The 43,424-nt window shown below is 70.6% G+C and carries 33 protein-coding genes, 1 tRNA gene and 5 pseudogenes; 22 read left to right on the plus strand and 17 right to left on the minus strand.

Going from position 1 to position 43,424, the window contains the following annotated elements; translation table 11 throughout:
* Both ABZ861_RS20970 and ABZ861_RS20975 read left to right on the plus strand, forming a co-directional pair.
* Window positions 1-82, plus strand: a pseudogene (locus tag ABZ861_RS20970) (IS5/IS1182 family transposase); the annotation flags it as partial.
* Between the two features lie 278 nt (window positions 83-360).
* Complete coding sequence (locus ABZ861_RS20975; protein ID WP_361632496.1) at window positions 361-1,542, plus strand: IS701 family transposase; 1,182 nt, start codon at window positions 361-363, stop codon at window positions 1,540-1,542.
* Between the two features lie 233 nt (window positions 1,543-1,775).
* On the opposite strand, the gene ABZ861_RS20980 is transcribed toward ABZ861_RS20975, so the two are convergent.
* Window positions 1,776-4,370, minus strand: coding sequence for a DUF5127 domain-containing protein (locus ABZ861_RS20980; RefSeq protein WP_361632222.1), 2,595 nt, complete (start codon window positions 4,368-4,370; stop codon window positions 1,776-1,778).
* Between the two features lie 525 nt (window positions 4,371-4,895).
* On the opposite strand from ABZ861_RS20980, the pseudogene ABZ861_RS20985 reads away from it, so the two are divergent.
* A pseudogene (locus ABZ861_RS20985) lies at window positions 4,896-5,183 on the plus strand (hypothetical protein); the annotation flags it as partial.
* Window positions 5,184-5,488: 305 nt separating this feature from the next.
* On the opposite strand, the gene ABZ861_RS20990 reads toward ABZ861_RS20985, so the two are convergent.
* On the minus strand, window positions 5,489-6,652 hold the full coding sequence (locus ABZ861_RS20990) for an agmatine deiminase family protein (RefSeq protein WP_361632224.1): 1,164 nt from the start codon (window positions 6,650-6,652) through the stop codon (window positions 5,489-5,491).
* A gap of 155 nt (window positions 6,653-6,807) precedes the next feature.
* Between ABZ861_RS20990 and ABZ861_RS20995 the strand changes: the two genes are divergently transcribed.
* Entirely contained in the window at window positions 6,808-7,443 is a 636-nt protein-coding gene (locus ABZ861_RS20995) for a TetR/AcrR family transcriptional regulator (protein WP_361632226.1), read from the plus strand.
* Here the strand turns inward: ABZ861_RS20995 and ABZ861_RS21000 are convergent.
* From ABZ861_RS21000 to ABZ861_RS21010, 3 genes and pseudogenes are all read right to left on the minus strand, one after another.
* Window positions 7,372-7,890 (minus strand): annotated as a pseudogene (locus tag ABZ861_RS21000) (ABC transporter ATP-binding protein); the annotation flags it as partial. The gene ABZ861_RS20995 and the pseudogene ABZ861_RS21000 sit on opposite strands and share 72 nt — an antisense overlap.
* 102 nt (window positions 7,891-7,992) lie before the next feature.
* Window positions 7,993-8,970 (minus strand): ABC transporter ATP-binding protein, encoded by a 978-nt coding sequence (locus ABZ861_RS21005; protein ID WP_361632228.1) that lies wholly within the window; start codon window positions 8,968-8,970, stop codon window positions 7,993-7,995.
* The gene (locus ABZ861_RS21010; RefSeq protein WP_361632230.1) at window positions 8,967-9,287 is read right to left on the minus strand and encodes a hypothetical protein; all 321 of its coding nucleotides are present in this window, start codon (window positions 9,285-9,287) and stop codon (window positions 8,967-8,969) included. Before ABZ861_RS21010 ends, ABZ861_RS21005 begins: the two co-directional genes overlap by 4 nt.
* Window positions 9,288-9,758: 471 nt before the next feature.
* Between ABZ861_RS21010 and ABZ861_RS21015 the strand changes: the two genes are divergently transcribed.
* The 5 genes from ABZ861_RS21015 (at window position 9,759) to ABZ861_RS21035 (ending at window position 19,629) form a co-directional block, all read left to right on the plus strand.
* On the plus strand, window positions 9,759-12,596 hold the full coding sequence (locus ABZ861_RS21015) for a ricin-type beta-trefoil lectin domain protein (RefSeq protein WP_361632232.1): 2,838 nt from the start codon (window positions 9,759-9,761) through the stop codon (window positions 12,594-12,596).
* 269 nt (window positions 12,597-12,865) lie between these two features.
* A complete protein-coding gene (locus ABZ861_RS21020; protein WP_361632234.1) occupies window positions 12,866-16,177 on the plus strand; it encodes a ricin-type beta-trefoil lectin domain protein in 3,312 nt (1,103 codons plus the stop codon).
* A gap of 466 nt (window positions 16,178-16,643) precedes the next feature.
* Window positions 16,644-17,303 (plus strand): response regulator transcription factor, encoded by a 660-nt coding sequence (locus tag ABZ861_RS21025; RefSeq protein WP_361632236.1) that lies wholly within the window; start codon window positions 16,644-16,646, stop codon window positions 17,301-17,303.
* Complete coding sequence (locus ABZ861_RS21030) at window positions 17,300-18,421, plus strand: histidine kinase (protein ID WP_361632238.1); 1,122 nt, start codon at window positions 17,300-17,302, stop codon at window positions 18,419-18,421. Before ABZ861_RS21025 ends, ABZ861_RS21030 begins: the two co-directional genes overlap by 4 nt.
* Before the next feature lie 89 nt (window positions 18,422-18,510).
* A complete protein-coding gene (locus ABZ861_RS21035; protein WP_361632240.1) occupies window positions 18,511-19,629 on the plus strand; it encodes a serine hydrolase domain-containing protein in 1,119 nt (372 codons plus the stop codon).
* A 186-nt stretch (window positions 19,630-19,815) separates the two neighbouring features.
* On the opposite strand, the gene ABZ861_RS21040 is transcribed toward ABZ861_RS21035, so the two are convergent.
* Window positions 19,816-20,442 (minus strand): IS630 family transposase, encoded by a 627-nt coding sequence (locus tag ABZ861_RS21040; protein ID WP_361632498.1) that lies wholly within the window; start codon window positions 20,440-20,442, stop codon window positions 19,816-19,818.
* Between the two features lie 43 nt (window positions 20,443-20,485).
* Between ABZ861_RS21040 and ABZ861_RS21045 the strand changes: the two are divergent.
* Window positions 20,486-21,283 (plus strand): annotated as a pseudogene (locus ABZ861_RS21045) (IS256 family transposase); the annotation flags it as partial.
* Window positions 21,284-22,117: 834 nt separating this feature from the next.
* A complete protein-coding gene (locus ABZ861_RS21050; protein WP_361632242.1) occupies window positions 22,118-23,380 on the plus strand; it encodes a hypothetical protein in 1,263 nt (420 codons plus the stop codon).
* A gap of 292 nt (window positions 23,381-23,672) precedes the next feature.
* Here the strand turns inward: ABZ861_RS21050 and ABZ861_RS21055 are convergent, their stop codons facing one another.
* On the minus strand, window positions 23,673-23,843 hold the full coding sequence (locus tag ABZ861_RS21055; RefSeq protein WP_361632244.1) for a hydrophobic protein: 171 nt from the start codon (window positions 23,841-23,843) through the stop codon (window positions 23,673-23,675).
* Window positions 23,844-24,080: 237 nt separating this feature from the next.
* On the opposite strand from ABZ861_RS21055, the gene ABZ861_RS21060 reads away from it, so the two are divergent.
* The gene (locus tag ABZ861_RS21060) at window positions 24,081-24,254 is read left to right on the plus strand and encodes a CsbD family protein (RefSeq protein ID WP_361632246.1); all 174 of its coding nucleotides are present in this window, start codon (window positions 24,081-24,083) and stop codon (window positions 24,252-24,254) included.
* A 292-nt stretch (window positions 24,255-24,546) separates the two neighbouring features.
* Here ABZ861_RS21060 and iolD read toward each other — a convergent pair whose 3' ends face one another.
* Window positions 24,547-26,451, minus strand: coding sequence for a 3D-(3,5/4)-trihydroxycyclohexane-1,2-dione acylhydrolase (decyclizing) (gene iolD, locus ABZ861_RS21065; RefSeq protein WP_361632248.1), 1,905 nt, complete (start codon window positions 26,449-26,451; stop codon window positions 24,547-24,549).
* Window positions 26,448-27,368: a 5-deoxy-glucuronate isomerase gene (iolB, locus tag ABZ861_RS21070; protein ID WP_361632250.1), complete on the minus strand. Its 921-nt coding sequence runs from the start codon at window positions 27,366-27,368 to the stop codon at window positions 26,448-26,450. The genes iolD and iolB overlap by 4 nt, the downstream gene beginning before the upstream one ends.
* A 331-nt stretch (window positions 27,369-27,699) precedes the next feature.
* On the opposite strand from iolB, the gene ABZ861_RS21075 reads away from it, so the two are divergent.
* From ABZ861_RS21075 to ABZ861_RS21095, 5 genes are all read left to right on the plus strand, one after another.
* A complete protein-coding gene (locus ABZ861_RS21075; RefSeq protein WP_361632252.1) occupies window positions 27,700-28,707 on the plus strand; it encodes a substrate-binding domain-containing protein in 1,008 nt (335 codons plus the stop codon).
* Window positions 28,704-29,792 carry an ABC transporter permease gene (locus tag ABZ861_RS21080; protein WP_361632254.1) on the plus strand — a complete coding sequence of 363 codons (1,089 nt, stop codon included), beginning with the start codon at window positions 28,704-28,706 and terminating at the stop codon, window positions 29,790-29,792. The genes ABZ861_RS21075 and ABZ861_RS21080 overlap by 4 nt, the downstream gene beginning before the upstream one ends.
* Window positions 29,793-30,064: 272 nt before the next feature.
* Window positions 30,065-31,000, plus strand: a complete 936-nt coding sequence (locus ABZ861_RS21085; protein ID WP_361632500.1) for an ATP-binding cassette domain-containing protein — start codon at window positions 30,065-30,067, stop codon at window positions 30,998-31,000.
* A gap of 1 nt (window position 31,001) precedes the next feature.
* A complete protein-coding gene (locus ABZ861_RS21090; RefSeq protein ID WP_361632256.1) occupies window positions 31,002-31,904 on the plus strand; it encodes a sugar phosphate isomerase/epimerase in 903 nt (300 codons plus the stop codon).
* Between the two features lie 135 nt (window positions 31,905-32,039).
* Window positions 32,040-32,654 carry a GPP34 family phosphoprotein gene (locus ABZ861_RS21095; protein ID WP_361632258.1) on the plus strand — a complete coding sequence of 205 codons (615 nt, stop codon included), beginning with the start codon at window positions 32,040-32,042 and terminating at the stop codon, window positions 32,652-32,654.
* Here the strand turns inward: ABZ861_RS21095 and ABZ861_RS21100 are convergent.
* Window positions 32,567-32,880, minus strand: a pseudogene (locus tag ABZ861_RS21100) (hypothetical protein); the annotation flags it as partial. The gene ABZ861_RS21095 and the pseudogene ABZ861_RS21100 sit on opposite strands and share 88 nt — an antisense overlap.
* A gap of 282 nt (window positions 32,881-33,162) precedes the next feature.
* On the opposite strand from ABZ861_RS21100, the gene ABZ861_RS21105 reads away from it, so the two are divergent.
* Window positions 33,163-33,675, plus strand: a complete 513-nt coding sequence (locus ABZ861_RS21105; protein WP_361632260.1) for a hypothetical protein — start codon at window positions 33,163-33,165, stop codon at window positions 33,673-33,675.
* 280 nt (window positions 33,676-33,955) lie between these two features.
* Here ABZ861_RS21105 and ABZ861_RS21110 read toward each other — a convergent pair whose 3' ends face one another.
* Window positions 33,956-34,807 (minus strand): DUF2690 domain-containing protein, encoded by an 852-nt coding sequence (locus ABZ861_RS21110; protein ID WP_361632262.1) that lies wholly within the window; start codon window positions 34,805-34,807, stop codon window positions 33,956-33,958.
* 214 nt (window positions 34,808-35,021) lie between these two features.
* Window positions 35,022-35,429 carry an SH3 domain-containing protein gene (locus ABZ861_RS21115; protein WP_361632264.1) on the minus strand — a complete coding sequence of 136 codons (408 nt, stop codon included), beginning with the start codon at window positions 35,427-35,429 and terminating at the stop codon, window positions 35,022-35,024.
* A gap of 310 nt (window positions 35,430-35,739) precedes the next feature.
* Here ABZ861_RS21115 and ABZ861_RS21120 point away from each other — a divergent pair.
* The 3 genes from ABZ861_RS21120 (at window position 35,740) to ABZ861_RS21130 (ending at window position 38,152) form a co-directional block, all read left to right on the plus strand.
* A tRNA-Pro gene (locus ABZ861_RS21120) sits at window positions 35,740-35,813 on the plus strand.
* Between the two features lie 235 nt (window positions 35,814-36,048).
* Entirely contained in the window at window positions 36,049-37,296 is a 1,248-nt protein-coding gene (locus ABZ861_RS21125; protein WP_361632266.1) for an MFS transporter, read from the plus strand.
* A gap of 355 nt (window positions 37,297-37,651) precedes the next feature.
* Complete coding sequence (locus tag ABZ861_RS21130) at window positions 37,652-38,152, plus strand: SRPBCC domain-containing protein (RefSeq protein WP_361632268.1); 501 nt, start codon at window positions 37,652-37,654, stop codon at window positions 38,150-38,152.
* A gap of 71 nt (window positions 38,153-38,223) precedes the next feature.
* Here ABZ861_RS21130 and ABZ861_RS21135 read toward each other — a convergent pair whose 3' ends face one another.
* From ABZ861_RS21135 to ABZ861_RS21145, 3 genes are all read right to left on the minus strand, one after another.
* Entirely contained in the window at window positions 38,224-38,727 is a 504-nt protein-coding gene (locus ABZ861_RS21135) for an SRPBCC domain-containing protein (protein ID WP_361632270.1), read from the minus strand.
* A gap of 110 nt (window positions 38,728-38,837) precedes the next feature.
* Window positions 38,838-39,380: a dinucleotide-binding protein gene (locus ABZ861_RS21140; RefSeq protein ID WP_361632272.1), complete on the minus strand. Its 543-nt coding sequence runs from the start codon at window positions 39,378-39,380 to the stop codon at window positions 38,838-38,840.
* A gap of 54 nt (window positions 39,381-39,434) precedes the next feature.
* A complete protein-coding gene (locus ABZ861_RS21145) occupies window positions 39,435-40,364 on the minus strand; it encodes an NAD-dependent epimerase/dehydratase family protein (protein ID WP_361632274.1) in 930 nt (309 codons plus the stop codon).
* 128 nt (window positions 40,365-40,492) lie between these two features.
* On the opposite strand from ABZ861_RS21145, the gene ABZ861_RS21150 reads away from it, so the two are divergent.
* Entirely contained in the window at window positions 40,493-41,434 is a 942-nt protein-coding gene (locus ABZ861_RS21150; RefSeq protein WP_361632276.1) for a LysR family transcriptional regulator, read from the plus strand.
* An 82-nt stretch (window positions 41,435-41,516) separates the two neighbouring features.
* On the opposite strand, the gene ABZ861_RS21155 is transcribed toward ABZ861_RS21150, so the two are convergent.
* Complete coding sequence (locus ABZ861_RS21155; protein WP_361632278.1) at window positions 41,517-41,837, minus strand: hypothetical protein; 321 nt, start codon at window positions 41,835-41,837, stop codon at window positions 41,517-41,519.
* Window positions 41,838-42,133: 296 nt separating this feature from the next.
* Window positions 42,134-43,006 (minus strand): tetratricopeptide repeat protein, encoded by an 873-nt coding sequence (locus tag ABZ861_RS21160; protein WP_361632280.1) that lies wholly within the window; start codon window positions 43,004-43,006, stop codon window positions 42,134-42,136.
* Between the last annotated feature and the right edge of the window lie 418 nt (window positions 43,007-43,424).

Raw genomic sequence — 43,424 nt, forward strand, 5'->3', positions numbered from 1 at the left:
CAAGCTGCGGTGCTCGACCACTCGCGTCACAAGCCTCGTCCGAGCCGTCGTGACCCTGCATCTGGCCAGCTCAGACCGATGATGGAAAAGGCTCAGTGATGTTCGCGATCGCCGAGGCGGGGTGAACCGGCCGGATGGAGGCATGCAGTGACCTAGTACTCCAGCAGCGTTTCGCTGTCTGGCTTGGCCTGAGGCATCGTCGGGAGTGTAGAGGGCTGCTGGCATATCAGGGGCGGTCTTGCCGGACCGGCCCTCCAACCAGTGGCATCGAGAACTGTCTGCGCGGGACGAGGGCAGCCTCCCCGCGTGATCGACGGCCTTGCCGACGCGACCTGGGACCGTGAACTCGACGAGCTCTTCTTGCGGATCGGCCACCGTTTCGGCCGCGCCGACCTGCGACGCCGCATGCGTGACCACGTCCGCGCCCTGCTCGGCCCGGTCGGCCGTAAAAACGGCTGGCAACTGGCTGAACACGCAGGCCACCGCACCCCCGACGGCCTGCAACGGCTGCTGAACGAAGCCACCTGGAACGCCGACGACGTCCGCGACGATCTGCAGACACACGTCGCCGACAAGCTCGGCGAGGCCGACGGGGTCCTCCTCCTCGATGACACCGGCTTCGTCAAGAAGGGCACCGCCTCCGCGGGGGTGCAGCGCCGGTATTCCGGCACCGCCGGCCGCACCGAGAACTGTCAGACCGGCGTCTTCGCCGCCTACGCCACCACCCGCGCACGCGCCCTGGTGGACCGCGAGCTGTATCTGCCCAAGTCCTGGACGGACGACCGCGAACGCCGCCGGGCCGCCAAGATTCCCGACGAGAGGGGCTTCGCCACCAAACCGGAGCCGGCCAGGGCCATGGTGCTGCGCGCACTGGCCTCCCCGCTGCCGATCGCCTGGATGACCGCGGATGCCGCCTACGGCCAGGAGCGGCGCTTTCGCCGGATGCGGGAAGAGGCCGCAGTCGGCTACGTGCTCGCCGTCCCGAAGTCCCAGCCGGCGCCCCGCTTCGGCCGGATCGACCCTCTCTTCGGCCAGGCGCCGGATGAGGCGTGGGAGCACCGTTCGTGCGGCGACGGCGCCAAGGGCCCGCGCGTGTATGACGGGGCGGCCGTTCAGCTCCCGGTGATCGAGGACTTCGACGGTGAGCGGCCCAGCCATCACCGCTGGGCGCTGGCCCGGCGCCGTGTCAGCAGACCCGATCAGATCGCCTCCTACCTCGCATACGCCCCGGTGGGCGCCGGCGTCGACCGGCTCGTGCGTGTTGCCGGGCTCCGGTGGGCGATCGAGGAACGCTTCCAGGCCGCGAAGAACGAGTGCGGCCTGGACCAGTACGAAGTCCGCCGCTATGTCGGCTGGATGAGGCACATCACCCTGGCCGTGCTCGCGCATGCCTTTCTCCCGGCCACGGCCGCACAGGCGGCGGCAAAGGGGGATGCAGAAACGGTTCCACCCTGGTTCCGCTCACCGTGGCAGAAGTCCGCCAGCTCCTGGCAGTTGGCCCCGCGCACCGGCCCCGCCCGCTACTTCGCATCCATGCGCTGAGATGGTCGCGACGGCGGCGAAGGCGTCAGGCCATAGCCCGGCACTGTCACCACCCACGCCGATGCCACTCGTTGGAGGAGCGGTCCGGCGAGACCGCCCCTGACATGCCAGCAGCCCTCTACACTCCCGACGATGCCTCTGACCAAGCCAGACAGCGAAACGCTGCTGCAGTACTAGCAGGATTCCGGACAGGGGATGGACGGACATGGCTGGCCCTCCTGACGGGACAGGGTTTACAGGAACCGCCAAAGGTGGTCGGCGCTGCCGTTGTCCTCCCACTGGGTGACCTGGGCTGCGTCCGCACCGGACATCCCGTCGACGGCGAGCAGCTTCCCTGAGCGGACGTTCACGATCTTCGACCAGCCGTCGCCGTCGTCGACGATCCGCCAGACATGGTCTGGGGTGCCGTTGTCCTGGTACTGCTGCACATGCGCGCCGTTGTCCAGGCTCTGGTCGTGCACCGCCAGCACTTTGCCGCTGTTGCGGTTGGCGATCCGCACGGTGCCGTCGGCGTTGTCGATGAGCGTCCACAGATGGTCCGCGGTGCCGTTGTCGGCGTACTGGGTGACTTCGGCGGTGTCGGCCAGGGACATCCCGGAGACGGCCAGTACCTTCTCCGAGTTGCGGTTCTGGATCCGGCGCCAGAGGGTGCCGGAGGCGGCCGGCGGCAGCAGCAGCGCGAACACCCCGCCGACCACGGCCCGGGCCGCGAACCCCCGTTGGGCGGCGGTGGCGACCACGTACCAGTCGGTGAAGGGGGTCCGCTGGGCGGTGCTGTCGGCGAAGTCGTAGACGCCGTTGACCAGCGTGTCGCGGGTGGCGGGGTGATCGGCGAGCCAGGCCGCGGTCCATAGCTCCCAGTCGGCCTTCGTGTAGTCGTTGCGCGGGTCGAGGACCACTCCGTACGTCCCGGCGTGCGCCGAGTACCAGGACGCCTCGCGGGCCTCGGTGCCCGCCGGCACCAGGTTCAGGCCGAGCAGCCGGTCGGGGAAGCCGTTGTACTTCAGGCTCCAGGTGCCGTCCTGGTCGTAGGCGAGCTTGAGGTGCTGGCCCGAGGAATCCTCGGAGAGGGTCGTCCAACGGCTGATGTAGCTGCGGGCCAACGCGGAGTAGCGGGCCGCGTCAGCGGTGTTGCCTGCGGCGGTGGCGATGACGCCCATGGCGCCGATGCCGATGATGTCCTTGAGCGCCAGGTTGGAGCTATGCGCGATGAAACCGGTGAAGTCGTCGGTCTGGTTCTGGTAGCCCGGGTCCAGGGCGTTAGCGGACAGGTACTCGGCCCACCTGCGCAGGATGGGGTAGTGCGCGCGGGCGAAGGCGCTGGCGTCTGCCCCGGGCAGCCTCTGGACGACGGCGGCGGCCATGATGAGCATGTTGGCCGACTCCTCAACCGGCATGGACTCCTCGTTGCCGTCGTCGTGGCCGTCCGCATTGGGGTAGGACCGGCCCAGGTCGTGCTCGGCGAAGGAGTTGGGCCAGCCGCCGTGCTCCGGGTAGTCCAGCAGCGGCTCCAGCAGCATCCGCAGATAGTCGGGGGAGAGGTAGAGGTACACCGGGAACGTCGGGTACACCACGTCCACGGTCGACATGTTGCCGCTGGAGGAGATCTCCTTCTGGAACGCCCACGGGCTGCCGCCCCGGTCCACCAGCTCCGCGCTGGCCACGGCTTGCCGCAGCGCCAGAGCGCAGACAGCGGCATAGTGCTCACCCGTGGTGCCCCCGCCCGCGGCGGCGACCGCGTCGTCATGGATGCGCTGGTCGAGAGCGGTGGCGACGGTTAGCGCAGCGCCGTGATCGGCGCTGAACCACGCAACCATGTCTGTCCACTGGCCCCAGTAGTGGGTCCACCAGGGCTGGAGCGGGGTGCCGAGGTAGCTCACGGCGGGCGTGCGGACATGACCCAGGACGAGGGTGAAGGCAGCGGAAGAGGTACCGGGACTGACGGTGCCGAAGTCCCGGTGGAAACCCAGCACGGGCCAGCGGTCCTTGATCGCCCTGGGCTGGGCACTGTCCACGGTGCCGGAGAGACGTCCGCCGCTCACCGAGGCGGTGCGCACCACGGTGTCCTGGCCGATCTGCCAGCTGGTGCCGCTGCCGGTGGGTGCCGCGAGCACCAGTTGTCCCCAGGCGGCCTGGTCGCCGTCTTCGCGAAGCACTGCCGGGGAGGCGGGCTGGGCGCTAAGGACGGTCATTTGGCCGGACTGCTGCTGCGCCCAGGTGATCGGAGTGTTGATGTTGCCGTGTGCCCACTCGCCGGAGACATCGACATGGACGTCGACGTTGTGAGGCCGCCCGTCGTTGCTTGCAGCTTGCACGGTGATGTAGCTGAGCGGCACCGACTGGCGCTGGAGATTCCCCAGATCCACCGGGGAGAAGAAGGTGACGGTGAGGGTCACTCCGCCGCCGCTGAGGGTGTAGATCGAGCGGGTAGCGGTGAGCTGGAGCGAGAGCTGCTGCATCGTGGTCAGGGCGGGACCGCCGGGCAGTGCGGGTGACCCGGCGAAGACGTAGGCCGCGCCGTCGATCCTGGCCAGGCCGCACAGAGCGGTGACGTGCCCGGTCCAAAAGGTGGCCCAGGTCCCGGCCAGGTTGTCGGCGGGCACCCACGTGGAGTGATAAGGCGAGCGCACGGCCAGCGGAACGGCCGGCGGGCGCAGAGGACTGAAGGTGGAAGCAGCGAGGGGCTGGACGGCAGGAGGCTGGGCGGCACGCGCGGTGCCCGCCGTGGACAGCCCGCCGGTGACCGCGGCGGCGGTCAGTACACCACTCCAGCGCAGAAGCTGGCGACGGCCGGGACGGGGGGTGCTGGAGGCTGCGGGATCCACCATGCGATCCGCTCTCCGTTTCGGTGGGGGGGGGTGACGGACAGTTGGTTGAACTCTCGGGGCGCTGGTTCGAGGCTCAGGGCCGTGGCGCCAACCCGTGTGAGGCGCGGTGGCTGCGAGCGGAGAGCTGTGCACTGCCGAGCAAGGTGAAGACGCAGACAGTTGCCGAGACAACCGTTTCAACGTTGCAAAAGGTCGCTTCAAGCAGCAGAAGACCACCCAGTGCTGCTCATGTCTATACCTTTGAGGAAAGTTGGCCGAGCGACCGCTCCCGAGGTCAGGTTCCACGACGTTCTTTGCCGTGGCGGGAGTCCGAAAACCGACGGCAGATCTGACGATCGCGAGAAAGACCGCCAGGTGATCAGCCTCGCCGTGGATTCGAAGGCCAGGATGCCCGTCGAGGGTGCCTGCAGATGTGCCTTTCTTCGCCGTAGTCGGCTCCGCAACCTTGACGGCATTGGTCCGGTCCAATAGCGTCCCCTCCGCACAGACCCCCATGAACCAACACCCCCCGTCCCGCCGAAGTCCGGCGAGGTCGACATCATGGAGGACATCAACGGCCGCACCTCCGTCTTCAGCACCCTGCACTGCGGCGTGAACCCGGGCGGGCCGTGCAACGAGTCGACCGGCATCGGCTCGGGCGAACGCGCCTGCGCCGACTGCCAGACCGGCTTCCACAGCCGCTCGGCGGAGATCGACCGCTCGGTGTCGCCGGAGCAGATCAGGTTCTACCTCGACGGGAACAACTTCTTCACCGTCAACGCCAACCAGGGGGACGCGACGACCTGGGCCGACGCGGTCGACCACCCCTTCTTCACTCGGGGGCATCGAGCTGGCAGGTCAGGCGGCGCGCGTTGGTCCAGCGGATGAACGCGGTGATGCCGAACCGACGGGTCGTGCGCATGGTGGTGAGCCAGACGTCGAGCTGGGCCAAGCGCGCCGTGTCGTCCGCACATGGCGCAGGCTCCCACCCACTGTTCGTCCTGTCCGCCGGGCCGGCGGACAGGCCCGGCGGTGAGGCCCAGCCGGAGCAGGCAGTGGTCCGCCTCTCCGCCCGGGCCGCTGACGGAACGCTCCCGAGGGCCGCTGCCTGCGGTCCTCGGTCTCCGTGCGCTCATCTCTTACGGCACGGGCTGCTGCTGGGTGACGCAGTGGATTCCGCCGCCGCCGGTGCCGAGACGGTCGATGTTGAGCTGTTCTATGACCCGGCCCGGGTAGAGCCGGGAAAGCGTGGCCTTGGCCGCGGCGTCGGCCTGGGTGTCGCCGAACTGGCCGGAGATGACGGCGCCATCGCACACGTAGTAGTTGGCGTAGGAGGCGAGGAAGTTCCGGTCGGTGGAGCGGATCTTGTGGTAGTCGGGGCCCTGGAGTTGGCTCACCGACATCGGGCTGCCGCTCGCCGTGGTGGAGGCGGACAGGATCTGGTACTCCTGGCGCGCGTCCTTGGCGTAGGCGTCGGTGTCCGTCGCCAAGGGCATCTGGACGAGGGCCTGTCCGGGGGCGCGGAAGCGCGAGGTGGCGTCGACGTGGTCGTCGGTGATGTCCTGCCCGGACACGCCGTCGAACCAGATGACCTCGGAAGCGCCGTACGCGGCGCACATGGCGGTTTCGAGCTGCGTCTGTGACTTGCCGGGGTTGCGTTTGGTGCTGATGAGGCTGCTGCGGGTCGCCATCAGGGTGCCGGCGCCGTCCTGTTCGATCGCGCCGCCCTCTCCGACCAGGCCCGCGGAAGTGAACGGGACGCCGACGTAGGCGGCAATCCGCCCGGCGACGAGGGCGTCCTTGGCGTGGGTCTGCTTCTTGCCCCAGCCGTTGAAGTTCAGTCCGACCGCGTCGAGGCCGCCGGAACCGTTGGTGCGGAAGACCGGGCCGCTGTCGCGCATCCAGCAGTCGTCGACCGGGATGGAGCTGATGACGGTGACCGAGGACCCGCACATCGACCGGGCGCCTGCCGCGCTGCCGGAGTTGGCGCACATGATGACGGGCTCGTACTTGGCGATGGTCCGTGCGATCAGCGCGATGTCGGCCTGGACGCCGCTGAGCAGCTTGCGGCCCCAGATCGAGGTGCTGTCCGGCCAGGCCATCCAGGTGCGGGTGTGGCGGACGTCCTCGATCGGGACGCTGAAGGCGCCGGCTGTAGCGGCCTGGCCGCGTGGCGACGCGGCCAGGGCCCGCCCTTCGGTCGCCGCGAGGGCCGCGCCCGCGGCGGTGAGCCCCGCCGCCGCGAGGGACCCGCGCCTGCCCATACCCCCACCGGGGGGCTGGTTCTCTGCCTGCTCGTTCACGTGGATCTCCTTGGTCGTGTCCGTCCCCCGCCGTGGCGCGGTGGGAGCCTGAAACCTAGAACTGACCGAGCGCTCGGTCAACAGTGAGGACGACGGATCCCGTAAGTTCACGCAACACCGCAGGTGGAGGCCGGGGCGGTCGTTAGAGTGACGTCATGGCAGCATCGGCGAAGGGCCCCCAGAAACTCTCCCCTCCTCCTGCCCGGCCGGGGCGGTCGCGGGTGTCGGCGAAGGGCGAGCAGACCCGCGCGCGGCTGATCTCCGCCGCACGGACCCTGCTGTCGGGTGAGATGAGCGAGCGCTTCACCACCCGCAATGTGGCGGCACTGTGCGGGGTTTCGCACGGAATGTGCCATTATCACTTCCAGGACCGCACCGATCTCATCCTGGCCGTCGTCGAGGACATCCGCCCCGAGTGGATCTCCCCGCTGGAGGCGGCGGTCTCCGCACCCGGCACGTTCGCCGAGCGCGCAGATCGCGTGGTCGATCTGCTCGGCCGGCCCGAGGGCACGGACCTCGCGCACCTGCACTCGGCGCTGCACTGGCACGCCTTGAACGACGATCGGGTGCGGGAGTCCCTGGAAGCCGAGTACCGGCGCTGGCGCACCGCTTTCGTCGACCTCTTCCAGGTCCTGGCCGACGAGCGGGGCGGCCGGCTCGATCCCCGGCCGCTGGGCGAGGCCGTCGCCGCCGCCGTCGACGGCCTCGCCGCCGCGGAGTCACTGGACCCGGGACTCGATACCGGGCCGGTCCTGCGGACCCTCGTCCTCACCCTCGCGGCCGGTGCCTGAGCCGGTCACGGTTGGCTGCAGCGCCCGCCGGGCGGCCGAGATCACTTCCGGGTCCCAGCCGGGCCGGGGAGCGGACTCCAAGAGGAGCCGTGTGTACGGGTGTTGGGGTGCGGCGAGCACCTCGGCCGTGGGGCCTGCCTCGACGACGGCACCGTGGCGCATGACGATGATCTCGTCGGTGACGCACCGGACCACGCCCAGGTCGTGGGTGATGAACAGGTATCCGACCGAGGTCTCCTCCTTGATGTCGGCCAGGAGGTGAAGGATCTGCGCCTGCACCGACACGTCCAGTGGGGCGACCGCTTCGTCCAGGACGAGTACGGCGGGCTCGACGGCCAGGGCCCGGGCGATGGCCACGCGCTGGCGCTGACCGCCGGAGAGCTGGCGCGGCAGTGCGTCGGCGGCGCGGGTTCCCAGGCCCACCTGGTCGAGGAGTTCGCGTATGCGCTTCTCCGGGTCCCGCTCGGGAAAGTGGAGGCCCAGGACACGTCGTCCACGGCGCGCACAGCTCCGAAGGTCCGCCGCAGGCCCTTGACGACCAGGACGTTCTCAGGCATCGACGGCGCTCCCTTCGAGCCGGTCGCTGTGGTGACATGCGGCCTGGTGTTCCGGCCTGCCCGGGGCGGGCAGCGCCTGCGGTGCCTCCTGCTCGCAGACTTCGGTCGCGAGGGGACATCGGGCGGCGAAGGCACAGCCGTGCAGTCCCTGGCGCAGGTCCGGGGGCTGACCGTCGATGGCGGCGAGCCGGCCCAGGGGGCCTTCCATCCGTGGGGTGGAGGCGAGCAGGGCGGCCGTGTACGGGTGACGGGGGTGTGCGAAGAGGACTTCCGTGGGGCCGCTCTCGGCGATCCGTCCCGCGTACATGACGTAGACCCGGCCGCTGATGGCCGCGGCGAGGTCGAGGTCGTGGGTGACGAACAGCAGCCCGGTGCCGAAGCGTTCGCGCAGCCGGCTCAGGAGGACGATGATCTCGGTCTGGGTGGTGACGTCCAGCGCGGTGGTGGGCTCGTCGGCGAGCAGGAGGGCCGGGTCTCCCATGAGGGCGGCGGCGATCATGACGCGCTGGAGCATGCCGCCGGACACCTGGCCGGGGTACTTGTGCAGGGCGGAGGCGTCCAGACCCACCGCCTCCAGGAGTTCCCAGGCCCGGGCAGTGGCGTCCGTCTGGCTCATGGTCCTGGTCAGCCGGACGCTCTCGGTGAGGAAGTCACCGATGCGGCGCAGCGGATTGATGGCGGCACGTGGGTCCTGGAAGATCATGGCGACCGTGCCGGTGCGCAGGGTGCGCAGTTGCCCGGCGTCCATGGTGAGCACGTCGTGGCCGTCGACCCGGACGGCGCCTTCGGTGAGGGCGGCCGGCGGCAGCAGCCGCAGTGCGCTGCGTGAGGTGAGCGTCTTTCCGGAGCCGGACTCGCCGACGAGAGCAACGGTCTCGCCGGCGCCGACGGTGAGGTCGATACCGTCGAGGACCGGGCGGGCGCTGTCGGGCAGGGCGATCCGCAGGCCCTGGATGTCGAGTGTGTTCATCGGTCTCTCCCGGCGACGCGGTCGGCCCAGCGTTCCCCAACCACGTTGCACGCGACGACGGTCAGCACGATGAGCACGCAGGGCAGGACCCGGACAGCGGGTAGCCGCGATGGATGGTCTGCCCGTCGAAGACCATGCGGCCTCAGTCGGGCACTGATCGAGTCGCCCGAGATGATGACCTGGCTGTTGGTGTTGCCGGTCGCGTTCGCCTGGAACCCAGGCGTGGCCCCCGACTTCCGCCCTGCCTGTTCGATCAAGGCCTTCGAGTCCGCGGCTCCGTCGGGGTGCTTCTGGAGGAAGGCGGCCAGTTGGATCATCAGTGTCGGCTGCATATGTTCGGCGATCGCCTCACGGCTCTCCGGCGCGCCTGGACGAGTTCGTGCTGCGCGGCATCCACCAGACGCAACTCTCGGCGAGTTGGCCCCAAGGCGCAAGCCCGACGTGGCAGACCCCCTCTTCCGCCGTGGTGATCAGCGGACTCGACGCTTCGTGATCACCTGGAGTCGTGCCTGCGCGTGTGCCTGCCGGTCCGTGTTGGATCACGTATGTGGCCGAAGTGGGGTATCAGGCCCGTACCGGCTACGCGGGGCCACCAGGGTGGGATACGGAGTTCTGTCTCAGACCCGGACGTCGTAGTTGGAACTTGTTTCTTTGGTATGGACCTTGACGGCGATTCCAACACGACTGCACACTGGCGCGCAGCTCCTTTTGAGTTCAGGGACTCCTGGTGATCGCAGGCCCTGTGTTGACGACCGTCCTGCCCCCCCCCACAGGCGAAGGACCATGCCATGCAACGACTCCTGAGATCCTTCACGCCCTTATGGCTGTGCGCACTGCTGGCCGCGCTGTTGGGCGTGACTGCACCGGCCGCACGCGCGGCGACCACCACCTCCGTCACCGTGGACGGATCGCAAGGCGGCCGCACGTTCGACGGCATCGGAGCGATCAGCGGCGGAGGAGGCAACTCCCGTCTGCTGCGCGACTACCCGGCCGCCCAGCAGTCGCAGTTACTCGACTACCTGTTCAAGCCAGGTTACGGCGCGAACCTGCAGTTGCTGAAGCTGGAGATCGGCGGCGACGCCAACTCCACCGACGGCGCAGAGCCCTCAATCGAGCACACCCGCGGCCAGATCAACTGCAACGCCGGCTATGAGTTCTGGCTCGGTGAACAGGCCAAGGCCCGCAACCCGAACATCAAACTCTACGGCCTGGCCTGGGCCGCGCCCGGATGGATCAACGGCGGCTTCTGGTCCACCGACACCATCAACTACCTGATCTCCTGGCTGGGCTGCGCCAAGCAGCACGGCCTGACCATCAGCTACCTTGGCGGCTGGAACGAGAAGGGCCATGACGTCAGCTGGTACATCCAGCTGCGCTCTGCTCTGAACAACGCCGGCTACGGCAGCGTGCAGATTGTCGGCGACGACTCCGGCTGGGGCGTTGCGGACGACATGGCGAACAACACGGCCTTCAACAACGCCGTCTCCGTCATAGGGGCGCACTACCCCTGCGAGGGCGGGGACGGTGGCAACGCCTTCACCTGCTCTTCCTCCACCGCGGCCCAGAACAACGGCAAGCCGCTGTGGGCGTCGGAAAACGGCTCGCTCGACATGGACTCCGGCGCGCCCGCACTGATCCGCTCGATCGTGCGCGGCTACACCGACGCTCGAATGACGGCCTATCTCAACTGGCCCCTGGTGGCCGCGATCTACCCCAACCTTCCATATCACACGGTGGGTCTGGCCACCGCCAACTCGCCCTGGTCGGGCAACTACTCGATAGGCGAGGACACCTGGGCGACCGCGCAGATCACCCAGTTCACCCAGCCGGGCTGGAAGTTCATCGACTCTGCCTCGGGCTATCTCGGCGGCGCGGAGTCCAACGGCAGCTACGTCACGCTGAAGTCCCCCAATGGGTCCGACTACTCCACCGTGCTGGAGACCACTACCGCCACCGCCGCGCAGACGGTCAACGTGCACGTCCAGGGCGGTCTGCCCACTGGGGCGGTCCGCGTGTGGGCGACGAGGGTCAACAGCCCCAGCGTCGCGACGGACTTCGTCCACACCCAGGACATCACCCCCTCCGGGGGGTCGTACGAGCTGACGCTGCAGCCCGGCTGGATCTACACCGTCAGCACCACTACGGGTCAGGGCAAGGGCACCGCGACCGCGCCGACCGCACACGCCCTCGCGCTGCCGTACGCGGATAGTTTCGACGACGTTATCAGCGGCGCTGAGGCCACGTACCTGTCCGATATGCAGGGCGCCTTCGAGGCCCGCCCGTGCACCGACGGCCGCACGGGTCAGTGTGTGCAGCAGGTGGCGCCGGTCAGGCCGATCGAGTGGCAGGACGACTCCGACGCCTTCTCCCTGCTCGGTGACCCCACCTGGTCGGACTACACGGTCAAGGCCGATGCCGACCTGCAGCAGGCCGGGACCGTCAAGCTGCTGGGCCGCGTGGGTACGCAGAACCGCCCGCAGAGCCACCAGGCCGCCTACGAGTTCCAGATAGCCGACTCCGGCGCCTGGTCCATCGTCAAGACGTTCCCTGGGGGCGGTTCCGCCAGGCTGGCCTCCGGAACCCGCAGCGGCCTGGGCACCCGCTCCTGGCACACCCTGAGTCTCGGGTTTTCCGGCGACCTCATCACCGCGACCGTGGACGGCGCCACGGCAGGAACCGCGACCGACAGCGCCTACACCAGCGGGCAGGTCGGCATCGGTGTGGTCGGCTACCAGACCGACCTGTTCGACAACCTGTCCGTCACCGCCAACCCGCCGGGCAACCATGCTGGCTTCCTCAAGGGCGATGCATCAGGGCTGTGCGTCGACGTGCCGGCCGCGAGCCAGACCAACGGCACGCACGTCGCACTATGGGACTGCAACGCCGCCGCCAACCAGACCTTCACCCTGACCCCCGCCGGCCAGTTGACCGTCTACGGCGGAGCGAAGTGCCTGGACGTCAACGGCGGCGCCACCGCCGACGGCACCGCAGTGCAGATCTGGGACTGCAACAACACCGCCGCCCAGCAGTGGAAGGTCAACACCGACGGCACCGTGGTCAACCCCAACGCCGGCAAGTGCCTGGACGCCACCGGGGGCGGCATTACCCCCGGCACTCTGCTGGAGATCTGGGCCTGCAACGGCGGCCCCAACCAGGCGTGGACCCGCTCGACGCAGACCGGTCCGCTGAGAGGGCTGGAGTCCGGGCGGTGCGTGGACGTCCCAGCCGTCAGCCAGTCCAACGGCGCCCAGCCAGCCCTGTGGGACTGCACCGGCGTCAGCAACCAGACGTGGACCGCCACCGCGACCAACGAGCTGACCGTCTACGACAGCAAGTGCCTGGAAGTCACCGGCGGCGCCACCGCCGACGGCAGCCCGGTAGAGATCTGGGACTGCAACGGCGGCGCTCACCAGCAGTGGCGCGTGCGCGCCGACGGCAGCGTCGTCAACGTCGCCTCCGGCAAGTGCCTGGACGTCGTCGGCCACGGCACCGCCGACAGTGCAGCCCTGGACATCTGGCCCTGCAACGGCCAGGCCAACCAGATCTGGCAACGCTCCTCACAGCCACCTCACTCCTCGCCGGGCCCGAGGGTCGTAGGGCACGGCGGGGGAACCTTAACCCCCTAAGAGAGCGCCCTCACTGTGTCGGAGCGCGTCGGACGGGCTCCGCGTGAGCCCGCCCGACGGGTGGCAGCAGGCGGCGAAGCCCGCTGCGGCCCCGGACCCGGTGTGCCGTCGCTGGCGTGCCGCGCACCAGCCGCTGCTCGGGCTTCCACACCCGTTTCCGCGGCCTGTGGAGGCCGGGCCTCACCGGTCTGCCCGAGCCGCATGCAGGTCCCCGCGACAACGCGCGGCGTGTCCTGTTCCGCCGAATATGTTGTCCGGAAGGTGGATCCATGTTCCCCCATGAATTCCTGGGCGCCCCTGGCCGGTGGCGCGGCATACGCGCGGTTTCCTGCGCGCTGGTCGTCGCACTGCTGGCAACTGTGGTGCCCGCGCTGCTGTTGGCGGCGCCCGCGCGGGCCCAGACCACCGCGGCGACGCCTGCGGCGGTCCCGAAGGCCACCGCCAGCGCGACGCACTCAGGGGCCGCGCAGCCGGCTGCCGCGCCGGCCGCCAGGAACGCGCCGTCGGTGGCCCCGAAGCCCGCGCCGATGACCACGCCGTGGACGGCTGCGGCGACCGCGGTGATCGCCGACCCGCTGCCTGAGTACCCCCGGCCGCAGATGACCCGCAGCAACTGGCAGAGCCTCAACGGCGAATGGCAGTTCGACAACGCTACCCCCGGCCAGCTCCCTCCCGTCAGCCAGACCCTGGCGGAGCGGGTCAACGTCCCTTACCCGATCGAGTCCGCGCTCTCAGGAATTCGACGCCACCAGGACCGCATGTGGTACCGGCGGACATTTACCGTACCGGCCTCCTGGAACGGGCGGCACATCCTGCTGAACTTCGGTGCGGTGGACCAGCAAGCCACAGTCTGGGTCAACGGCACCCAGGTCGGAACCCACACCGGCGGCTACGACGCATTCTCGTTCGACATCACCTCCGTTCTGCACGGCGGGTCGAACGAAATCATCGTCGGCGTCTACGACCCCACCGACGCGGGCAGCGGCGCGGTCGGCAAGCAGCGAAACCAGCCTGGCGGAATCGTGTACACCGCCGCCTCGGGCATCTGGCAGACGGTGTGGCTAGAGCCCGTCAATGCCGCGCACATCAGCCGCCTCGACATGATCCCGGACGTCCCCGGCGGGGCGCTTGACGTCATCGTGCGCGGCGCCGGGACCAGCGGCCAAGGTGCGCAGGTGACCGCCTCGCTTCCCAATGGCGGAGCCGTGGTGGGTACTGCGACCGGCAGTATCGACGGCACGATCCGGGTCCCGGTCCCCAACGCGCACCTGTGGAGCCCCGACGACCCCTTCCTCTACGACATCACGGTCACGCTCACCGGCGGCGGCGGAGGTGACACGGTCGGCGGCTACTTCGGCATGCGCTCCATCGCTGTGACAACCGTCGACGGCGTCCAGCGGATCCTGCTCAACGGCAGCTTCCTCTTCGAAAGCGGCATGCTGGACCAGGGCTTCTGGCCCGACGGCATCTACACCGCGCCCACGGACGACGCGCTCAAGTCGGACATCCAGCAGGAGAAGAGCTGGGGCTTCAACCTGATCCGCAAGCACATCAAGGTCGAACCTCAGCGCTGGTACTACTGGGCGGACAAGCTTGGCATGCTGGTCTGGCAGGACATGCCCTCCATGGCCAACACACCCGACACCGCTGCCGCCACTCAGTGGGAGAACGAGTTCCACACGATCGTCAATCAGCACCTCAGCTCACCCTCGATCATCATGTGGATCGACGAGAACGAGAACTGGGGCTACTACGACCCGGCCCGCGTGGCCACCACGGTCAGGGGCTGGGACCCCAGCAGGCTGGTGGAGAACATGAGCGGGGTGAACTGCTGCGGCCAGGACGGCGGGAACGGCGACGTTCTGGACTACCACACCTATCCCGGGCCGGATTCGCCGGCGCCGAACTCCCGGGCGAACGTGCTCGGTGAGTACGGCGGACTCGGGCTGATCGTCCCCGGCCACGAGTACCAGCCGGGCCACGGCTTCGCCTACGAGATGCAGCCCGACTCCGCCGCGCTCACCAGCCGCTTCCTGGGCCAGTCCAAGGCGCTGGAGAACCTGATGGCCACCCGAGGTCTCAACGCCGCCGTCTACACCCAGCCCACCGACGTGGAGACCGAAAGCAACGGCTTCATGACCTACGACCGGCAGGTCGTCAAGATCGATGTCACCGCGGTCCGAGCCGCCAACCTGGAACTGATCGCCGCATCGAAGAACCTCACGGCACAGCAGGTCACCCTGCCGCTGAACACCAGCGTCTCCCTTCAGGCCGCCGGCGCCACCGGCTACTACCTGCGCCACCAGGGCGGCCTGGCGGTCACCTCCACCATCAGCTCCGACCTGGACAAACAGGACGCCACATTCATCGTCCGCCCCGGACTGGCCAACAACGCGTGCTACACCTTCGAGTCCTACAACTACCCCGGTGACTTCCTGCACCAGACCAACTCACGAGTCGGCAAGGATCAAAACGACGGGACTTCGACGTTCGCCGCGGACGCCACCTTCTGCGCCGCACGGGGCAACACAGGCAGTGGCGCCTCACTGCTGTCCTGGAGCCAGCCAGGAAAGTTCCTGCGCAACAGCACCGGCCAGGTATGGATCAGCCAGGAAGGCGGCGGCACCTCGCCCACCCCGCAGGACAACCGCAACGGCTACGTGACCGACACCACCTGGAACATCGTCGATCCGTGGGTGCCCGCACCGCAGCCTCCAGTAGCCGGAAGCACCGGTGCGGTGAAGTCCGCGATCGCCGGCAAATGCATCGACCTGCCCGGCGGCAGCAGCGCCAACGGCACCCCGGTCACGCTGTACGACTGCAACGGCGGCACCAACCAAGTCTGGTCCGCCTACTCCGACGGATCGCTGCACGCCGTGGGCAAGTGCCTGGACGCGACCACGCACGGCACCACCGACGGCACGCCGCTCGAACTATGGGACTGCAACGGCGGCACCAACCAGCAATGGCAGCCCTACGACGGCGGGTACCGCAACCCCGTCTCCAACCGCTGTCTGGACGATCCGGGTGCGGCCGCCGCCAACGGCACGCAACTCGAACTGTGGACCTGCAACGGCACCGTCGCCCAGGTGTGGTCGCTGCCGGGATTCAGCCCGGCACCCGACGCCACCGGCCCGATCAGGTCCGCGATCACGGGCAAGTGCGTCGACGTGACGAGCGGCTCGTCCGCCAACGGCACCCCGGTTGAGCTGTGGGACTGCAACGGCGGCACCAACCAGACCTGGTCCACGTACACGGACCGCACGCTGCGCGCCCTGGGCAAATGCATGGAGACCGTCGGCGCCGGCACCGCCAACAACACGAAAATGCAACTCGCGGACTGCACCGGTACGCCCAACCAGCAGTGGGTTCCCTACAACGGCGGGTACCGCAACCCGGCCTCCGGCCGCTGCCTCGACGACCCCGGCAACACGACGAACAACGGCGCGCTACTCGGGCTGTGGGACTGCTACAACAGCCCCGGCCAGCACTGGTCACAGCCCGGCGCCACCGCACCTGCCGCGAGCACGCCCACACAACATGACGCCTACCGCCCCCGGGCTGCTCGTCCCATCCTGTAGGCCCGTCCAAACCCGTGTGCTGCGCCGTCCCGCCTCCTGGGGTCGGCGCAGCACACGGCGCGCCAATTTCGCCGGGGAGCACCTGCCATCCGTGCCGGGGGCCGATCAGGCGCCTCGCCATCCGCGTTCCAGGCTGGGGCATCGTGGATGAATGCCCGCACTCAGCCAGCCGTAGGGTGGCTGCCCCTGCGGCTGGGCCATAGAACGGCGGTGGTCATCGGGGAGGTTCTCACTGAGGTTTTGATCCCGTACCGATACTCAGTGCCGCTCCCCGCCTTTCCCTCGTCACATGCCAGGCGGCCGAGGACGTCGAATCGGCTGCCAGTACCCACACAGCCAAATCACGGTTGTTGCGGCGAGCGCAATGCGTGCCCTGGTGGACTTGCCCCCGCCGGTCGGCGGGTGCCGCCCTGCCGACCGGGTGCTGTGCCGCCGGGCTCCTGACATGGCGGCGTAGCCTCTGTGGATGTCTCGAGTGATTCGTGTGGTGGTCGTGGACGACGAGGCGCTCGTCCGTTCCGGGTTCGAGTTGATTCTGAGTGTTTCTGACGACGTCCGGGTCGTCGCGACCGCGGCGGGTGCGGGGGCGGTCGAGGCGGTGCGCCGTGAGCGCCCGGACGTGCTGCTGCTCGACATCCGGATGCCGGACGTCGACGGGCTGACCGTGCTGCGTGCCGTGCGGGCGCTGCCCGAGCCGCCCGTGGTGGCCATGCTGACGACGTTCGACACCGACGAGTACGTGCTGACCGCCCTGCGCAACGGTGCGGCAGGCTTCCTGCTGAAGGACACCGAGCCGGAACAGTTGGCGCAGTTGGTGCGCACCCTTGCCGCGGGCGGCGTGGTGCTGTCGCCCAAGGCATCGCACGCGGTGCTGCGGGGGCACCCGGAGGCGGACGAGGGTGTGGCCAGGGTCGGGCGCCTCACCGATCGGGAGCGTCAGGTTCTCGTCCTGGTCGCCGAGGGATTGTCGAACGGGGAGATCGGGGCCCGTGTTCATCTGAGCCCGAGCACGGTGAAGGACCATGTCAGCACGATCCTCGGCAAACTTCGGGTGGGCAGCCGGGTCCAGGCCGCGCTGCTTGCCCAGCGAGCCGGCTTGCTCATGGATCAGGGGCCGAAGCGGTGACCGCCGCGCGGTCGTGGGGTGTGGGCGCACTGGTGGTCGCGGTTGCCGCCGCTGACGCCGTGGTGGCGCTGTGGGACGAGGGCGGTGCCTCACCGGTCACGGTCCTCCTGGCCGTCCTGGCCTGTGCCGCGCTGACCGTACGCCGCCGCTTCCCGCTCGCGGTCTTTCTGCTCACCGTCCCCGCCACCCTCGCGCTGGACCTCGTGTTCGCTCCGTTCGCCGCGCTGTTCACACTCGCCGCGCGTGCTCGCGCACGCCGTCCCCTGACCCTGTGCGCGCTGCTGTTCGCGCTGGCCGACGTCCTGCCCTGGCCGCCGGGTGAGGTCTTCTCGGGGGAGCGGACCTGGACCGCCGTCAACTTCTTCTACACCCTGGCCACCGCCGCCTCACCCGTCCTGCTGGGCCGGCTCGTCCAGGCCCGCCGGGACCTGCGCCGCCGCCTCGCCGAGATCGAGGAGGTCCGCGAGCACGAGCGCCTGCTGCACGCCCAGAGGGTCCTCGCCCGCGAACGCACCCAACTGGCCCGTGAGATGCACGACGTCGTCTCGCACCAGGTGAGCCTGATCGCCGTGCAGGCCGGTGCGCTCCAGGTGGCGGCCAAGGACCCCGGTACCCGGGAGGGCGCCCGCACGATCCGGGCGCTGAGCGTGGACACCCTCGACGAACTGCGCCACATGGTCGCTCTGCTGCGTGTCTCCGGCGGCCGTACGACGGAGCTCACCCCACAGCCCACCCTCACCGACCTCGACCGGCTCGTCGCGGCCGGCGGCATCGAGGCCGAGCTGACCGGAGCCCTGCCCACGGACCTCGGCGCCCCGGCGCAGCGCGCGGTCTACCGCTGCGTCCAGGAGGCCCTCACCAACGTCCGCAAGCACGCGCCCGGCGCCACCGCGGCCGTACGCCTGTGGCACGACCCCGACGCCTGCGGCGTGACCGTCACCAACGTGCCCGCCACCCGCCCGGTACTGCCGCTGCCCGGCTCGGGGCACGGGCTGATCGGACTGCGGGAACGCGCCGAGACGCTGGGCGGCTTCCTGGAGGCCGGACCGGCCGCGGACGGGGGATACCAGGTGCGAATGCGGATTCCCTACGACACCCGCCGGTCGCCGGGGAACTGACCCCGACCCGGCGGATACCGGGCACCCCGCCGGGACGGAGATCGTGGCGACAGACAGCCCGATTCCGACCCTTCGAGGAGAAGAGCTTCATGCGACGCAGGAAGAGCCTGGCGCTGGCCCTGGCAATTTTGACATCGATGCTGGCCACCCCTGCGGTCTCCGCCACCGTCACCACCCCGCAGTGCGACACCCGGCCTCTCCAGTCGGCGCTGAAGTCATTGCGCGGCGCCGGGGCTGCGGGTATCAGCGTGGCGCTGGAGAGTCCACGCTGCGGTGCCTGGAAGGGTGGTGTCGGCCTGGCCGACCTCCTCAACCACCGTCCGGTCACCGGCGACGAGCACAGCCGGATCGCCAGCGACACCAAGGCATGGGTGGCCACCGTCGTCCTGCAACTCACCGCCGAGGGTCGGATCCGGCTCGACGACAGCGTCGACCACTATCTGCCCGGCCTCATCCGCACCGAGCACTACGACGGCCGCCGCATCACCGTACGCCAGCTCCTGCAGCACACCAGCGGCCTGCCCGACTACCTGGACGCTCCCTACTGGGAAAACGAAACAGCCCATCGCTGGGAGCACTTCGAGCCCCTTTGGACGGTCCGGCAGGCACTCAAGCTCCCCCCGCCCACGGACCGGCCCGCCTCCGGTTTCTCGTACTCCAACACCAACTACAACCTGGCCGGCCTGATCGTCACCAAAGTCACCGGTCACAGCATCGCCACCGAGATCCGACAGCGGATCATCCACCCCCTCGGCCTGCGGCACACCTCCTGGCCCGGCGATCGCACCACGCTCCCGTCACCGGAACTGCGGGCCTACGTCGAGCGCGGCGGAAAGCTGTGTGACTGGACCGACTGGAACGTCTCCGGCTCCGACGCCTCCGGCGCGCTGGTCTCCACCGCTGCGGACGTGACCGCCTTCTGGACCGCTCTGATGGGTGGCCGACTGCTTCCTGCGGCCCAGATGGCCGAGATGAAGCGGACCGTGGCCGACGGCGAGGGCGGCCGATACGGCCTGGGCGTCGAGCGCTACGAGCAGAACGGGCTCGTGACCTGGGGCCACAGCGGCTTCATGGAGACCGGGCACAAGCTCCGCAACGCCGTCACCGGGAACGGCTCGCGCTCGGTGACACTGCTGGTGGGCTCTGAGGAGTTCGACGAGGACAGGGTGGATGCAGCTTTGGGAAGGCTGATCCGGGATCTGCGGTGACCAGCGTCGAAGAACTCTGCCGATAGTCTCGGGATTCCCGCCGAGACGCGCTGCTTGGACACGCGCCGTGGAGAACAGCACTTCCACGCCGATGCCGCTGACCAGTTCCTGTCATGCCTTACGCGGTTCCTGGAACACTGACGCCTGCAACGGCGGTGCCGAGTATTGATCAGAAACTCATGGGATTCACTCGTCGAGGACGTAGCGGACGTGTCGGCCGCCGAAGTGTCCCCGCACGATGTGGGGCCGGCGTTGTCGACGGTGGAAGAACCTGCGGGTATCGGCGGCGAGTTCAGCCTGGCTCCTGGCCCGGTGGGCGTGGGGCAGGCTGCGTTTGAGGTCGGCGTTGACCAGCTCGTCGGGGTTCGGCTCGGGTGAGTACGACGGCAGGAAGTGCAGCCCGATCACGTCCTTATGGTCGGCGAGCCAGGTCCGGACGGTCTTCGAGCGGTGGGCCGAGTGCCGGTCGACGATCAGGTGGACCTTGCGGTCGAAGTGCCCGACAAGCCGGTCCAGGAAGCGGCACACGACCTTCGCGTCGAACGACTCGGTGAAGACCATGAAATGCATCCGGCCCTTCGTGCTGATCGCGGACATCGCGTTCACGGAGAACCGGTTCCCGGTGCGGCGGACGACCGGCGTCGTGCCTTTGGCGCCCCAGGTGCGGCCGGTGACCCGATCCGAGCGGACCCCGACCTGATCGGCGAAGAGGACTTCCCCTTCTCCACCGCAGCAATGCTCAAGACCTGTGGATCGGCCTCGGGCTGGCACGCGAAGGGCGTACCTTCCCCCGAATGATCCTGTGATGGTCATTGAGTAGGCCGACGTCCGCTGCGTCGGTCGGGAAGGCACGCCCGTGCCCACGGTAGTCAACGATGACGGAACGACGCCATACGACTCCCTGATTGACGAGATCGTCCGCGAGGGCGCGAGGCGGATGCTGGCCGCTGCCCTGGAAGCATAAGTCAACTCCTGCATAGCCGAGTTGGCTGATCAACGAGACGGTTCCGGCCGGCGCCTGGTCGTGCGCAACGGCTTCCACCAGCCGCGGAAGGTGACGACCGCGGCCGGGGCGATCGAGGTAAAGGCGCCCCGGGTCAACGACAAGCGCGTCGACGAGGCCACCGGCGAGCGCAAGCGGTTCTCCTCGGCGATCCTGCCGCCCTGGGCCCGTGAATCCCCGAAGATCAGCGAGGTGCTGCCACTGCTCTCCTTGCACGGCCTGTCGTCCGGAGACTTCGTGCCGGCGCTGGAGCAGTTCCTCGGCTCCTCCGCCAGCCTGTCGCCCGCGACGATCACGCGGCTGACCGCGCAGTGGCAGGCCGATCACAAGGCGTTCACGAACCGCGATCTGTCCGCCACGGACTACGTCTACGTCTGGGCCGATGGTGTTCACCTGCGCATACGCCTGGAAGAGGCGAAGGCCGCTGTCCTGGTCGTGGTCGGCGTGCGGGCCGACGGCACCGAAGAGCTGATCGCGATGACCGACGGCTACCGCGAGTCGTCCGAGGCGTGGGCGGGACTACTGCGGGATTGTGCCCGCAGGGGCATGCTGGCCCCCGTCCTGGCCGTCGGCGACGGGGCGCTCGGCTTCTGGAACGCGTTGAACGAGGTGTTCCCCGAGACCCGCCACCAGCGGTGCTGGGTGCATAAACTTGATCCTCCGGCTGCTGACCGTGCATGGCCGCCGCCTCGCACTCGTCGTCCGCCCCGACCAGAGCCTGACCTTCCTGGACGCCGACGCCGATCGAGTCGCCTTCCGCGTCCATCCCGGTGCCGGGGTGGACGCCGTTGCCATCGCGGGCGAAGACCTCCTCGGTGTCCTCACCACGTGGACTTCACCTGTCTCCGTGTGCCCGCCCACTGAGGCGACACCTCACCGACCTCGCCACCTCACCCCCATTCCCACGTCCCGGATACGGCCGGATTCCGAGAGCCCGGCCGCTCCACCCTCGTCCAACAGACACGACTGTCGGATGAGTCACCGTTGCGCGGTGTCGGCCTTGCTGTCGCGGCGATCGCTGGCCAACGGAACGTGCCCTATGGGGACCAGTCGGGGACCACACGGTGTCCGCACACCTGAACGGCACGCACGTCGCCGCGCGTCACGCTCCCAAATCTCTAGCTGTATGTGCAGACAAAAGGGATGACCCCCACTCCTGGGGGTCAAGGGGGCGCAGGTTCGAATCCTGTCGTCCCGACTGGAGACAGTCGCAGGTCAGGGCCGGTTTCGGAGGCATTCGAAACCAGCCCTTGATCGTTCCTGGGGGACCAGTCGAGAGCCGGGCAGCGGCCGGTCGCGAGCGGCCGGGAGCCCTGGTCAGGGGCCGGTCGAGGGTCGCTGCCGCAGCCCAGGTGCGGGGAAATCGGGTCATCTGCCTCAATGGTGACAACCGTCACCGTCGCAACCTCTTAGTTTGATATTTCAACCTCACGTACTCTCCAGCCGGAGGGGGGCACCGCTGAAGGCACGAGGAACGAGGTTGCGATGTCCGTGTTCACCCGCAGACAGATGCTCAAAGCCGGCGCAGGCGCCGCCGCCGTCGCCGGGCTGGTAGGCACCACCGCCCACGCGTCGTCCCACTCGGCGCCGGTCGCCGACGTTCCCGGCCCCCGGCCGGCGCCCCCGGCCGGGGCCAAGCCGTCCTTCCGGTCCATAGGCGACGGCTCCACGGCCTACACGGGCAAGCAGCCCCACCAGCCGGCCAAGCCGGTGCCGCTGGAGCCCGGCCAGACGCCGCCGCAGTTCGTCGTCTTCTCCTGGGACGGCGCCGGGGAGGTCGGCAACGGGCTCTTCCCGCGCTTCCTCGACCTGGCCAAGGAGCACGGCGCCGGGATGACCTTCTTCCTCTCCGGGCTCTACCTGCTGCCCGAGTCGAAGAGGCGCCAGTACGACCCGCCGGGCAATCCCCGCGGCGCCTCCGAGATCGGCTACCTCTCCGACACCCACATCCGGGCCACGCTCGCCTGCGTCCGCCGCGCCTGGCTGGAGGGCCACGAGATCGGCACCCACTTCAACGGGCACTTCTGCACCGGCCACGGCAGCGTCGGCAACTGGACCGCCCGGCAGTGGCACAGCGAGATCGACCAGGCGAAGTCCTTCGTGAAGCAGTGGCGCACCCACACCGGCTGGCACGACCTGCCGCCGCTGCCCTTCGACTACGAGAAGGAACTCGTCGGCGCCCGCACGCCCTGCCTGCTCGGCCAGGACGCCCTGCTGCCCGCCGCCCGCCAGCTCGGCTGGCGCTACGACGCCTCCTCGCCCGGTGGCCGTCAGGTCTGGCCCGGCAAGCGGGGCGGCCTGTGGGACCTGCCGTTGCAGAAGATACCGTTCCCCGGGCACTCCTTCGAGGTCCTGTCGATGGACTACAACATGCTCGCCAACCAGTCCCATAAATCGACCAAGGCGCCCTCCCACAACTACCCGGGCTGGCGCGACCAGGCCACGCGAGCCTACGTGTCCGGCTTCGAGCGGGCGTTCAGGTCGAACAGGGCGCCCTTCTTCGTCGGCAACCACTTCGAGGAGTGGAACGGCGGCATCTACATGGACGCCGTCGAGACGGCCTTCCTGCACATCGCGAAGCAGCGGGAGAAGGGCGAGGACGTCCGCCTGGTCTCGTTCCGCCAGTTCGCCGACTGGCTCGACGTGCAGAGGCCGGAGGTGCTCGCCGCACTCCGCACACTGAACGTGGGACAGCGACCGGAGGGCGGCTGGAAGTCCTTCCTCAAGAAGACGTCCGTACGGTCCTGATCGCCGAAGCCCTCCATGGGGTCGTGAGGGAACCGGGGCATGCGTCGGCCCCCGAGGCTGGAGGTGCAGGGTTCCCACTGCGCTTCCCTCGGGGGCCGGCGACGACGTTCGACTACCCGCCCGCGCGTCCGGTACGCCCGATCGCGCCCTGACGGCCGCGAGCGTCACTGCCCGTGCTCGGTTCGCGGGCAGTACAGCGGGAGGGCCCGGCCGATGATCGGCCGGGCCCTCCCGCTGTGCTGCGCCCCGTCGGCTCAGGCGAACGCCGCCTGACGTCGGTGAGGCGTGGTGACTACCAGCGGTACCAGCGACCCTTGCGGCCGCCGCTGCCCGCGGGCCGCACGATGAAGCCGAGGACCCACACGATCAGGACGATCACCGCGATCCACCAGAGCGCCTTCAGCGCGAAACCCGCGCCGAACAGGACCAGAGCCAGAAGAAGAACCAGAAGCAGGGGAACCATTGTTATCAACCTCCTGGCCACCGCATGCCCTTACCCCTGCTTTACACGCACAAGAAAACCGAGTTTCTTTCACGACTTCCCGGGAACGCACACGCCGCGCGTCAACCCACCGGACTTCTCCCTCCATGCCTCACGAGTTCGGCCCCATTCACCGGAGACGCGGAAGGTTTGCGGACCTGTAAAGCGGTCAAACGCTCTCTCAGCAGACGATGTCGACACAGGAGGACGGTGAGCGTCATGACCGCCAGCGAGAAGGCCAAGGCGAAGACCGAGCAGGCTGTTGGCAAGGTCAAGGAGGCCGCCGGCCGCGCGGTGGGCAACGAGCGGCTGACCGCCGAGGGCCGCGCCGAGCAGGTCAAGGGCGACGCCCGCCAGGCCAAGGAGAAGATCAAGGACGCCGGCAAGCGCTGAAGCCGCCAAGGCGTCGCACGGCGTGCGGCGAGCCCCCTCTCCACGGGGCCGCCGCACGCCGTGCTTCTGCGTTCACCGCGCGGGGACGGGGGACGTCGGGTACGACGGTGGACGTCGGGCTGGGGCACGACGGTGGACGTCGGGGATGGGGAACGACAGGGGACGTCGGGGACGGGGGATGTCGGCGCGCCGCCGCGGACGGCCTCCGCCGCGTAGACGCGCGACCTCCGACAGCCGTGCCACGCGCCCGTTCCTCCCCACGCGCCCGCCTCGCCCCCTCCACGCGCCTGCCTCACAGGTACCGGCGTCGCTGTGCCGTCTCGCGCTCGTAGCGCGCGCGGGCCTCGGCGGCCGCCGGGCGGGCGGACACCTCGGCCACCGGGACGTCCCACCACGCCTGGGCCGCGGGGGCGGTCGGGGCCGGGGCGGTCTCCACGTAGACGCAGGTGGCGCGGTCCGAGGCGCGGGCCGCGCGCAGCGCCTCGCGCAGTTCGCCGACGGTCCTGGCGCGCAGCACCTCCATGCCGAGGCTGCCGGCGTTCGCGGCGAGGTCGACCGGGAGCGGCGCCCCGGTGAAAGCGCCGTCGGCGCCCCGGTGGCGGTAGGCGGTGCCGAAGCGCTCGGCGCCCACCGACTCCGAGAGGCCGCCGATGGACGCGTATCCGTGGTTCTGCACCAGGACCAGGTTGATCGGCAGCGCCTCCTGCACGGCGGTGACGATCTCCGTGGGCATCATCAGATAGGTTCCGTCGCCGACGAGCGCCCACACGGGCGTGTCCGGCGCCGCCTGCTGGACGCCCACGGCGGCCGGGATCTCGTAGCCCATGCAGGAGTAGCCGTACTCCACGTGGTACTGGCGCGGCGAGCGGGTCCGCCACAGCTTGTGCAGGTCGCCCGGGAGCGAGCCGGCCGCGTTGATCACCACGTCCTCGTCGCCGACCACCGCGTCCAGCGCGCCCAGCACCTGCGTCTGGGTCGGCACGGCGTCGTCGTCGACGGCGTGCAGGGCGTCCTCGACCACCCGCTCCCAGCGCCGTTTGCCGTCCCGGTACGCGGCCTCGTAGGAGGCGTCGACGCGGTGTCCGGTCAGGGCTTCGGCGAGCGCGAGCAGTCCGGCCCGCGCGTCGCAGACGAGGGGGGCGGCGGCCAGCTTGTGCGCGTCGGACGCGGTGACGTTGAGGTTGACGAAGCGGACGGCGGGGTTCTGGAAGAGGGTGCCGGAGGCGGTGGTGAAGTCGGTGTGCCGGGCGCCCACGCCGATCACCAGGTCGGCGGCGCGAGCGGCGTCGTCGGCGGCCGCGGCGCCGGTGTGCCCGATGCCGCCGAGGTCGGCCGGGTGGTCGTGGCGCAGCGAGCCCTTGCCCGCCTGGGTGGAGGCGACCGGGATGCCGGTGGCCTCCACGAGGGCGCGCAGCGCGTCCTCGGCGGCGCTGTGCCGGACGCCGCCGCCGGCGATGATCAGCGGACGCGAGGCCGCCCTGACCGCTTCCGCGGCGGCGGCGAGTTCGGCCGGGTCGGGAGCGGGCCTGCGCACCCGCCAGACGCGGTCGGCGAAGAACTCCCGCGGCCAGTCGTACGCCTCCGCCTGCACGTCCTGCGGGAGCGCCAGGGTGACCGCGCCGGTCGCGGCCGGGTCTGTGAGGACCCGCATCGCGTTCAGCGCGGAGGGGATCAGGGCCTCGGCGCGGCTGATCCGGTCGAAGTAGCGGGAGACCGGGCGCAGGGCGTCGTTGACCGACACGTCGGCCTCGACGGGATGCTCCAGTTGCTGAAGGAGCGGGTCGGCGGCGTGTCCGGCGAGGTAGTCGCCGGGCAGCAGGAGCACCGGGAGCCGGTTGACGGTGGCCAGCGCGGCGCCGGTGACGAGGTTGGTGGCGCCGGGCCCGATGGACGTGGTGACGGCCTGCGTGGACAGCCGGCCGCGGTGGCGGGCGAAGCCCACCGCCGCGTGCACCATCGCCTGCTCGTTGCGGCCTTGGTGGTACGGCATCAGGTCGCCGTACTCGACGAGCGCCTGGCCGACGCCCGCCACGTTGCCGTGTCCGAAGACGCCCCAGACCCCGGCGATCAGCCGTTGCCGCTCGCCGTCCCGCTCGGTGTGCTGGGCGGCGAGGAACCGTACCAGCGCCTGGGCCGCGGTCAGCCGGACCGTGCCCTCGGAGGGGGCGGCGGGGGAGGGCGCGGGCGGCCGGTTCATCGGTGACCTCGCTCGGACGGGTCGGCGGCGCGCGGAGCGGTGTAGAGGGGGAGCCGTGGATCGGCGGGCTGGCCGGGCCAGGCGTCGCGGATCCAGGCGTGGTCGGGGTGGTCGCGGATCAGCCAGGCGCGCTCGGGACCAGGTCCGGCCATGACGTTGAGGTAGTACATGCAGTGGCCGGGCGCGGCCATCGACGGCCCGTGCCAGCCGTCCGGGATCAGCACCGCGTCACCGTCGCGCACCTCGGCCAGCACGTCCGTGTTCCGGCCCCGGCCGGACGGGGAGACCCGCTGGTAGCCGAGGCCGGGCACGCCGTCGTGGGCGGCGAACTCGAAGTAGTAGACCTCCTCCAGGACCGACTCCCGCCCCGGGCGGTGCTCGTCGTGCTTGTGCGGCGGGTACGACGACCAGTTGCCGCCCGGCGTGAGCACTTCGACGGCGATGAGCCGGTCGCACGCGAAGACGTCGGCAGCGGCGAAGTTGTTGACCTGGCGGGAGCAGGCGCCGCCGCCGCGCAGTTCCACCGGCACGGCGGCGCCGGGCCCGTGACGGGCCGGCAGGCGGCGGGCGCACCGGGCCCCGGCCAGCGCGAACCGGCCGCCGCCCGGGGACGAGACGCTCACGCGGGCGTCCCGCGGCACGTACGCGAAATCGCTGACCCCGGTGAACACACTCTCACGGCCAGTCAGTTCGAACGTCTCGCGGCCGAAGTCGTCCGCGGCGGCGACCGTGCAGCCGCCGCTGAGCGGCAGCACGATCCACTCGCTGTCCCCGGAGTCGAAGGCGTGCGCGCCGCCCGGCGGCAGCCGCAGCACGCGCAGGCTGGAGTAGGCCCATCCCGCGGACCGCGGCGACACGTCCACCGCGTAGGGGCCGCGGACGGCCGTCCCCGCGGGGAGATGGTACGGACTGGTCATCGACGCCTCCTCGGCACGGCGCGGACGGGCCGACGAGCTGCCCGCCGCGATCATCAGCCGCGGCGCCGAGAGGGATACGCCCCGGCGCCGCGGGTAGGAATCCGCACGCACAGCGCTCCTCTCACCGACCGCACAGACCTCTTGCCCCCGCACACCGCGCGCCTCACGCACCGCGCCCGCGCGCCTTCCCGCACACGCCCCATCCCTGCCGCTTTCCGCACACGCCCCGTCCGTGCCGCTTTCCGCACACGCCCCCTTTCCGCACGCACCGCCGACGCACAGCGCTCCCTCGCCCGCCTTCCCCTCCGCCGCACAGTGAGGTGCTGGATAGATGGACCGCTCCTCCCGCCCGCGCAGACTGCTCGCCGTCCTGGCCGCCGCGGCGGCCCTGGCCCTCGCCGGCTGCTCCAGCGGCTCGGGCGGGAAGAAGGCCGAGGAAGGGGGAGGGGGCGCCCCCGCGGGCCGGGCCGCCACGCCCCGGATGACGGTCGCCCTGGTCACCCACCAGGCGCCCGGAGACACCTTCTGGGACATCGTCCGCAAGGGCGCCGAGGCCGCCGCCGCCAAGGACAACGTCAAGCTCGTCTACGCCGCCGACCCCAACGCCGGCAACCAGGCCAGCCTGGTGCAGAACGCGATCGACCAGAAAGTCGACGGCATCGCGGTCACCCTCGCCAAACCGGACGCCCTCAAAGGCGTGGTCGGCAAGGCCCAGAGCGCCGGCATCCCCGTCGTGGGCCTCAACTCCGGTCTCAGCGAATGGAAGAGGCTCGGACTGCTGGAGTTCTTCGGGCAGGACGAGACCGTGGCCGGGCAGGCGTTCGGCGACAAGCTCAACGCGGTCGGCGCCAAGCGGGCGGTCTGCGTGATCCAGGAGCAGGGCAACGTGGGCCTGACCCAGCGCTGCGACGGGATGCGGAAGACGTTCAAGGGCGCCGTCGAGAACCTGTACGTCAACGGCGCCGACATGCCGTCCGTGAAGGCGACGATCACCGCCAAGCTCAAGCAGGACACCCGCGTCGACCACGTCGTCACCCTGGGCGCCCCGTTCGCCCTGGCCGCCGTGCAGTCCGTGGACGACGCGGGCAGCGGCGCCAAGGTCGCCACCTTCGACCTCAGCAGGCAACTCGCCGCCTCCGTGCGCAAGGGCGACGTCCAGTTCGCCGTCGACCAGCAGCCCTACCTCCAGGGCTATCTGGCCGTCGACTCCCTGTGGCTGTACCGGACCAACGGCGACTACAGCGGCGGCGGAGTGCAGCCCGTGCTCACCGGCCCGGCCTTCGTCGACAAGACGAACGTCGACAAGGTCGCCCGGTTCGCCGCCCAGGGCACCCGGTGAGCGGCACGACCCGGCAGGCCGCGCCGCCGTCCGCAGGGCCGCCCGCGCCCGGCGGCGGACCGGGCGAAGGCCAGGCCGCGCGGCGCTCCCCGGCGCTCCGCCTGCTCGCCCGCCCCGAGACCGGCGTCTTCCTCGGCGCCGCCGCCGTGTTCGTCTTCTTCCTCGTCGCGGCGCCCTCGGTCCGCCAGGGCGGCTCGATGGCGACGATCCTCTACCAGTCGTCGACCATCGGCATCATGGCGCTGCCCGTGGCGCTGCTGATGATCGGCGGCGAGTTCGACCTGTCCGCCGGCGTCGCGGTGGTCACCTCGGCGCTCACCGCGAGCATGTTCAGCTACCAGCTCACCCTGAACGTGTGGACCGGCGTGGTCCTCGCCCTGGCGCTCTCGCTGGGCGTCGGCGCGCTCAACGGCTGGATGCTGGTGAAGACCGGGCTGCCGAGCTTCCTCGTCACCCTCGGCGCCTTCCTGATCCTCCAGGGCGTCAACCTGGCCGTCACCAAGCTGGTCACCGGCAACGTGGCGACCGACGACATCAGCGACATGGACGGCTTCGGCCAGGCCCGTGCGCTGTTCGCCTCGTCCTTCCACGTCGGCGGGGTCCAGGTGAAGATCACCGTCGTGTGGTGGCTGGTCTTCGCCGCGCTCGCCGCCTGGGTGCTGCTGCGCACCCAGTACGGCAACTGGGTCTTCGCGGTCGGCGGCGACCAGGACAGCGCCCGCGCGGTCGGCGTCCCGGTGGCCTTCACCAAGATCACCCTGTTCATGCTGGTCGGTTTCGGCGCCTGGTTCGTCGGCATGCACCAGCTCTTCTCGTTCGACACCGTGCAGTCCGGCGAGGGCGTCGGTCAGGAGCTGATCTACATCGCCGCCGCCGTCGTCGGCGGCTGCCTGCTCACCGGCGGCCACGGCTCCGCCGTCGGCCCCGTCTTCGGCGCCTTCATGTTCGGCATGGTCAACCAGGGCATCGTCTACGCCGGCTGGAACCCCGACTGGTTCAAGGCGTTCCTCGGCGCGATGCTGCTCGGCGCGGTCCTGATCAATCTGTGGGTCCGGCGCACGGCCACTCGGAGGCGACCGGCATGACGAGCGACGAGACCCCGGCGGACGACGCTGCCCGCGCCGGCGATCCGGCTCGCGCCGGCGCCACGGCTCACGCCGGCGATTCGGCTCGCGCCAGTGACCCCGAGCGCGCCAGCGGTCTGGCTTACATCGGCGACCCGGCTCACATCGGCGACCCGGCCCGCACCGGCGACCTGGCCCGCACCGGCGACCGGCCAGGCGGCGACCGGCTTGGGGGCGACGGACCCGGCGGCGACCGCCCCGACATCGGCGGACCCGACGGCGACCGCCCCGGTATCGACGGACCCGGCGGCGACCGCCCCGGCATCGGCGGACCCGACGGCGACCGCCCCCTAGTAGAACTGCGCGGCGCCGGGAAGTCCTACGGCGCCGTCCGCGCCCTGCACGACGTCGACCTCGTCGTGCGTCCCGGCACGGTGACCTGCGTGCTCGGTGACAACGGGGCAGGCAAGTCCACCCTCATCAAGATCATTTCCGGGCTGCACCGGCATTCCGAGGGCGAGTTCCTCGTCGACGGCGAGCCGGTCCGGTTCGCCAGCCCGCGCGACGCCCTGGCCAAGGGCATCGCCGCCGTCTACCAGGACCTTGCGACCGTCCCGCTGATGCCGGTGTGGCGCAACTTCTTCCTCGGCTCCGAACTGACCAAGGGCGCCTGGCCGCTGCGCCGCCTGGACATCGCCCGGATGAAGGACGTCGCGGACCGGGAACTGCGCTCCATGGGCATCGTCCTGGACGACCTGGAGCAGCCGGTCGGCACCCTCTCCGGCGGCCAGCGCCAGTGCGTGGCCATCGCCCGCGCGGTCCATTTCGGCGCCCGCGTCCTCATCCTGGACGAGCCGACCGCCGCCCTCGGCGTCAAGCAGTCCGGCGTGGTTCTCAGGTACGTCGCCGCCGCCCGCGACCGCGGCCTCGGCGTCGTCTTCATCACCCACAACCCCCAGCACGCCTACATGGTCGGCGACCACTTCAGCGTGCTGCGTCTGGGCGCCCTCGACCTGAGCGCGCCCCGCGGCGAGGTCAGCCTCGAGGACCTCGCCCACCACATGGCGGGCGGCGCCGAACTCGCCGCGCTCCGGCACGAGCTGTCCCAGGTCCGGGGCGTCGACGTGGACGCGCTGCCCGAGGCCCCGGAGTCAGCCGCCCCCGCACCCGTCGCCGCCCCCGTCCCAGCGCCCGGGACGGCCCCGGCGACCCCCGAAGGGAACCCCTGAGATGCCCCCCTCCCTGGACCGCATCCGGGTCGGCTCGGCCCCCGACTCCTGGGGCGTGTGGTTCCCCGACGACCCCCGCCAGGTCCCCTGGCGCCGATTCCTGGACGAGGTCGCCGAGGCCGGCTACTCCTGGATCGAACTGGGCCCCTACGGCTACCTGCCGACCGACCCCGCCCGGCTCGCCGAGGAGGTGGCCCGGCGCGAGCTGAGGGTGTCGGCGGGCACGGTCTTCACCGGCCTGCACCGCGGGCCCTCGGTGTGGGAGTCCACCTGGGAGCACGTCGCCCAGGTCGCCGCCCTCACGCAGGCCATGGGCGCCCGGCACCTCGTCGTCATCCCCTCCTTCTGGCGGGACGACAAGACCGCCGAGATCCTGGAGCCGCCCGAGCTGACCGCCGAGCAGTGGGGCAGCCTCACCCAGGGCATGGAACGGCTCGGCCGCGAGGTCAAGGACGCCTATGGCCTCGACATCGTCGTCCACCCGCACGCCGACACCCACCTCGACACCGAGGCGCACGTCGAGCGCTTCCTCGACGCGACCGACCCCGATCTGGTCGGCCTCTGCCTGGACACCGGGCACTACGCCTACTGCGGCGGCGACAGCGTCCGGCTGATCGAGACCTACGGCGAACGCGTCGGATACCTCCACCTCAAGCAGGTCGACCCCGAGATCCTCGCCGACGTGGTGGCGCACCAGGTGCCCTTCGGACCGGCGGTGGGGCGCGGCGTCATGTGCGAACCGCCCACCGGCGTCCCCGCCCTGGAGCCGGTGCTGGCGGCGGCGCAGCGGCTCGGCGTCGACCTGTTCGCGATCGTCGAGCAGGACATGTACCCGTGCCCGCCGGACCGGCCGCTGCCCATCGCCGCCCGCACCCGGAGGTTCCTGCGCTCCTGCGGAGCGTGATCTCCCCCCTGGGGGTCCCCCGTCCCTCGCCGCCCTGCCGCGCTACAGTCGGGCGGGTACGGACACGCCGCCGCCGCGGTCCGCGCCGGCGGTCCACTGGCGCGGCGCCGGGTACGCCCTCCGGCGAGGAGTCTCATGAGCACAGCGCGGGACCTGATGATCGTGGCCCTGGGGGAGGCCCCCAGCCGGCCCCTGGAGCGCGGCGACCTCTCGCTCGCGCTGGCCGGGGCCGAGGCGTACGACCTGCTGCGCGGGGAGGCGATCGGCCTGACAGGCGACCGCCTCGTGCCCCGCAGGCAGCCGGTGGCCGACGATCGGCTGCTGGCCGAGGCCGCGTCCCTGGTGGTGCGCGAGGCGCCGTACGAGAGGCTGGAGGACTGGCTCTGGCGGCGCGGCCGCGGGCTGGCGTCCGTCTACCTGACCGCGCTGGAGCGGGACGGGCACGTCTCCTGGGAGCGCAACCGCTGGCTGCCGTTCCGCGGCGGGCGCACCGTGCTCGGCGACACCGAGGAGCGGCGCCGGGCGGCCCACCGCTGGGCGGCGGACGAACCGGTCCTGCTCGCGCTGGCCGCGGCCGTCGGAATCCGCGACGAGCCGACCGCCGCCGACCCCGCGGATCCCTCCGTCACCGACGACGCCGTCCTCACCCTGCTCGCCGCCGTTCACGACGCGGTGATGGAACTGGAGGCCGTACGGCAGCGCAAGGCCATCGAGGACGCGGCTTTCGCCAACGTGTGGCGGGGCGCGTAACAGGCGTCTCCCGGCCGGTGGGCGCCGCGCGGGGGAGGGCCCGCCTCCAGCGTGCAGGGCGAGGGCAGTTGTCCGGCCACGACCTGAGTGAACGCGGTGAGTTCGGCACGGTAGGCGGCGGCGAACCGATCCCCGAAGAAAGCGTGCGGCCGCCGTGGGGAGAGCCCACGCCGGGTGCGGCCGAACGCAGCCGCAGTCCGTCGTCCAGGCTCACGGCCACGGAGTCCGTCGTCGTAACCCCGGCCGGTGTGGCGGCTGTTCGACAAGCGGCCTGATCCTGGAGCGATCCCGAGGGCGCCTCGCTCAGCGTCGGCCGGGCTCAGGGTCCGGACTCCCGCCGGGCCGGGCGACGTCCTGCCTGCACGGCCTGCACAGTGTGCGCGGGGACGGCGCAGGCGCCCGGACGCGCCGTCCCCTCCCCGGCGGCGCACCGCGAAGTGGCGGGCGCGGACGGGCCGGGTGATCGTAGAGGCGACCCGTCCGCATCCGCCCGCGAGGGAGACGGCCCATGGCGCAGCCCACGACGGCCGCTCCCCGGCGGACCGCGCACGACGCCCGCGCGCCGCTGCTGTTCGGCGGTGTGTACGGCGCCGTGGTGGCCAGCGCCATGGTCGCCGCGCTCAGCGTGGCCGGGCACGAGTCACGGGCCAGCCGGCGCTACGACGCCGTCTGGCTGCTGGTGACCGCCTTCGCCTCCGCCCTGGCGCACGGCTACGCCCACTTCATCGCCGAGCGGGAACCGCACCGGCGCGGGCAGGCCGTGCGCGCGCTGGCCGCCGAATGGCCGCTGGTCGTGGCCATGCTGCCCAGCGTCCTGATCCTCGCGGGCGCGGGCTGGGGCTGGTGGCCCGCGCGCAGCGTGGAGTACCCGGCGTTCGCCTTCAACATCGGCATGCTGTTCGGGCTGGGCCTGATCTCCGCCCGGTGGGCGGGGCGCCGCTGGCCCGCAGCGCTGGTCGGCGGCGCCACGGACGCGCTGCTCGGCCTGATCGTGGTCGTGGCCAACGCGCTCATCAAGTGACGGCCCGCGGGCCGGACGAGGTCTCCGCCCGGCTGGGCGACGGCGCCACGGCTCCCGCCCTGTCCACGCCCCGCTTGCCCATGCCCGCGACCCGTTCACGCCCCGGCCTGTCCACGCCCCGGCCTGTCCACGCCCCGCGCTGCCCAAGCCCGCGACCCGTTCACGCCCCCGGCCTGTCCACGCCCCGCCCTGCCCAAGCCCGCGACCCGTTCACGCCCCCGGCCTGTCCAGGCCCCCGGCCCGACCAGGCCCGCCGCTGCGGCCCCGCGCCCGGGGCGCCTCAGTCGTCCTCTCCCGCATCCTCGTCCAGCCCCGTGCACGCGACCTCGCCCCGCACCTCGGCGCACGCCTCCACGCCGCGCGGCGAGCGGACGGCGAGCATCGGACTGGTGTCGCCGCGGGCGTCACCGGCGGAGTACCGGGCCGAGAGGACGTCGGTCCGCGTCCGCACCGAGATCTTCCGCGCGCCCCCGCCGCGCACCGCCACCTGCGACCAGGCGACGCGGCAGGACGGCGACCAGCGCAGCCGCACGGTGTACGCCGCGTCGCGCGCGGCGCTCTCGGTCCGCGCGTCCGCCGCGCAGACCGAGGCGCCGGGCAACCCGCCCTGGCAGGAGTGGACCTGACACCTCGGGGAGACGGACACGCGCCGGGCGGCCGATGCGCCGCCGAGCGAGGAGGCGGCGAGGGCCGCGACGACGAGGGCGACCGAGGCCAGCAGCGCGAGCGTCGGCGCCAACGCCTGCCGCCGTGTGCGCGCGGCGACCGGATCGCCCGGCTCGGCGCCGCCCGGCTCGGCGGGGGACGGCTCCGCGCCGGACGGCTGGACGTCGGCCCGGTCGACGTCTGCCGACGCGGCGGTGGTCTCGTCCGCTGCGTCCCACAGGGCCAGCGCGGGCGCAGGGTCGGCGTCTGCAAGCCTGGCGAGTGCTTCCACGGCTGAGCGAGGCGGTCGCTTCGCCCCGGTCAGGTACCGGTGCCAGGCGGACTTGCTGTAGGGGGTGCGCGCGGCGAGAGCCGCCAGGCTCAGGCCCGTACGGCTCCTCAGCTCGCTGAGGGCCGCGGCCAGCGGCCTGGTCGACGGCGCCGCCTGCTGCGCTGACTGCGGCGCCGCCTGCAAGGGAAAGGGCATGGTGCTGCTCCCGACTCCACTCCCGCTCTGGGCGTTTCGCCCCGGTTGGTGCAATGGATTCCCTGGTCGAGGGCGGCGCCACACATGTCGTGGGTGTGAGGAAGGTGAGCCGGACGCGGCGCGCCGGTGGGTCCACGCGGCGGGGCCCGTCGCGGGAACGCGTGGTTCCCGCGACGGGCCCCGCCGCAGCGGGCGGTGCGCTGCCGGGCAGGCGTCAGCACCACGGAAGGGCGCCGCGGAACCGCACGTAGCGCGCCGAGACGTAGCCGCGCACGTGTGCGAGCCGGTACCACTGGTGGGCGCCGTGCGCCCAGGACCCGTAGGTACGGCACGCGAGCCCGACCAGGCTGCCCGACCGCCGGTAGCCGATCACCCGGTATCCGGCGCCGGGTCCGGAGTGGACGCTCAGCCAGGCGCCGCGGGTGACCACCCGTCCGACCGGGTAGTGCGGGCGGCGGTGCCTGTGGGAGAGGCCGGCGCCCGCCGGGACGGGCGCCTGCGCCGCGGTCGCGGACGCGGCGAGGCGCGGAGCGGGCGCGGCAGTGGCCGCGTCGGCGCTCGGGACGAGCGCGAGGGCCGTGACGGCGGCCAGCAGGCCGCCGGTGAGGGTCCGTCGGATCATGGAAACCTCCGGGCTGTCGTTGCCGTGACCACGTGCTGTGATCACCTGACGAGGCCCAGCGTTTCCGCGCCGCGCCCCGCCGATGCCGTCCCCGCGTCCCGGTCGCGTCCCAGGGACGGCGGGTCCGTCCCAGGGCTTGGGGGGACTGGGGCGTCCGGTGGCGCGCCGGGCCCCGAGGGACGCCGGCCGGGCCCCGGATCTCGCCGTCCGAAAGCCGCCGACGACGGAGGCGAGTCCCCGTCGGAGGCGGCCCGAGCGGTGCGGTAGTGTTGACTCACGCGTTCGCCCGGGTCACCGCATGTGAGCGCGACGGGACGTGGCGCAGTTTGGTAGCGCACTTGACTGGGGGTCAAGGGGTCGCAGGTTCAAATCCTGTCGTCCCGACTGGAGACAGTCGCAGATCAGGGCCGGTTTCGGAGGCATCCGAAACCGGCCCTTGATCATTTTTGGGGACCGGTCGGGGAACGGCGTCCTTGACCGAGATCAACGGGGCCCGACGACCAGGCTTGGCAACGCGCGCGGGGCGACGGCGACGGCCATCGAATCAATAGATGCCAGCCCCAAAAGAATCGAAGGTCGCGGTGCCCGAATTTCGGGAATCGCCGCCCCAGCAGTCAGGTTGAGCCACGACGGCAAGTTCATCGTCCATTCTTCGGAAGGCTCAACCATGTCGTCGGCGACCCGCCAAGCAATCCCTGTTCGCGAAAGAACAAGGCTTCCCCTGCCCGGCCTGCTGGCGTTGTTCGCAGCCGGATTCCTGGGAATCCTGAATGAGACGGTTCCCGCCGGTCTGCTTCCTGAAATGTCCAAAAGTCTCGGGCTGTCGGAATCCGTAGTCGGCCAGACCATCACCGTGTACGCACTCGCGACGGCTCTCACCGCGATCCCGCTCAACGCTCTGCTGAAGAACTGGGGGCGGCGCACGGTGATCGTCTCCGGCTTGGCCGCCTTCGTTCTGGCGAACGCCGTCGCCGCATTCATGAGCAGCTTCACGGTCATCCTCGTCGCCCGTTTCGTCGGCGGCGTCGGAGCGGGACTGGTCTGGTCGAACATCGGCGGCTACGCGGCCCGGATCGCTCCCCCGAAACTCCAGGGCAAGGCGATCACCCTGGCGATGGCAGGCATACCCGTCGCCCTCTCGCTCGGCCTTCCGGCGGGAACCCTTCTGGGAAACGCGGCCGGGTGGCATGCGACCTTCGGCGCCACCGCGGCCGCGGGCATCGCCCTGATCGCCTGGGCGTACACCTCGCTGCCCAATATCCCCGGTCGTCCGGAGGGCGGGCATGTTCCTGTCCGGACCATTCTCCGCACGCCCGGCGTACGTCTGATTCTCTTCGTCGTGGCCGGATACATGGTCGCCCACAACATCCTCTACACGTACATCGGTCCGCTGACGGAATCCGCGGGTGTCGGCGGCGGTCAGATCGAACTGGTGCTTCTGGTATTCGGCGTCACAGCGCTGCTCAGCATCTTGGCCACGGGAAAACACATCGACCCGCACCACCGCCGCTTGACTGTGGCGAGCACGCTCATCGTTGGGGCCAGCGCTCTCGTCCTCGGGTTCGTCGAGGTGAGCCCCGTGATCCTGTACCTGGGCGCCGCCGCGTGGGGCTTCGGGTTCGGCGGCTCCGCGACCCTCTTCCTCACGGCCAGCGTCCGGGCGGCCGGCACGGACGGGGTCCAGTCCATCGTCGTGACCGTCTTCAATCTTAGCATCGCGGCCGGAGGCGTCTTCGGCGGCCTCCTGCTCGGAGGGCTCGGTGTCGCCTCCCTTCCATGGGTCGCCCTGGGGCTCCTGATCGCCGCGGCGATCCCGGCCGTCGCGGGCAGGGAACGCGCATTTCCGCGCTGGCCACAGCGCGCCTGAATCCGTCGAGCGCGCTCACGGGCGGCGTCTCAAGATCATCGTGACACGCTGTCGTGCCGATCAGACGGTGAGCACGTGACGCAGACGCTCGGCCGACCTGCGCGGCCGAGCGTTTCGCGTGCTCGAATTTTGGATTTCCCGGAGACGCCGGGCGCATCTCCGACAAAGTATGCAGGCTTTTTATGGCGGCCATTCGAAAGGTGATCGACTCGCGGTGTTTCCGCCCCTGATTTCGCGTGACTCGGATGGGGGAAGCGGCAGCCGACGACAGGTGGCCGGGTCTGCATGCGGATCAATGGATTGTTCCGAGGCCGGGCAGTTCCGCATTCCTCGTGTCCCGCCGGAGGAGGCTGACATGTTCGAAGCCATACGCTGGCCTGAATCCATGACTCCCAGCAAGTCCCCGATCCATTTCACGAACGAGCTGGTGACGGCCGCCTCTCCCGAGACTGTCTGGGCCCTGCTCGTCGACCCTTCGGCCTGGCCCGGCTTCTATCCCGGAGTCGAGCACGTGCAGTTGCCGGAGGGGCACGACGCACTGCGACTGGGCACGCAGTTCGAGACCAACCTGGCCGGCCAGTACGTGCGTGCCCGCGTCGAGGAGTGCGAACCGTTCACGCGCATAGCCTGGGGCGGCGGTCCGAAATCCGACCCGGCCTCTCGGGCTTACCACGCATGGATCATCACTCCGTTGCCTGACGGGTGCCACCTGTGGACCGAGGAGACCATGCAGGGCCCTCTCTGGATCGAGCTGGCGAAACAGGCGCCTGACGCGTTCTGGCGCACCCACGAGCAGCTCCTCGCCGACCTCTCCGCAGTGGCGGTGCAGCGCGAGGCGTCCGCCCAGCGCCCTTGAAGCGATCCGTGCGGTGCGCACAGCGTAGGGGCCCGTCGACAAGCTGACGGGCCCCTACGCATGGTCCGCTCTCAGTCCGCGGGCTTGGCCGCCTCTGCCTCTGCCGCGCGGCCGAGGCGTTCGACCCAGTCCTGGTGGTAGCGGTAGAGCGCACCGGGATCCTTGCGTCCCAGTTCCTCAAGGAAGAAGGGACCCTGCTGGGTCTCTTCGCTGAGCACGTGACAACCATCGTCCGTGGGCGTGATCACCCAGCCGTGATACGCGCTCGAACCGGTGTCGTCCCCGTCGACTGCCGTCTCCCACGCCAGCCTGCTGAACGGCTCGTACTCCGTCACGTTCAAAGCCATCGGGAAGCCGACCGTCACCCGGCTGAACTTGGTTCCGAGCGCCAGTTCCGGCTCACCGCCGAGGATTTTGACCTGGTCTTCCGGAGGAAAGTAGCTGGACCAGTTCTCGGCCTCGACGAGCAGCCTCCACACCACTTCGGGCGACGCTTTCACGTCGATGTCGTTGAGCGCGTAGATCGCCGACGTCTTGGGGTCGTACCGCTCGGGCCATTTTACCTTGTCATACACGGTCGATTCTCTTTCGTGGTTTTTCAATTGCGAGTCACTGGCGGCCGAGCGCGCCCGGTGACCGGTGGCATGCCGACCGCCGGGCGCCGTTCCGGGCCCATGGCGTTCGGTCAGAGTTCGCCCGGGACGGCGAACCGGTAGAAGACGCCGCCGGTCGGCTGAACGCCCATGAGTAGCCAGACCGCGTCTTCGAAGTCACGGGCTCGTGAGAGGTCCCCGACGCGCACCGGGTCGTAGCCGGCGTCACGGATGAGCTGCTCGGTGACCTCGCGGGCCCCCTCGTCCGAGACGTACCAGTTGCTCGGGCGCACCCGCTGCTCGTGCACCGCGTCGAACAGTTCCGCGAAGTTCATGTTGAAACTCTTGGCGACCGGAGCGTGGGTGAAGGACTTCACCTCTTCCGCGTACGACGGGAAATCGCCCTGACGCGCGGGCATGATGTTAGTCGCGTCAATGGCGATTTTCCCCTCGATCCCCGTCACCTTGCTCAGGGCGTCGGATATCTTGTCGCCGGGAACGGCCACCAGGACGACGTCCGCGTGTGAGGCGTCCCCGCCGTCACGGCCGAGTTCCTCGACGTCGTGGCCCGCCGCCCGCCACAGGCCGGCCAGCCCCCCGCCGATCATTCCTCTTCCGATCGTGACGATCCTCATTGTGATCCGCCTTTCGTCTGACGTCTTCTCTTCATCTGGTGCGTGCGTCGCGATTCACGCGCTGTCGGCCACCGAGTCCCTGACGGCGTCCAGACCGGCGTCGTAGGAGACGACGGGCTTGTATCCGAGTTCGGCCGCGGCCTTGTCCGTCCGCAGGATGCAGTCCTGGCCGAGGAACCACCGGGCGGGTACGGGGATCTCGCGGGCGGCGGCCTCGGCGTCCAGGTCGGGGATCGGCGCGTCGACGCGGTAGATCCCGAACAGCGTCTCCAGGAATTCGCGCAGGACGACCCGGTGCTGGTCGGTGACGAAGTACGCCTGTCCCGGCCGGCCGTGCGTCCACCCGAGCACGAGGCCCTCGACCGCGTTGTCCACGTAGGTGACGTCGGTCGTGTGCCGGCCGCCCTCGATCCAGGCGAACTGACCCGCCTTCGCCGCCGCTGCCAGGCCCTCGGTGAGGATGCTGCCCGGACCCCAGACGAACCGCGGGCGGACGGAGACCGTGGCGAAGCCGGGGGCGTTCGCGTCCAGCACGATCCGCTCGGCGGCCGCCTTCGTCGCGCAGTAGGCGGCCTCGGAGTCCGGCCGAAGCGGAGCGCTCTCGTCGACGTCCACCAGCGGTTCGCCTGCCAGCAGCGCCGCTTCGCTCCCGCAGTGCACGAACCGCGGAACGCCCGCGTCGCGCGCCGCTTCGACCACTGCCCGGGTGCCGTGCACCGACACCGCCTCGTGACGCTCGCGATCAGCGGTGATGTCCGTCTCGGCGGCCAGATGGAACACCACGTCGCTGCCCGTCACCCTGTCGCTCCACGTGGCAGGCTCGGTCAGCTCGCCCCGCACGGGCTCCGCGCCCAACGCCGACACCTTCGCGGCCGACGCCTCGCTTCTGACCAGAACACGGACCGTGTGGCCCTCGCTCAGCAGCCGCCGCACCAGCACCTGACCGATGAACCCCGAACCGCCCGTGACGAAGGTCTGTGCCATGGAATTCGCCTTCCCGTGTGCGCCCTCGCGCCTAATGCGACGAGATGCTGTCCGGTACAGCGATCCGGGTTCCCCCGGGCTTCCCTCGGGAAGATTCATCTTTCGAAGGCCTGCGATAAATTGAGCAGATGGTTTCTCTTCGCGCGCTGGAGTGTCTCGTCGCCGTCGCGGACACCGGATCGATCACTCAGGCCGCACTGCTGCTGCATTCCTCGCAGCCCGCCGTCTCCCATCAGATCGCCTCGCTGGAGCGCGAGACCCGGACGGTCCTGCTGCGCCGCGAACCCCGGGGGGTGAAGCTCACCCCCGCGGGGCGTGCCGCGCTCGCCGACGCCCGACGGGCGCTCGATGCGGCCTCCTCCGCGGTGAGGTCGGCACGTGCGGCCGGTCAGGCCGCCGGGGGGATGCTGCGGCTGGCCTGTGCGCAGAGCCTGAGCGTGCCCCTGCTCGCCCCGGTGATCTGCGAGTGGCGCCGCCAGCACCCCCAGGTGGCGATCACCCTGCGCGAATCCACGTCGATGGACGAGGTGCTCGGTCTCGTCGACTCCGACGAAGTGGACGTGGCCCTGGTGCCCGGCGCCCCGTCAGACCACTTCACGATCACGGCCATCGCCGAGGAGGAGATCGTGCTGACTGCCCCCGCCAACCACCCGCTGGCCGAGCAGCCTGCGGTGCGTCTGGAGAGTCTCGAAGGCGCGCCGCTCGTCCACTTCGCATCCGACAACGGCCTCAGCGTCTGGCTGGACCAGTCCCTGGCCCGCGCCGGGGTCCACCTGGAGACGGTGATGCGGACCTCCGTGACGGCCGCGGCGCCCCAACTCGCCGCGGCCGGCCTGGGAATCGCCGTGGGCCCGGTCAGCGCGGTCAGCGAGGGCTTCCCGGGGGCGGTGCGCTCGTTCACCCCACGGTGGGTCAGGCAGTTGGTCGCGGTGACGACCGCCGAACCCGACCCGCTGCTCGCACGTTTCCTCGACGGCCTTCGCCGCCGCGGCCTGCGCGTGCCCCGGCACGTACGGAATCAGCTCACCGCGGGCGACCCCTCTGACGGGCCGTCACCAGCGTCCCCGTGAGAGAGCCGTCGCGCGGCCGGACACAGCGCACGACCAGACCGCTCACGATCGTGGACCCAGGGCGGCGTCGGCGGCCGTCGTATCAGCGAAGGCCGGACCCCGACGAGCCGAAGGTCGCGACGCCCGGGTTCTGACGCCGGTCAGGTGCGGCCCTCACTTCGACGACGGCGCGCACCACGCGCTCGGTGCGGCGGCCGTAGAGCCGGGTGAAGTGCGGCCGCATCAGCGACGGCAGCAGGGGGTGCGCCACGAAGCAGCCGCCGGGCAGGGGCTTCAGCCAGCCCGACTCGGCGAACTCACAGAGCAGTGAGACGAGGTCGAGCGCCGTGATGCCCTTGATTTCCTCGACCGCCCACGACCGGTCGCGCTCCCCGAGGCAGCGGACGGTGGTCTCGGTGAACATGCCGCTGAAGAAGGTGAGCAGGGCGAGCCGGGCGCGTGGAGGGCCCGGGAAACAGTCCAGCGCCTGCGCGAGTTCGCTCTCCAGGGCGCGGACGCCCTCCCGCGCGCAGCCGTCGGCCGGAGAGTCCTCGTGGTACCACTGGAGGTCGGCCAGTTCGTCGCGCGTCAGCGGGTGCGGCGCCGCGCGGGCGCGGGCCCGTGTCTCGCCGCCCGCCGACGGCGTCTGGCGGACTTCGCACCCGCCCTCCGGCCGGGGCGCCGGCGCCGGCTATCACGTGAGGCCGGTTTCTTCTCGGTTCACCGCTCGGCCCGGATTGCGGCCGCCCGGTCGGCCGCGTCGCGGCTTCCCGCCCGTGCGGCCAGGTCGAGGAACACCAGCGCCAAGTCCGGCCGCTCCATGCGCAGAAGGCATTCGGCCTGCTCGGTGTACCCCCCGTCCGGTGGCGGCCGCAGCGCCAGCGCCTCCTCGAAGTCGCCGACGGCCTCGGCGTACCGACGCATACGGAAGTGGACCATCGCCCGGTTGAGCCGCGGGATCAGCTCTCCGGGCATGAGCCGGATCGCATGGGTGAAGTCGTCGGCGGCTTTCTGCAGCAGCCCCAACGCCACGTACGTCGCGCCGCGGTTCGCGTACGCCATCACGTAGGCGCCGTCGAGCCCGATCGCCGCGTCGTACTCCTCGACCGCCTTCGCGTGCAGACCGAGCGCGTCGTAGACATTGCCCCGGTTGAACCGGGCCTTCGTGTCACGGGGTTCGAGTTCGAGCGCCCGCGCGAAGTCCCGCAGGGCGGCGCCCATGGCGCCGGTCCGCTGCCACAGCACCCCGCGATCGGTGTACGCCTCGTGGTCGTCCGGCCCGAACTCGATGGCCTGGGACAGGTCGGCTATGGCTTCGCGCAGGCGGCCGGACATGTCGTGGGCGCGGGCGCGCAGAGAGTAGAGGGAGGCGAGGTCGGGGCGGGAGGCGCCGGGGTGAGACGAGGCGCCCGCCTCGGCCGCGGGGTCCGGAGCGAGACCGATCGCGGTGGTGAGGGCTTCCAGCGCCAGATCGGGCCGCTCGTTCTCCACATGCGTCTGCGCGAGCGCGAACCAGAAGACCGGCTGTTGCGGAGCATCGTCTGAAGTGAGCTCGGCAGCCCAGGAGAACGGTGCGTCGGGGTCGGTCGTCATGGTCCTGTTGCCCTCCGTGGCCCCACGCGGCGGCGATTCGAACATTCTGCCCAGAGGGTAGGATTGTATCCAAATGGGGGTCATGGACGTTGCCGAGTGGGGAAATCGGTGCGCGCCGGAGCGTGCCGCCCCCGGCCCCGCAGTCATCGAGGGCCTGCGCGGTGCGGCGGAACGCCGGCTGACGCTATGGCGGCAGCTCCGAGAAACACCGCGTGCGGGCGGATCGCGCCAGGGACAAAGGAACAGCCTGTACCACGCGCCCAAGGCGAGGGGTACAGGCTGTTCAAAGGGTCAGCGGGCCTTACTTACGCGGCCGGCCCGGTGGCGCCGGTCGGACCGGTCGGACCGGTCGGGCCGGTGTCGCCGGTCAAACCAGTGGCGCCAGTCGCACCGGTCGCGCCGTTGACGCCAGGCACGC

Source organism: Streptomyces sp. NPDC046985, assembly GCF_040644415.1.
Classification (GTDB): domain Bacteria; phylum Actinomycetota; class Actinomycetes; order Streptomycetales; family Streptomycetaceae; genus Streptomyces.

Bases quoted from the DNA above. Each gene is read 5' to 3' on its own strand.
- ABZ861_RS20980 (WP_361632222.1), bottom strand. From the start codon at position 4,370: ATGGTGGATCCCGCAGCCTCCAGCACCCCCCGTCCCGGCCGTCGCCAG.
- ABZ861_RS20995 (WP_361632226.1), top strand. From the start codon at position 6,808: ATGGCAGCATCGGCGAAGGGCCCCCAGAAACTCTCCCCTCCTCCTGCC.
- ABZ861_RS21005 (WP_361632228.1), bottom strand. From the start codon at position 8,970: ATGAACACACTCGACATCCAGGGCCTGCGGATCGCCCTGCCCGACAGC.
- ABZ861_RS21010 (WP_361632230.1), bottom strand. From the start codon at position 9,287: ATGATCCAACTGGCCGCCTTCCTCCAGAAGCACCCCGACGGAGCCGCG.
- ABZ861_RS21015 (WP_361632232.1), top strand. From the start codon at position 9,759: ATGCAACGACTCCTGAGATCCTTCACGCCCTTATGGCTGTGCGCACTG.
- ABZ861_RS21020 (WP_361632234.1), top strand. From the start codon at position 12,866: ATGTTCCCCCATGAATTCCTGGGCGCCCCTGGCCGGTGGCGCGGCATA.
- ABZ861_RS21025 (WP_361632236.1), top strand. From the start codon at position 16,644: ATGTCTCGAGTGATTCGTGTGGTGGTCGTGGACGACGAGGCGCTCGTC.
- ABZ861_RS21035 (WP_361632240.1), top strand. From the start codon at position 18,511: ATGCGACGCAGGAAGAGCCTGGCGCTGGCCCTGGCAATTTTGACATCG.
- ABZ861_RS21040 (WP_361632498.1), bottom strand. From the start codon at position 20,442: ATGACCATCACAGGATCATTCGGGGGAAGGTACGCCCTTCGCGTGCCA.
- ABZ861_RS21050 (WP_361632242.1), top strand. From the start codon at position 22,118: ATGTCCGTGTTCACCCGCAGACAGATGCTCAAAGCCGGCGCAGGCGCC.
- ABZ861_RS21055 (WP_361632244.1), bottom strand. From the start codon at position 23,843: ATGGTTCCCCTGCTTCTGGTTCTTCTTCTGGCTCTGGTCCTGTTCGGC.
- ABZ861_RS21060 (WP_361632246.1), top strand. From the start codon at position 24,081: ATGACCGCCAGCGAGAAGGCCAAGGCGAAGACCGAGCAGGCTGTTGGC.
- iolD (WP_361632248.1), bottom strand. From the start codon at position 26,451: ATGAACCGGCCGCCCGCGCCCTCCCCCGCCGCCCCCTCCGAGGGCACG.
- iolB (WP_361632250.1), bottom strand. From the start codon at position 27,368: ATGACCAGTCCGTACCATCTCCCCGCGGGGACGGCCGTCCGCGGCCCC.
- ABZ861_RS21075 (WP_361632252.1), top strand. From the start codon at position 27,700: ATGGACCGCTCCTCCCGCCCGCGCAGACTGCTCGCCGTCCTGGCCGCC.
- ABZ861_RS21090 (WP_361632256.1), top strand. From the start codon at position 31,002: ATGCCCCCCTCCCTGGACCGCATCCGGGTCGGCTCGGCCCCCGACTCC.
- ABZ861_RS21095 (WP_361632258.1), top strand. From the start codon at position 32,040: ATGAGCACAGCGCGGGACCTGATGATCGTGGCCCTGGGGGAGGCCCCC.
- ABZ861_RS21105 (WP_361632260.1), top strand. From the start codon at position 33,163: ATGGCGCAGCCCACGACGGCCGCTCCCCGGCGGACCGCGCACGACGCC.
- ABZ861_RS21110 (WP_361632262.1), bottom strand. From the start codon at position 34,807: ATGCCCTTTCCCTTGCAGGCGGCGCCGCAGTCAGCGCAGCAGGCGGCG.
- ABZ861_RS21115 (WP_361632264.1), bottom strand. From the start codon at position 35,429: ATGATCCGACGGACCCTCACCGGCGGCCTGCTGGCCGCCGTCACGGCC.
- ABZ861_RS21130 (WP_361632268.1), top strand. From the start codon at position 37,652: ATGTTCGAAGCCATACGCTGGCCTGAATCCATGACTCCCAGCAAGTCC.
- ABZ861_RS21140 (WP_361632272.1), bottom strand. From the start codon at position 39,380: ATGAGGATCGTCACGATCGGAAGAGGAATGATCGGCGGGGGGCTGGCC.
- ABZ861_RS21145 (WP_361632274.1), bottom strand. From the start codon at position 40,364: ATGGCACAGACCTTCGTCACGGGCGGTTCGGGGTTCATCGGTCAGGTG.
- ABZ861_RS21150 (WP_361632276.1), top strand. From the start codon at position 40,493: ATGGTTTCTCTTCGCGCGCTGGAGTGTCTCGTCGCCGTCGCGGACACC.
- ABZ861_RS21155 (WP_361632278.1), bottom strand. From the start codon at position 41,837: ATGTTCACCGAGACCACCGTCCGCTGCCTCGGGGAGCGCGACCGGTCG.
- ABZ861_RS21160 (WP_361632280.1), bottom strand. From the start codon at position 43,006: ATGACGACCGACCCCGACGCACCGTTCTCCTGGGCTGCCGAGCTCACT.